At 47.4% G+C, this 57671-nt stretch carries 56 protein-coding genes and 1 pseudogene (1 of these 57 running past the window's edge); 32 read left to right on the top strand and 25 right to left on the bottom strand.

Annotation, left to right across the window (positions count from 1 at the left end; genetic code table 11):
- The first annotated feature begins 324 nt into the window (after positions 1–324).
- The 8 genes from EHQ17_RS16275 to pssA are packed head-to-tail and all read left to right on the top strand — an operon-like array spanning position 325 to position 7855.
- Entirely contained in the window at positions 325–921 is a 597-nt protein-coding gene (locus EHQ17_RS16275) for a hypothetical protein (RefSeq protein WP_425460724.1), read from the top strand.
- Complete coding sequence (locus EHQ17_RS16280) at positions 897–2492, top strand: TolC family protein (RefSeq protein ID WP_246057593.1); 1596 nt, start codon at positions 897–899, stop codon at positions 2490–2492. The genes EHQ17_RS16275 and EHQ17_RS16280 overlap by 25 nt, the downstream gene beginning before the upstream one ends.
- Positions 2493–2516: 24 nt before the next feature.
- Positions 2517–3698 carry an efflux RND transporter periplasmic adaptor subunit gene (locus EHQ17_RS16285; protein ID WP_135589963.1) on the top strand — a complete coding sequence of 394 codons (1182 nt, stop codon included), beginning with the start codon at positions 2517–2519 and terminating at the stop codon, positions 3696–3698.
- 55 nt (positions 3699–3753) lie between these two features.
- A complete protein-coding gene (lexA, locus tag EHQ17_RS16290; RefSeq protein WP_135589962.1) occupies positions 3754–4365 on the top strand; it encodes a transcriptional repressor LexA in 612 nt (203 codons plus the stop codon).
- 38 nt (positions 4366–4403) lie between these two features.
- Complete coding sequence (locus EHQ17_RS16295) at positions 4404–4694, top strand: LA_1448 family UV-C exposure upregulated protein (protein ID WP_135589961.1); 291 nt, start codon at positions 4404–4406, stop codon at positions 4692–4694.
- Positions 4684–6069: a S41 family peptidase gene (locus EHQ17_RS16300; RefSeq protein WP_135589960.1), complete on the top strand. Its 1386-nt coding sequence runs from the start codon at positions 4684–4686 to the stop codon at positions 6067–6069. The genes EHQ17_RS16295 and EHQ17_RS16300 overlap by 11 nt, the downstream gene beginning before the upstream one ends.
- Positions 6070–6077: 8 nt before the next feature.
- Positions 6078–7094, top strand: coding sequence for a tRNA (adenosine(37)-N6)-threonylcarbamoyltransferase complex transferase subunit TsaD (gene tsaD, locus EHQ17_RS16305; protein WP_135589959.1), 1017 nt, complete (start codon positions 6078–6080; stop codon positions 7092–7094).
- The gene (gene pssA, locus EHQ17_RS16310; RefSeq protein WP_135589958.1) at positions 7091–7855 is read left to right on the top strand and encodes a CDP-diacylglycerol--serine O-phosphatidyltransferase; all 765 of its coding nucleotides are present in this window, start codon (positions 7091–7093) and stop codon (positions 7853–7855) included. The genes tsaD and pssA overlap by 4 nt, the downstream gene beginning before the upstream one ends.
- A 455-nt stretch (positions 7856–8310) precedes the next feature.
- Here pssA and EHQ17_RS16315 read toward each other — a convergent pair whose 3' ends face one another.
- Entirely contained in the window at positions 8311–9903 is a 1593-nt protein-coding gene (locus tag EHQ17_RS16315) for a hypothetical protein (RefSeq protein WP_246057594.1), read from the bottom strand.
- A complete protein-coding gene (locus EHQ17_RS16320; RefSeq protein ID WP_135589957.1) occupies positions 9900–10871 on the bottom strand; it encodes a hypothetical protein in 972 nt (323 codons plus the stop codon). The genes EHQ17_RS16315 and EHQ17_RS16320 overlap by 4 nt, the downstream gene beginning before the upstream one ends.
- A gap of 415 nt (positions 10872–11286) precedes the next feature.
- Here EHQ17_RS16320 and EHQ17_RS16325 point away from each other — a divergent pair, with 415 nt between their 5' ends.
- The 5 genes from EHQ17_RS16325 to EHQ17_RS16345 are packed head-to-tail and all read left to right on the top strand — an operon-like array spanning position 11287 to position 15516.
- Positions 11287–11511, top strand: coding sequence for an LIC12298 family protein (locus EHQ17_RS16325; protein WP_135589956.1), 225 nt, complete (start codon positions 11287–11289; stop codon positions 11509–11511).
- Positions 11508–12206, top strand: coding sequence for a JAB domain-containing protein (locus EHQ17_RS16330; RefSeq protein ID WP_135589955.1), 699 nt, complete (start codon positions 11508–11510; stop codon positions 12204–12206). The genes EHQ17_RS16325 and EHQ17_RS16330 overlap by 4 nt, the downstream gene beginning before the upstream one ends.
- Complete coding sequence (locus EHQ17_RS16335) at positions 12200–12955, top strand: ABC transporter permease (protein WP_135589954.1); 756 nt, start codon at positions 12200–12202, stop codon at positions 12953–12955. Before EHQ17_RS16330 ends, EHQ17_RS16335 begins: the two co-directional genes overlap by 7 nt.
- Positions 12952–14157, top strand: a complete 1206-nt coding sequence (locus EHQ17_RS16340; protein ID WP_135589953.1) for an ABC transporter ATP-binding protein — start codon at positions 12952–12954, stop codon at positions 14155–14157. The genes EHQ17_RS16335 and EHQ17_RS16340 overlap by 4 nt, the downstream gene beginning before the upstream one ends.
- 48 nt (positions 14158–14205) lie before the next feature.
- Complete coding sequence (locus tag EHQ17_RS16345; RefSeq protein ID WP_135589952.1) at positions 14206–15516, top strand: UDP-glucose dehydrogenase family protein; 1311 nt, start codon at positions 14206–14208, stop codon at positions 15514–15516.
- A gap of 193 nt (positions 15517–15709) precedes the next feature.
- Here EHQ17_RS16345 and EHQ17_RS16350 read toward each other — a convergent pair whose 3' ends face one another.
- The 4 genes from EHQ17_RS16350 to EHQ17_RS16365 are packed head-to-tail and all read right to left on the bottom strand — an operon-like array spanning position 15710 to position 19177.
- The gene (locus EHQ17_RS16350) at positions 15710–16084 is read right to left on the bottom strand and encodes a nuclear transport factor 2 family protein (RefSeq protein WP_210412869.1); all 375 of its coding nucleotides are present in this window, start codon (positions 16082–16084) and stop codon (positions 15710–15712) included.
- Positions 16085–16087: 3 nt separating this feature from the next.
- On the bottom strand, positions 16088–17179 hold the full coding sequence (locus tag EHQ17_RS16355; protein ID WP_135589972.1) for a 5-(carboxyamino)imidazole ribonucleotide synthase: 1092 nt from the start codon (positions 17177–17179) through the stop codon (positions 16088–16090).
- 41 nt (positions 17180–17220) lie between these two features.
- Positions 17221–17709, bottom strand: coding sequence for a 5-(carboxyamino)imidazole ribonucleotide mutase (gene purE, locus EHQ17_RS16360; RefSeq protein ID WP_135589951.1), 489 nt, complete (start codon positions 17707–17709; stop codon positions 17221–17223).
- A gap of 52 nt (positions 17710–17761) precedes the next feature.
- Positions 17762–19177: a UDP-N-acetylmuramoyl-tripeptide--D-alanyl-D-alanine ligase gene (locus EHQ17_RS16365; protein WP_135589950.1), complete on the bottom strand. Its 1416-nt coding sequence runs from the start codon at positions 19175–19177 to the stop codon at positions 17762–17764.
- Between the two features lie 186 nt (positions 19178–19363).
- Between EHQ17_RS16365 and EHQ17_RS16370 the strand changes: the two genes are divergently transcribed.
- Positions 19364–19990 carry a hypothetical protein gene (locus tag EHQ17_RS16370; RefSeq protein WP_135589949.1) on the top strand — a complete coding sequence of 209 codons (627 nt, stop codon included), beginning with the start codon at positions 19364–19366 and terminating at the stop codon, positions 19988–19990.
- 52 nt (positions 19991–20042) lie between these two features.
- Here the strand turns inward: EHQ17_RS16370 and nadD are convergent, their stop codons facing one another.
- The 7 genes from nadD to rplU form a co-directional block, all read right to left on the bottom strand.
- Positions 20043–20654 (bottom strand): nicotinate (nicotinamide) nucleotide adenylyltransferase, encoded by a 612-nt coding sequence (gene nadD / locus EHQ17_RS16375; RefSeq protein ID WP_135589948.1) that lies wholly within the window; start codon positions 20652–20654, stop codon positions 20043–20045.
- A 5-nt stretch (positions 20655–20659) separates the two neighbouring features.
- Positions 20660–21910 carry a glutamate-5-semialdehyde dehydrogenase gene (locus tag EHQ17_RS16380; RefSeq protein ID WP_135589947.1) on the bottom strand — a complete coding sequence of 417 codons (1251 nt, stop codon included), beginning with the start codon at positions 21908–21910 and terminating at the stop codon, positions 20660–20662.
- A complete protein-coding gene (proB, locus tag EHQ17_RS16385; RefSeq protein WP_135589971.1) occupies positions 21907–22773 on the bottom strand; it encodes a glutamate 5-kinase in 867 nt (288 codons plus the stop codon). Before proB ends, EHQ17_RS16380 begins: the two co-directional genes overlap by 4 nt.
- A gap of 17 nt (positions 22774–22790) precedes the next feature.
- Positions 22791–23933 carry a GTPase ObgE gene (gene obgE, locus EHQ17_RS16390; protein WP_246057595.1) on the bottom strand — a complete coding sequence of 381 codons (1143 nt, stop codon included), beginning with the start codon at positions 23931–23933 and terminating at the stop codon, positions 22791–22793.
- Between the two features lie 115 nt (positions 23934–24048).
- Positions 24049–24303 carry a 50S ribosomal protein L27 gene (gene rpmA, locus EHQ17_RS16395; RefSeq protein WP_135589946.1) on the bottom strand — a complete coding sequence of 85 codons (255 nt, stop codon included), beginning with the start codon at positions 24301–24303 and terminating at the stop codon, positions 24049–24051.
- Complete coding sequence (locus tag EHQ17_RS16400) at positions 24293–24625, bottom strand: ribosomal-processing cysteine protease Prp (protein WP_135589945.1); 333 nt, start codon at positions 24623–24625, stop codon at positions 24293–24295. The genes rpmA and EHQ17_RS16400 overlap by 11 nt, the downstream gene beginning before the upstream one ends.
- A complete protein-coding gene (gene rplU / locus EHQ17_RS16405; protein WP_135589944.1) occupies positions 24622–24936 on the bottom strand; it encodes a 50S ribosomal protein L21 in 315 nt (104 codons plus the stop codon). The genes EHQ17_RS16400 and rplU overlap by 4 nt, the downstream gene beginning before the upstream one ends.
- Before the next feature lie 1164 nt (positions 24937–26100).
- On the opposite strand from rplU, the gene EHQ17_RS16410 reads away from it, so the two are divergent.
- Both EHQ17_RS16410 and EHQ17_RS16415 read left to right on the top strand, forming a co-directional pair.
- The gene (locus EHQ17_RS16410; protein ID WP_135589942.1) at positions 26101–26529 is read left to right on the top strand and encodes a hypothetical protein; all 429 of its coding nucleotides are present in this window, start codon (positions 26101–26103) and stop codon (positions 26527–26529) included.
- A 124-nt stretch (positions 26530–26653) separates the two neighbouring features.
- Complete coding sequence (locus EHQ17_RS16415) at positions 26654–27640, top strand: UDP-3-O-acyl-N-acetylglucosamine deacetylase (RefSeq protein WP_135589941.1); 987 nt, start codon at positions 26654–26656, stop codon at positions 27638–27640.
- Between the two features lie 10 nt (positions 27641–27650).
- Here the strand turns inward: EHQ17_RS16415 and EHQ17_RS16420 are convergent, their stop codons facing one another.
- Both EHQ17_RS16420 and EHQ17_RS16425 read right to left on the bottom strand, forming a co-directional pair.
- Entirely contained in the window at positions 27651–28394 is a 744-nt protein-coding gene (locus tag EHQ17_RS16420; RefSeq protein WP_135589940.1) for an SDR family NAD(P)-dependent oxidoreductase, read from the bottom strand.
- 61 nt (positions 28395–28455) lie between these two features.
- A complete protein-coding gene (locus EHQ17_RS16425) occupies positions 28456–28884 on the bottom strand; it encodes a MarR family winged helix-turn-helix transcriptional regulator (RefSeq protein WP_135589939.1) in 429 nt (142 codons plus the stop codon).
- A gap of 94 nt (positions 28885–28978) precedes the next feature.
- On the opposite strand from EHQ17_RS16425, the gene EHQ17_RS16430 reads away from it, so the two are divergent.
- Positions 28979–30652 carry a glycoside hydrolase family 13 protein gene (locus EHQ17_RS16430; protein ID WP_135589938.1) on the top strand — a complete coding sequence of 558 codons (1674 nt, stop codon included), beginning with the start codon at positions 28979–28981 and terminating at the stop codon, positions 30650–30652.
- Between the two features lie 92 nt (positions 30653–30744).
- Here the strand turns inward: EHQ17_RS16430 and EHQ17_RS16435 are convergent, their stop codons facing one another.
- Positions 30745–31539, bottom strand: coding sequence for a dienelactone hydrolase family protein (locus tag EHQ17_RS16435; protein WP_135589937.1), 795 nt, complete (start codon positions 31537–31539; stop codon positions 30745–30747).
- Between the two features lie 203 nt (positions 31540–31742).
- Between EHQ17_RS16435 and EHQ17_RS16440 the strand changes: the two genes are divergently transcribed.
- Positions 31743–33653, top strand: coding sequence for a 7TM diverse intracellular signaling domain-containing protein (locus EHQ17_RS16440; protein WP_135589936.1), 1911 nt, complete (start codon positions 31743–31745; stop codon positions 33651–33653).
- Here the strand turns inward: EHQ17_RS16440 and EHQ17_RS16445 are convergent.
- On the bottom strand, positions 33638–34588 hold the full coding sequence (locus EHQ17_RS16445; protein WP_135589935.1) for a helix-turn-helix transcriptional regulator: 951 nt from the start codon (positions 34586–34588) through the stop codon (positions 33638–33640). The two genes, EHQ17_RS16440 and EHQ17_RS16445, sit on opposite strands and share 16 nt — an antisense overlap.
- Before the next feature lie 142 nt (positions 34589–34730).
- On the opposite strand from EHQ17_RS16445, the gene EHQ17_RS16450 reads away from it, so the two are divergent.
- The 3 genes from EHQ17_RS16450 (at position 34731) to EHQ17_RS16460 (ending at position 36331) form a co-directional block, all read left to right on the top strand.
- The gene (locus EHQ17_RS16450; RefSeq protein WP_135589934.1) at positions 34731–35612 is read left to right on the top strand and encodes an SDR family oxidoreductase; all 882 of its coding nucleotides are present in this window, start codon (positions 34731–34733) and stop codon (positions 35610–35612) included.
- A complete protein-coding gene (locus EHQ17_RS16455) occupies positions 35609–35854 on the top strand; it encodes a hypothetical protein (RefSeq protein ID WP_135589933.1) in 246 nt (81 codons plus the stop codon). The genes EHQ17_RS16450 and EHQ17_RS16455 overlap by 4 nt, the downstream gene beginning before the upstream one ends.
- A gap of 90 nt (positions 35855–35944) precedes the next feature.
- Positions 35945–36331: a hypothetical protein gene (locus EHQ17_RS16460; protein WP_135589932.1), complete on the top strand. Its 387-nt coding sequence runs from the start codon at positions 35945–35947 to the stop codon at positions 36329–36331.
- A gap of 3 nt (positions 36332–36334) precedes the next feature.
- On the opposite strand, the pseudogene yqeK reads toward EHQ17_RS16460, so the two are convergent.
- Positions 36335–36913: pseudogene (yqeK, locus tag EHQ17_RS16465) on the bottom strand (bis(5'-nucleosyl)-tetraphosphatase (symmetrical) YqeK); the annotation flags it as partial.
- Between the two features lie 24 nt (positions 36914–36937).
- Complete coding sequence (locus tag EHQ17_RS16470; RefSeq protein ID WP_246057596.1) at positions 36938–38188, bottom strand: DUF3089 domain-containing protein; 1251 nt, start codon at positions 38186–38188, stop codon at positions 36938–36940.
- 27 nt (positions 38189–38215) lie between these two features.
- On the opposite strand from EHQ17_RS16470, the gene EHQ17_RS16475 reads away from it, so the two are divergent.
- The 7 genes from EHQ17_RS16475 (at position 38216) to ileS (ending at position 47449) form a co-directional block, all read left to right on the top strand.
- Positions 38216–38590, top strand: a complete 375-nt coding sequence (locus EHQ17_RS16475) for a DUF1304 domain-containing protein (protein ID WP_135589930.1) — start codon at positions 38216–38218, stop codon at positions 38588–38590.
- A gap of 62 nt (positions 38591–38652) precedes the next feature.
- Positions 38653–39489: an RNA polymerase sigma factor gene (locus EHQ17_RS16480; RefSeq protein ID WP_135589929.1), complete on the top strand. Its 837-nt coding sequence runs from the start codon at positions 38653–38655 to the stop codon at positions 39487–39489.
- A 64-nt stretch (positions 39490–39553) separates the two neighbouring features.
- A complete protein-coding gene (locus EHQ17_RS16485) occupies positions 39554–40033 on the top strand; it encodes a flavin reductase family protein (protein WP_135589928.1) in 480 nt (159 codons plus the stop codon).
- A gap of 356 nt (positions 40034–40389) precedes the next feature.
- Positions 40390–41484 (top strand): hypothetical protein, encoded by a 1095-nt coding sequence (locus EHQ17_RS16490; protein ID WP_246057597.1) that lies wholly within the window; start codon positions 40390–40392, stop codon positions 41482–41484.
- Positions 41485–41800: 316 nt separating this feature from the next.
- On the top strand, positions 41801–44035 hold the full coding sequence (gene purL, locus EHQ17_RS16495; RefSeq protein ID WP_135589927.1) for a phosphoribosylformylglycinamidine synthase subunit PurL: 2235 nt from the start codon (positions 41801–41803) through the stop codon (positions 44033–44035).
- A 17-nt stretch (positions 44036–44052) separates the two neighbouring features.
- Positions 44053–44706 carry a leucine-rich repeat domain-containing protein gene (locus EHQ17_RS16500; protein ID WP_135589926.1) on the top strand — a complete coding sequence of 218 codons (654 nt, stop codon included), beginning with the start codon at positions 44053–44055 and terminating at the stop codon, positions 44704–44706.
- 7 nt (positions 44707–44713) lie between these two features.
- The gene (gene ileS, locus EHQ17_RS16505; RefSeq protein ID WP_135589925.1) at positions 44714–47449 is read left to right on the top strand and encodes an isoleucine--tRNA ligase; all 2736 of its coding nucleotides are present in this window, start codon (positions 44714–44716) and stop codon (positions 47447–47449) included.
- Between the two features lie 372 nt (positions 47450–47821).
- Here the strand turns inward: ileS and EHQ17_RS16510 are convergent, their stop codons facing one another.
- Positions 47822–48559: an LA_1326/LA_4305 family lipoprotein gene (locus EHQ17_RS16510; protein WP_135589924.1), complete on the bottom strand. Its 738-nt coding sequence runs from the start codon at positions 48557–48559 to the stop codon at positions 47822–47824.
- Positions 48556–48924 (bottom strand): STAS domain-containing protein, encoded by a 369-nt coding sequence (locus EHQ17_RS16515; protein WP_135589923.1) that lies wholly within the window; start codon positions 48922–48924, stop codon positions 48556–48558. The genes EHQ17_RS16510 and EHQ17_RS16515 overlap by 4 nt, the downstream gene beginning before the upstream one ends.
- 122 nt (positions 48925–49046) lie before the next feature.
- On the opposite strand from EHQ17_RS16515, the gene EHQ17_RS16525 reads away from it, so the two are divergent.
- The 4 genes from EHQ17_RS16525 (at position 49047) to EHQ17_RS16540 (ending at position 54966) form a co-directional block, all read left to right on the top strand.
- The gene (locus EHQ17_RS16525) at positions 49047–50915 is read left to right on the top strand and encodes a hypothetical protein (RefSeq protein ID WP_135589921.1); all 1869 of its coding nucleotides are present in this window, start codon (positions 49047–49049) and stop codon (positions 50913–50915) included.
- Between the two features lie 21 nt (positions 50916–50936).
- Positions 50937–51656 carry a carbon-nitrogen hydrolase family protein gene (locus EHQ17_RS16530; RefSeq protein ID WP_135589920.1) on the top strand — a complete coding sequence of 240 codons (720 nt, stop codon included), beginning with the start codon at positions 50937–50939 and terminating at the stop codon, positions 51654–51656.
- Between the two features lie 129 nt (positions 51657–51785).
- The gene (locus tag EHQ17_RS16535) at positions 51786–52313 is read left to right on the top strand and encodes a YcxB family protein (protein ID WP_167882482.1); all 528 of its coding nucleotides are present in this window, start codon (positions 51786–51788) and stop codon (positions 52311–52313) included.
- Positions 52314–52479: 166 nt separating this feature from the next.
- Positions 52480–54966, top strand: coding sequence for a hypothetical protein (locus EHQ17_RS16540; RefSeq protein ID WP_135589918.1), 2487 nt, complete (start codon positions 52480–52482; stop codon positions 54964–54966).
- Positions 54967–55003: 37 nt separating this feature from the next.
- Here EHQ17_RS16540 and EHQ17_RS16545 read toward each other — a convergent pair whose 3' ends face one another.
- The 4 genes in view from EHQ17_RS16545 to EHQ17_RS16560 are tightly spaced (at most 4 nt apart) and all read right to left on the bottom strand, a layout consistent with a single transcriptional unit that may run on beyond the window.
- The gene (locus EHQ17_RS16545) at positions 55004–56071 is read right to left on the bottom strand and encodes an AI-2E family transporter (protein ID WP_135589917.1); all 1068 of its coding nucleotides are present in this window, start codon (positions 56069–56071) and stop codon (positions 55004–55006) included.
- Complete coding sequence (locus tag EHQ17_RS16550) at positions 56064–56591, bottom strand: cyclic nucleotide-binding domain-containing protein (protein ID WP_135589916.1); 528 nt, start codon at positions 56589–56591, stop codon at positions 56064–56066. The genes EHQ17_RS16545 and EHQ17_RS16550 overlap by 8 nt, the downstream gene beginning before the upstream one ends.
- A 4-nt stretch (positions 56592–56595) precedes the next feature.
- Entirely contained in the window at positions 56596–57144 is a 549-nt protein-coding gene (locus tag EHQ17_RS16555; protein WP_135589915.1) for a lipoprotein signal peptidase, read from the bottom strand.
- On the bottom strand, positions 57141–57671 hold the final stretch of the coding sequence (locus EHQ17_RS16560) for an ABC1 kinase family protein (protein ID WP_135589914.1). The gene runs 1191 nt beyond the window's last position; only the last 531 of its 1722 coding nucleotides appear in the window; its start codon lies beyond the right edge, outside the window; the stop codon is at positions 57141–57143. Before EHQ17_RS16560 ends, EHQ17_RS16555 begins: the two co-directional genes overlap by 4 nt.

Consider the following 57671-nt stretch of genomic DNA (forward strand, 5'->3'; position numbering starts at 1 on the left):
GGACGAGCGGGAATCCGCGAGCCCGGAGTCACGCGACTCGGAGCCGCCGGAATATTCCAAAAAATGAATGTAGTTCGGCCGACCACCGGCGGCTCCGAGACACGCCCCGAACCCCCTTAAGCCCGATCGCTTCTTCCGGACAAACCTTTCCGGAAAAAATTACAACGGAGCTCGAATCAACCGAAGAAAAAACTAAACTTTGATTCGACTTTCACGAGCTTCGTCGGAGATTGGGCTCGTTCCCTTTTTTTGGAACGACAAATCGTAGTTTTGTGGATTGGGAACGGAGAGGAATCAAGAAGCGATCCGAGTTCTTTTTTTCTGATTTTATTTCAAAATAAAATGACAAGTATTTTTACAATTTTTAGAATTTTACCTCTACTTTTACTCGTTTCCTGCGTTTCTTCCTCCCAGGATCGGGAACTTTTTTTAAATCAACGGAATCTTTCTGTCCCCGAAATTCGGTCCGGAAAGGTCTATCTTGCGGGTCATACCGGAGAACACGGTCGGGACACGGAGGAAATTCTCCTTTTACTGAAAACTCTGATAACCGATACGGTTAATAAGGACTTTTCCAATTTGCCGGATCGGGTTCCTCCTAAAGACGGATTACTTTTAGATTTAAAGGGTATTTGGTCTCGAGAAGAGATCCGAAAGGAACTCGGCAAAAAAGGGAACTATTTCGAAACGTATTTTTTCGATCGGGAACTTCTCAAAAAACAAAAGAATTCGGACAACGTTCGCACGGTCAGGGATTTATTTCTTCTTTCCGGCGGTATCGAAGCGGAATTCTATTACGAAAGTATGACGGAATGCGAATTGAAACTTAGATTTAAAGATAACATAGAACTGGAGAAGGAACTTCTCAATCCATACTTTAAGAAAGTGCAGGGGAAATGGTATCTTCACAGAATGTTTTGATAGAACCCGAACGGTTTTCATCCGGTTTTTCCGAAAACGGGACTCAACCGGGAATTTTATTTCGTAAGAATTCGAGAACGAATCGTTTTCTTCGAGCGATCCTTCGTTGTCTTTTTTGGGGAATCGTTTTCGTTTCGATCCAACCCTCCGACGCGGAAGTCATTCCCCTGGAATCCTCTTCTACGGAGGAAGATAAGAAAAAGGATTCTTCTTCCGGTAACAACGGAAACGGCGGTTCCGAAGGCCCCGCTTCTTCCCGCTCCTCCAAGGACCCGACGGAAACTTCGAACTTTTCGTCGTCGGTTCCGGGACAAATCCCTTTTTCCGCTCCCCCTTCGTTTTCGGGAAAAATCATAGACTGGGATGTGGAACGTCTTACCGAATATGCGGTCTCGAACAACCCTTTGTATCTCGCAGAAAAACAGAATATGGGAATCGAACGTGGCAAGGTGATCACCGCGTCCTTATCCAGAAACCCGATTCTACAATTCCAACAGCAGTTCATCGGTATGCCGGGCGGCGGCTCCCAATCCCCTCAGATTTTGGGAAACAACGGATCTCAGGGCGGCGCGACCGAGATCGCACCGGGTCTCTACCAAGATCTGGACGTTTACGGAGTCATATCCCTCCGCTCCAAAGTCGCCAAAAAATCGTTCGAGGCCGTGCTCGGCGAATTCGACAACTTCGACAGGTTATTCCGGCTCCGACTCCGTCAGAATTACTGGGCTTATTTATTTCTTACTAATTTAGTAGATTATAATAAAGAATTTTACGAAAATTACAGCGACCTACTCGAACTCACCAAGTTCCGCGTGGAAAAAGGGGACATTTCGCCGCTCGAATTCGAACGCCTGGAGCTCGAAAGAATTCAGGTGGAGAAATTCTACCGTGATGCGCTCGTCAGAAGACAGATCGTGGAAAAGGAACTTCGTATCCTTTCCGGAATCCGAGAAGCCGAAGGAATTTTCGCGTTTAAGTCGGAGATGAAATTCAAATCCCTCGAAGACCTCGGTCTCAATCTGAAGGATTCGAACATCGCGGCCGTGAATCGCCCCGACATCGCCGCCTTGGAAGAACGGGTCAAAGAGAAAAAACTCAACATCGATCTTCAAAGAAGGGAAAGTTTGGGTTATCTTCAGGTCGGCGGCGAATGGAGAATCAAAGGAAACGAACACTACGCCGGCGTTTTCGCGACTATTCCGATTCCCCTCAACGACCGAGGACAAGGAAAGGTCCTCTCCGCAAAGGAAGAACATAAAAAATTCGAACTCGCGCTCGAAGCCAAAAAACGCGAAGTGAACGAGGAAATCGAGGCTTCTAGAAAAGAGCTTCTCGCGCGAGAGGATCTTCTCGCCAAATACGAACGGATCAATTTATTACAGAAAAACAAACAGTTGGAACAAAAATCCAGAATCGCCTACGTCCGCGGCGCGTCCGATCAGGTGACCTTTCTGCAGGCCGAAAAAAATTATCTCACCGTTCTCAGAGATTACTACGAAGTGTTGTATCTCTATTACAACGCGGTGGAACTTTATAAGGCCGCAGTCGGAAAAAAAACAGAGAGGGATTAATTTGAATTCGTCCCGGAGATTTGTATGATCAGTTTCTTTAATCGATACAAAACCGCGATCGTGTTGCTCGCGGTTTTAGGAACCGGATATTTCGGTTATAAAAAGTTCTTCTCCAAAAAAGCGGAGGAGAAAAAGCAGGAGGTCGTAAACAAGAGTAGGTTTACGGTCTCCGAAGAGATTTTAAAACGACATCCTCTAACGTTAGTCGCCCTTAAGGAAGTCTCGAGTGTGGAGGAGGTCGCCTTACCCGGAAGAATTTCCTACGATCCGGAAAGTATGGCCAGAGCCGGATCCACCGTGGAGGCTAGAATCCAAAAAGTTCTCGTGCGGGAAGGGGATCGGGTGAGCCAGGGTTCTCCTTTGGCGATCCTTTCCTCCGTCATGCTCGGAGAGGTCGAAGCCTCTTACGTAAAAGCGCGCGCCAGTCTGGAGGCTTTGAAGTTACAAGCCGATCGGGCGAAAGAACTTTTCGATATGAAGGTGACTTCCGCGAAGGACTACGAGTTCGCCAATATGCAATACAAAACCGCGAGAACCGAAGTGGAAACCACGCGGATCAAACTCGAAAACTACGGCTTGACTCCGGGAGAAATCGCCGGAATCGAACGGGGAGTTTACGTCTCTTCCAATCTCGTTTTGAGAAGTCCGATCTCCGGAGAAGTCACCGAAAGAAAGGCGGTCCAAGGACAACAGGTTACGAGGAACGAGGACCTTTTTACCATCGCCAATCTTACCAACCTGATGGTTCTTTTGGAGGTTTATGAGAAGGATTTGGGTGCAATCTCCGAAGGGGACGACGCTCTTATTTATCCTTTGGGGGACGAAAAATCTCCCGGAATCCGAGGTGAGGTCGCCTACGTGGGAACGGTTTTGGATAACGTTAAAAGAACCGCAAAAATCCGTATCATGGTCTCCAATCGAAACGGTAAACTCAAGCCGGGACAATCCGTTACGGCCAAGGTAAAAGGAATGGTGGCCCAAACCGGTTCCGAACCGAGAAGGACGATTCCGATCGAAGCGGTGCATGAGATCGAGGGGAAATCGATGGTGTTCCTACGAAACGAGGATGGAAGTTTCGAAGCGGCGGAAGTTGTCGTGGGTGATACCGTAGGGGACGAGGTGGTCATCCAATCCGGAATCCGGGAAGGGGCGCAGGTCGTTTCCAGAGGTTCGTTCATTCTAAAAAGCGAATATTTGAAGTTGTAAGAATTTTACTATTTTTGTGTTGACTTAGCATTTATTCACTACTAAGTTGTTTAGTATGAAGGACCTGACGGACAAACAACAGGCTGTTCTTACGTTCATTACCGGAATTATCAAAGACCGAGGATTTCCCCCGACAATTCGGGAAATCGGAGACGAGTTCGGAATCACCGCAAAAGGCGCCTATGATCACCTCAAAGCGATCGAAAAAAAGGGATATCTTAAGACCGCCAAAAACCAATCCAGGGCCATCGAGCTGATTCGGCAGAGTCCGATGGAGTCGTTGCCCGTGCAAGCCACGAGTATTCCCGTGATCGGCCGGGTCGCTGCGGGACTTCCTATCTTTGCGGAAGAAAACATTGAATCCTACATTCCGGTTCCAGACGAGATGGTGAAACCGAACGTTCCCACCTACGCCCTTCGGGTGCAAGGGGATTCCATGATCGATGCCGGGATCAACGACGGAGACATCGCCATTATCGAGAAGAGGGACATCGCGCGCAACGGAGAGATCGTCGTGGCTCTCATCGACGACGAAGCCACTCTCAAAGTATATTATAAAGAACAGGATCAGATTCGGCTGGAGGCCAGAAATTCTCAGTACAAACCGATTCGTACAAAGAAGGCCTCCGTTATCGGAAAGCTCATCGGCTTGTACAGAATTTACTGATTGACAGAGGGAGAAAGTCGATCGAAACTTCGGACGAAGTGTTCTCCCAAAAATCCCTCCTGTTCCTTCTGATCTTCCTCGCGCTTCAATGCGGATCTCCGAAAAAAGAAATCACCGACGGTGATTTAAAGCGCGTTTTGGAGAGAGTGAGTATTGCAAGAATCAACGCCAACTTAAAGGCTTCTTCCGGAAAAGCGGCTCCGAATGATCTCGTTTTTTTTCTGGAAGCCTGTACAGTTTATCGTTTGGATCCCGATTCCGTATTTGAACGGTTGAAACTCAAGAATCCGGGACTTTACGAGGTATGGATCAAAGAATATGAAAAATAAAGAAAGGCTGGTCTGGATCGGAATCGTTTCCTTCCTCAGCTTTGCACTCATTTTACCCAACGGAAGCGTAAAGGGCATTTCCAAAACCGGAGAATCGTATCTTCAGATTTTCCACGAGGTTCTTTCCTTCATTCAAACCGATTATGTGGAATCGGTGGACGACGAAAAACTCTACCAAGGTGCGATCCGAGGATTGATCGCCTCTTTGGGAGATCCGCATTCTCGGTTTATGGATAAGGACGATTTTTCCCAACTGCAGGAAGAAACCAGAGGGAGTTTCGGAGGTTTGGGAATGGAGGTTTCCTTTGCGGACGGCGCGATCGTGGTCATTTCTCCGATAGAAGACACACCTGCGATGAAAGCCGGAATTCTGCCCCAGGATCGAATCGTGGAAATCGACGGAAAAAAAACCGGAGATCTTTCCTTATCCGATTCGATCAAATTGATGCGCGGAAAAGTCGGGACTTCGGTAACGATCAAACTCGAACGTAAAAATCAAAAAGAGCCCATGACATTGACCTTGGTCAGAGAGATGATCAAGATACGTTATGTGCGTTCTTCCTTTTTGGAAAAGGAAAAACTCGGTTATATTAAACTCAATCAGTTTATGGGAAAGGACAGCACACTTTCCGAATTCAAAAAGGAATTGGCGGCCCTAAAGGAAAAAGGTGCGGAGGGTTTGATCGTGGATCTACGAATGAATCCCGGTGGTCTTCTGGATCTTGCGATCGCGCTTTCCGATCTTTTTTTAAAACCGGATTTAGATATAGTATCGGTCCGCGGTCGAGGCGGGGAATTGGTGCGGGTATTCCGTTCCACTTCCTCCGGAGATAAGGCGATACAAATTCCCATGGTGGTTTTGATCAACGAAGGTTCGGCCAGCGCTTCCGAAATTTTCGCCGGAGCGATTCAGGATCACGGAAGAGGAAAAATTCTCGGGACGGTTTCTTTCGGGAAAGGTTCTGTGCAAAATATCTATCCTCTTTCGCATAACACCGGTATTGCGCTTACGATTCAGAAGTATTATACTCCAAGCGGTAAATCGATCCATGGAAAAGGCATTCAACCGGACGTGTTGGTCAAGTCGGTGGAGCCGACGGAAGACGATCGTTTTTATATCCGAAAGATGGCCGAGAAAAAAATGTTGGAGGCTTTTGTTGCCAAAAATCCGGTTTATTCCGAGGCCAACTTTCAACTTTTCGAAAAGTATCTTTCCGAAAAGGGTATGAAACTTTCGAGCGACGTCGCCCGGTTTTTGTATAAATCCCGGAGTAACAAGGAAGGACAAAGTCCCCTTTTGGATTTGGATCTGGATCCTCAGATGAAAAAGGCGATCGAACTTCTCTCCGTTCCCAAGGAAGGAGAAAAAAAATAGATAAGCCGGTGATCGGAGTGGGGATCGAAACCAGTTGCGACGAGACTTCGATCGGGATCGTCCGCGATGGACGGGAGCTGCTCAGCCTTAGGATTTTCAGCCAGATCGACCTGCACAAACCGTACGGGGGGATCGTTCCCGAAATCGCATCCCGTGCGCATCTCGAAAAAATCAATCCGCTTCTCGAAGAGGCCATGGAAGAAGCTCGGGTGAGTTTTGAAGACTTGGAATACGTCGCCGTTACTTCCTCCCCGGGGTTGACCGGTTCCCTGATGGTCGGAGCTCAACTGGCCCGTTGTATTCATCTGGTTTACGGAACCCCCATTCTTCCGGTTTGTCATTTGCAATCGCATTTTGCCGTGTTACATTTGGAGGGAGTTCCCACGCAATTCCCGGCTTTAGGTCTTCTCTTGTCCGGGGGCAATTCCGCAATTTATATCTTGCATGAGTTCGGGAGAATGGAACTCCTCGGAGATACGATGGACGACGCTTTAGGAGAAGCCTTCGACAAGGTAGCCGGTCTTTTGGGACTTTCTTATCCGGGTGGTCCGGAGATCGAGGCAAAAGCGCAGGAATACCGACCTTCTTCCGATGAAACGCCCATTCTTCCTCCGCTTTTACGCAATCTTCCCCAGGACCGGGTTTCGTTCTCGTTTAGCGGATTAAAAACTGCGGTGATGGTTCTTCTGGAAAAGGAAAAGGACCGTAGTGCGGAGCAGGTCTGTTGGAATTTCCAAAACTCCGCTTTTGATCTTGTGGAGCGGAATCTCAAACGGGCCGTGGCGCTTACCGGGATTCGTCGGATCTACGCGGCGGGAGGGGTTCTTGCCAATTCCACTCTTCAGAAACGATTGCAGTCCTGGGCGGAACGGAATTCTGTGGAACTTTTCAGTCCTAAGAAAAAAATTTATTGTACGGACAACGGCGCGATGGTAGCTACGTTGGGATACTATTTGTTCCGGAAAGGTTACAAACGGGATATCGATTTTACGGTGAGTCCATCTAGACAGGAGATCTTTTCATGAAACTCAAATTAAGTTGGGTTCCCAACACGTTGACGTTGGGAAATCTTACGATGGGGTTCAGCGCTATGTTGATCGCTTCCGAAGCGGGATCGAGAGGCGGCAGTGAATTGCAGGCGTATACGCTCGCCGGGTTTTTTATCCTTCTCGCGGCGCTTTGCGACGGTTTGGACGGAATGGCCGCCCGCGCGCTCCATGCTACTTCCGAACTGGGGGCCGATCTGGACAGTCTCGCGGATTTGACCGCGTTCGGTATCGCTCCGGGATATCTGATGTATCAGATGGTCCTTTCCGAGTATAAGATCGACGTTTTCGGAAAGGAGGATTTGTTTCCGATCGGAATGTTGGTCGCCGCTATTTTTCCGATCTGCGCCGCGTATCGGCTCGCGCGTTTTAACGTCGCCCACGATCCGAAATCGTTTACGGGTTTGCCTTCTCCTGTGGCCGGTGTGACCGTAGGTTTTTTCCCGATTTTTTTGAACGCCAATTCCGCTCCGCATTGGATCACGATTTCGGCCTTTGTTCTGATCGCGATCCTTATGGTTTCCAACATACGTTATTCGAAACCGCAAGCCGCGATTCGTTCTAAACTCACTCCTACGAGGGTGTTCCTACTTGTAGCGGGAATTACTTTACTTTTGGTCTTGGTAGGACTCAACCGATGGCCCTGGCTCATTTACGGTTTGATTTTCTTTTATATCTTTTCCGGGATCATGACCTTTTTGATCCATCTCATTCAGGAATTTAGGGTCAAACTCGACTGACTTTCGTTGGTGTGGGAACTCATACGGACGTTTTCGATTTCCGTTCGCATCGGAACCGGAGGGCGGCTGGACTCAAAGAACCGTGGCACTTCGAGGAGTTCCTACTTTTTTCTCAAACGATAGATTCGCCGTTTTAACGACGAATCTATCGGAACAAAACTCGAATACCGATGGAAAACCCTCGGTCGAGTTTTCTGCGCCGGACCGTCCCCAAACTTCCGTTCATCCACCAATCTTCCGTTCATCCACCCAATCTTCCGTTCATCTACCCAATCTTCCGTTCATCTACCCAATCTTCCGTTCATCTACCCAATCTTCCGTTCATCTACCCAATCTTCCGTTCATCTACCCAATCTTCCGTTCATCTACCCAATCTTCCGTTCATCTACCCAATCTTCCGTTCATCCACCAATCTTCGTTCCCAACATTCGAAATCGTATCGAGAACGTTCCCGACTAAAACGGAAACTGAAGTTGTACATTGATCCAAATCCCGTCGTCCAGACGTTCCTTCTTTCTGGAGTGACTGACCGTGAACGCCGCATACGGAGAAAGAAGACGCATTCGAAAGGAGGAAATTCGATCCGTAAAGATCAAACTCGTTTCGTCGCGAGCGGTTCTTGCCTCGAAAAGCGAATCGGTTTGATTCTCCCGACCTTGAAATAAAAACGCCCCTTCCAGATTCCAGGAATCATCGAGACGAAACGACCATTTCCCTTCGAGGATCGAGTCGCCGTTCGACCTCCATTCCTGACCGAATTCGATCGTGAACCTTTTTTTTTGGAGAGAATAATACAAACCCTTTCCCCAGATTTCCGCAGAATATCTGCGCACCGAAAGTAGAATTCCGCCTAACTCCCCGTAGACGATCGGGGCCTTGGCACCGAAAATTTCCCAACGTTTCGTTTTCGATTCGGAGCCTTTCGTTTCCCTCACGGAATTCCGTTCCTCGAAATTCCGTTCCTCCGATTCCGCGGAAGCCGATTTCTCGGAAAGGACGCGGTTCCAAGCCCGGATCCATTCCATCGAAAAATAAGAACGGATAACGAGGCCCGAGCGGACCAAGGACGCTTCTCCGGAAAGATCGTTTTTGTCGGGATCGGTCGCAAAAATATCCGTACTTTTTCCCTTGTAACCGGTCGTTTTCCATTCCGCGTCCGAAGTTTCCGAAAAGACGGAGGAGAAAAAAGTTCCGTAAAACGTTTTGTCTTCACCGGCGGTCTGGATCCGGGATACGATCCGAGGACCGTTCCAACCGAAACGTCTTGATTGGAAGTTTAAGGAAGTGTAATGTCTTTTTAACTCAGGAGAATAAGCGAATTCTAATATTCTCTTCGGAAAAAGTAGATAGAATCCGGGACGTTTGATCGCCTCGATTTCGGAATAATAGAATCCAGCGGACCAATCAGCCCGTTTTAACGCGGCGAATCCGGAACGCCGGATCGGTTGTTCGATTCCGGGAAGAGCCGTGTAAAAATTCTCGTCCCTTAGGAAATAAAAATTTTCCAAAGGACGGAATCGATGCCCTAACGAAAGACGAAACGTTTCGTTCTCCCAAATCCCCGAAATCAAGGCGGTTCCGTTTCTGGTTTCCAAAAAGACAGTTCCGCAAGGGAAGCCGGTTTCGGTCGATTTCGTAAAATCCTTGTTTGCCGAAGGACGCGTTTTCCCCGCGGTCGAGCCGTCCTGAGTTTTCGCGTAAAAGGAAACGAGAGGAATTTCGCAGTTCGATGATTTCAAAAACCAATTTTCCTTCGCCGTTCGGGAATATCTGGATTCGTAACCTTCGAACGTAACCCCCGCTCTGGATTCCACGCTTGCGATCGGATCGGAGGTGGCTATCGTCGCAGCGATCCACAAAAACCGCGAAAACGTCCGAAACACAAACGTCGGAAACGAAAGAGCCGGACGTTTTCGCGCGTAGTTTCGAACGAAACAAAAGGATCGTAGAAATTCGTTCGTTTTCCGAACGCCCCGCGAAGCCGAAGCCGAAGCCGAAGCTATGTCGTCTAACGTGAACGAACGTGCTTCCACCGCCGTAGGTTTCAAGAGGGGTTTCCTTTTCGTCTCGGTTTCGGATTTTTCTTTCGCAGCAGCGCGAAAACCTTCGCTTGATCCCGATCGGAAAGCGTTTCCAAAAAGGTTCCGAAATCCTCCGCCGAACCGGCGCTTTCCCTGGAAATCCTCAAAGAAGAATCCAAACTCAAACCGAAAGAAAGCAATTCCTGAAGACTCAACTTTCTGATCGTATAACGCGTGATCGGTGAAACGGATTTGCGCGTGACAACGGGACGTTTCGGATCGATCGACGAAATTTCGGAAAGCGACTTCGAAACGTTTTCGTTTCCGGCGGAAGTTTCCGATTCCGCGAAATCCCATCCCCATTTTCCTCCGATCGAAGAATCCGAACTTTCGCTTCCGAATCCGAACACGGAAAATTCGGCCTTGTCCCAGGTCCAACCGATTCCGAACGAGTACGAATCCTCCCGTCCTTCCGGACGATTCTCCGTATGAATCCTGGAAATTCCGAAAATCAAGTGCGCGCCCGCACGCAAAGGAGAATGGAGCAACAAGGAAACGCTGCGGAACTCAGAGCCGGTTTTCCCGAGAAGCTGGAACCCCTGTCGCTCCGGGATTTCGAAATGAATTCCGAAAACGAGAAGATCGGATTCTCCCCGTTCCCAGCCGAGTTGTACGGAAGAACGAACTCCGCTTTCCGAAAACCAAGCGGAACGAAATCCCGTAAAAAAACGGAAGGAGGAATCGGTTCGGTCTTCGAGACGTATCGTCTCCTTTTGGAGGAGCCCGAAGCCGCTCCAACGATTTCGATTCGGGAGACGGATTCCGTTGCCGAAGCGGATCGGATATTGTCCCCAAATTCCCACGTTAGGCGAAATACCCTTGAGGGCGGTTCCCGAAATTCCCAACGAGACGGAGGACGTTTGCCGGGTTTCCAAAAGCAGAAGATCCGGAATTCCGTTTCGGGGGGAAGTCGGTGCGGTCGTTTCCGAGGACAAATTTCCGACGCAGACCAACCAGAGACAAAGCGCCGATTCCGAAAAAAATCGAAGTCCGTACGGAAACGGCTCGGATCGAAGGAAAACGGATGGTTGTTGCCTCACGCCGGAACGGTTCTCGCCCGACTTCTCGCGGAAGAATTCGATAAAAAAAAACGTCTTGTTTCGAAAAAAAAATCCGCCGCGGTTTTTTGTCCGGGGGAGAAGTTAAGATTTGTTCCAGAAACGGAGGAAAACCGCAAATCCTAAGGTCCAAAACGAATTCGGAGCAAAAATCTCCGCTTTCCTAAAAAAAGGAGCGTTTTGGATTGACATTTACTACTGTTTTGATTAGTATATACATATCCGTTTAGTAAAAGGAATTGTGGTTTTATTTGTTTATGTCGTCTAACTTATTAAGAATGGAGAGAAGACTATGATCATTCGATCTCTGCAAGAATCAGCGAATTACCAGAGAAAGCGGGGTGGTCTTGCCGGTGCAGGCCCGAATTGGAGGGAACGTACCCGTGCAGGAGAAGCCAACTTGAAGTCCTTTGCGGATTATCTGGAAGAAGCCTTCGAAGGGGAAGTGGTTCAGAAAGGGACTTGGTTTTCCGATTCTCTTTCCGAATTGAGTAAAAACAACCTGAAGCGGATTTGAAATCTGGCGGAAAACTCTCGGAACGGTTGGGTTCTTTTCCCGATCCCAGAACGCGAATTGCGTACGAAGCCGAAGCCCTGGAAGATTGGGAACTTTTGGCGGTTCTTTTGGGAAGAGGGAATCGAGCTCAGCCGATCGAGGATTTGAGCCGGGAAATTCTGTATCAAAGCAGGGGATTGGGAGGGCTTCTTCAAAAAAAAGTTCCGGATTTGATTCAAATTCCCGGAATCGGAAACGCAAAGGCAACAACCTTGGTGGCCGCCATCGAATTTGCAAGACGTCTGAAGTGGGAAGGGTTGAAGGGAAAAACCTACTCGTTACGACAACTCGTGGATTATCTTTCTACGAGTTTGATTCCGAAAAATAGGGAATGTTTCGTGCTCATCACACTTTCCCCCGAAAACGCCCTTTTACGAGCGGAAATCGTCGCCGTAGGAAGTTTGGAAGAGGTAGGGGTTCAAACTCGGGATCTTTTGAAAATCATTCTGAACGATGCGGCCTCGTCCGTGATCATCGCACACAATCATCCCGAATCCGGTTCCAGGCCAAGCAAAGAGGATCTTTGGATCTACAAACACTTCGGTAAACTTCTTCATTCTCTCGGCTTAAAGCTGATCGACCAGTGGATTTTTGGAATTGACGGGATCTATTCCTGCAAGGAAGGTAAGGTTCTTCAGGCTCGAACGAAGTGTTGAAACGGTTATCGATTCTTTGGATTCTCGTGCGACGGGATTACGCGTTGCAGTTTGCGGGAAGTTCCCTCGGTATTTCTTGGATGCTCGTTCAAAATCTCAGTTTAATTCTCATTTATACGATCGTATTCTTTTTTTTGAACGTGCGGGGGAATGCGGCCTCCGACTCGGATTTTATCGCATATACGTTTAGCGGACTTTTATTTTGGATTCCTTTGCAGGAATATATGATCCGCGGAACTTCGATTTTGACGGAAAACCGACAATTGATCAAACGTTCCCCTTTGGGTCCGGAGATTTTTCTCTGGGTTCCGTTTGTGCAGATGTTGATCCATTTTTCGGTCACGGCGATTCCCGTAGCGATCGTGCTCGGTATATTAGGAAAATTGAATTTATTTTCCTGTTTGTCGGCCTTACCATTGATGTTCGTTACCGGATATTTATTGTCGTTTCCGCAAGGATATTTAGCTCGCGCGAACGTAATTCTCCGCGATATCACTCCGTTGATCCGACTGATTTCCCAGTTTTTTTTCTGGTCCTTGCCGGTGCTTTACGTATCCGACGGTTTTTTGAGCCAAATCAACCGCTGGAATCCGCTTAATTTTCCTCTGGAATTGTTTCGTTATGTTTTGTTAAACGAGGCGGTTTCCGCGTTTCATTGGACGGAATTCCTTCCGTATCTTATTTTTTTTCCCGCGATCGGCGTATTGAGTCGTTCTAAATTTCATTCCGTGATACTGGATCATCTTTGAGTTTACGCGTCGAAAATTTAAACAAGGTTTATACCGGATTCAGCGGACCTTCCAAAAGGATTTGGAACGTTCTATCCTTGGGTTTTCTCGGCAACGACGTACGTTACGACGCTCTTAAGAACGTAAGTTTCGACGTTCGCACCGGGGAAATCGTAGGATTGATCGGTCGAAACGGGGCCGGAAAATCCACTCTTCTCAAGGTTTTGACGGGAGTTTCTTCCTACGATTCCGGAAAAATTCAAAAGTCGGGTTCCTTGCGTTCCATTTTGGAATTGGGCGTGGGATTTAATCCGGAACTTTCCGGAGAGGAAAATCTGTATTACAACGGTTTGGTTTGGGGTTTGAGCCCGCAGGAAATCCGCTCGTCCATGAAAGAGATATTCGAGTTTTCGGATTTATTAGAATTTAAGAATATTCCAATTAAGCAATATTCTTCTGGAATGGTGATGCGCCTCGGTTTCGCGCTCGCCACTTTTTCCAGACCGGATATATTGATCGTGGACGAGGCACTCGCGGTAGGAGATGCGAGTTTTCAACAGAAATGTCTGCATCGTTTCCGTTCCTTTCAGGAGAAGGGAACGTTGACCCTCATCGTCAGTCACGATTTGGAACTTTTAAAATCGCTCTGCTCCCGCGTATTGATTTTGGAGAAAGGGGAATTGGTTTTCGACGGAGATCCGGTCGATGGGTTCCGACATTATATGCAGATCATCGCCGATTCGGGGAGTTCGGAGGAATCCGTTCTTCCGACCGATAACGGTTCGACGGTGGAGCAACTTTCCGTTTCGATAAAACACAAAGGGCAGATCAATCCGAAACTTCTTCCGGTCGGAGCTTCGATCGAAATCGAGATCAACGTCCGATTCAAAACGGACATTCCGGATTTGACCGCGGGTTTTCATATCGACGACGCCCGAGGAATTCGCGCGTTCGGAACCAACAGTTTTCATTTAGGAAATTCCCTCAAAAATGTCCGAGCCGGAGAACGGGTGAACGTTTCGTTTTCTCTTCCTCTCAATTTTTCCGCGGTCAAATATTCTTTAGGAATCGCTTTACACGAGGGAGACAACCACGTAGGTCGGAACTACCTTTGGAAAGACGGAGTTTTGTCTTTCGAACTGGAACGTCTGGGGATTCCGAAATTCGAGGGCGCGGCTTGGATTCCCGTACAAAGTCGTTCGGAAAAAGACGGTCGATCCTGATTTATTTTTCTTTCTAAGTCCGGAAAGACCGAAATTCTGGTCTTCAATATGAAAGTTTGTGTGATTGGAAGCGGTTATGTCGGTTTGGTCGCGGGAGCCTGTTTTGCGGAATACGGAAATCACGTAATCTGCGTCGATAAGGACGAAACAAAAATCGCAAATCTAAAACAAGGAATCATTCCCATCTATGAACCAGGTCTTTCCGAGTTGGTTCTCAATAACTGGAAGGAAAAACGACTGGAATTCACCACTTCCTTGAAGGAAGGAGTCGAAAGGTCGGATATCATTTTTATCGCCGTAGGAACCCCCACGTTGCCCGACGGTTCCTCCGACCTTAGCGCCGTTTTTGCGGTGGCCAAGGAAATCGGCAAATCCATCAACGGATACAAAGTGATCGTGGATAAATCTACGGTTCCGGTCGGAACTGCGGCTCAAGTTAAGGCGATCATCGCAAACGAAACGAAGTCGGAGTTCGACGTCGTCTCCAATCCTGAATTTTTAAAGGAAGGAGCGGCCATCGACGACTTTATGCGTCCCGAGCGTGTCGTGATCGGTTCCGACACGCAGAAAGCCGGAGATTTGATCGCACAATTGTATGCTCCTTTTGTTTTGAACGGCAATCCGATTTTAAGAATGGGGGTCGTTTCCGCGGAGCTTACGAAATACGCGTGTAACGCATTTCTCGCCACAAAAATATCCTTCGCCAACGAGATCGCGAATCTTTGCGAAGCGGTCGGAGCCAACTACGAGGATGTGCGGAAGGGAATGGGAACCGATTCAAGAATCGGAAGACAGTTTCTTTACGCGGGGATCGGATACGGCGGTTCCTGTTTTCCCAAGGACGTTCGTGCGTTGATCAAAACGTCGGAAGACGAAGGCGCTCCTCTGCAGATTATCCGTAAGGTCGAAGAAGTCAACGAGTCGCAGAAGATCCGACTTTATGAGAAAATCGTAAAATTCTACGGTGAATCCGGTCTTGCCGGAAAAACGTTCGCCGTATGGGGTTTGTCCTTCAAACCGGGAACGGACGACATGAGAGAAGCTCCGTCCATTCCCTTGCTTTTGAAATTACATGAAAAAAACGTAAAGTTACGCGCCTTTGATCCCGTTTCGAAGGAAACTTCCAAGGTTTATTTCGATGGAAAAGTGGAATACGCCCCCGATGCCTACGCGGCGTTGCAAGGGGCGGATGCACTTTTGCTTTTGACCGAATGGAGGGAATTCCGGGAACCGGATTTCGGAAAGATCAAAAGTCTTTTAAAATCGAACGTAATTTTCGACGGAAGAAATCAATATTCGCCCGAACTTATGCAAAAGGAAGGGTTCCGTTATTTTTCGATCGGAAAGCCGAACGTTTGAATTTTCGTTTTAGGAGATCCTACAACGGGATTTCACCGTAGGATCTCCTAACTTCCGAAGAACCGCTAAAAAATCGAAGTTCCGTCAGAAAGAATCGACTCGAAGCGGTAGGAACTCCCGTAAAAAGACAAGGCTCGAGTCAATGGAAGGAGTTCCGACCAAAGAAAGCCGATACCACCGTGCCATCCGTCTTTTACGTTATTCGCAAAACGGACGCGTCGAAATAGACTTCGTTGCGTATCAGTTTTCGATCCTCGATTTCCACGATGTCGCATCCGTAAATTTCGCGGATCGTTTCGCCGATCGGAATCCGCGCTTTCCACTTCAGAGTACAACCCTTTTCGGTGGGAAAAATCTCTTCGGCCGTCCAAACCCAAGCGGGATTTTTTCTCAAAAGCGGACGCAAATAGGCGGAAAGAACCGTTTTACCTTTGAGCCCTTTGGTCAAAAACGGATCCGAATAAAAAACGTTCTCGTGGTAAAATTCGGCAAGGGTTTTGTATTGATTCGGATTTCCTTCCGAGGTCCAAGCGCCTAACCACTGTTTGATGAAAAATTCCAATTCCATTCGTCAGAGCCAATCCGAAAACGCGCGCTCCGGTTCCGGTCCGTTATAATTCCAGTGTCCCATCTTACGACCGTTTCGCGCTTCTGTTTTGCCGTAAAGATGAAGGTGATAATGCGGATTACCCAGCGCACGATTCCAAAGTGTGGAACCCGGTTTGTAATCCTCTCCAAGAATGTTTTTCATCACGACCTTGTTCGTCGGAAGTCCTTCCGCTTTCGGTACCGGCAATCCGCAGAGCGTCCTTAATTGAAGCGAAAACTGCGTTAGAGTTCCCGCGTTTTGACTGAAATGTCCCGAGTTATGCGGTCGTGGTGCGAATTCATTACAAAGAATTTCTCCGTCTTTCAGAAAAAATTCGATTCCAAAAACTCCGACATAGTCGATCGTTTCGGCGAGCTTCCGCGCGTATTCAATCAGACGCTTTCGAACCGCTTCCGGAAAATTTCCGGGATGAAACGTGAGGTCGAGAATATGATTGGTATGGACGTTCTTGGAAGGTTGAAAATACGATACTTCTCCGTCGGAGAAACGCGCGAATATCACAGAGGCCTCTTCGGAAAAAGGAAAAAATTCCTCCACGATATGATCGAGTTTTTCCAACGAGGAAAGGGCTTGGGCAAGTTCGTTTTCGTTCTTACATTTAATTTGACCTTTTCCGTCGTAACCCATCGTATTCGTTTTTAATATACAAGGGTATTTCGTTCGAGATAAAACATCGGCTTTGTCTTTCTCCTCAAAAACCGGATAAAAATTTACGGTCGGAATTCCAGCTCGAACGAACGTGTTTTTTTCCTTCCATCTGTTTTGGGCGATCCGGATACAATTCGGAGAGGGGTGAACCGGCAGTCCGTTTTTTTCGGAGAATTTTTCAATCGTAGAAAGTGCAATTTCTGGAATATTCTCGAATTCGAATGTAAGCGCGTTAATTCTTCGCAAAAAGGAGTTTAGGGCGTTTTCATCCTCGTATTCTGCGACGGTCTCCTTCGCTCCCGCGGCGGAAGCGGGAGAATTCCTTTCGGGAGAATAAACTTGCACCTCGTAGCCGTAAGGAATCGCTTCCAGGCAGAACATTCTTGCGAGTTGTCCCGAACCCATTACTCCGAGTTTTGATCCGGGTAAAAGAACTTCGGAGACCGTCACGTTAAGTCCTTGTTTTTCGAAAGTGCTTCGTCACGGATCTTTTCACGGTAACGGTCCAATCGTTCGGCGAGGGAAACGTCCCGTAAAGAAAGAATTCGAACCGCGAGTAAACCCGCGTTTTTTGCTCCCGCGGTTCCTATGGCCATCGTTCCTACCGGAACTCCGCCCGGCATCTGGACTATGGAAAGAAGGCTGTCCAATCCGTTCAACGTTTTACTTTGCACCGGAACACCTAACACGGGTAAGGTGGTTAACGAGGCTACCATACCCGGAAGATGTGCGGCCCCGCCGGCGCCGGCTATGATAACCGAATATCCCGTGTCTCTCGCGGACTTGGAAAATTCCACCATTAGTTCGGGAGATCTGTGTGCCGATACGATCTCCTTATGGACGGTCACTCCGAATTCCTTCAAAATCGTTTCGGCTTCCTTCATGGTTTCCCAATCCGAATGACTCCCCATAATGATCGCGACTTTTGCGTCCATTTTTTCGCTCCTATTAAGATCGTCCTATCGTGTTCCAACGTGGCAAGTATTATTAAACCGTATCCGCGGGAAGGCCTTCGACGAAACGCTCCAGCCTGATTCCACGAGACGCTTTGGCTAATACGACGGAGCCTTCCGGCACTTTCTCTGTGAACGTTCGAAGCAAATTCCCCAACCCGTCTTCCGTATCCGGAAAATGAAACGATAGTTTAGAATCGTTCGAACGTTTTGAAAATTCCCTTTGAATCAAAGTCGAATCGGCGCCGAAGGTAAACAAACCTTTCAAATTCTCGAAACCGGCGCAGACTTTTCCGAGCTTTTTGTGAAAAGATCGGGAATGTTTTCCCAACTCGCGCATATCGCCTAACACCGCGTAAAAGTCTTTTCCTTCGGAAAGTTGTGAGGCGACTTCGAGAGAGGATATCATGGATTCGTAATTCGCGTTGTATGTATCGTTGATAACGGAATATTTCCCTCTTTGAAAATCCAGGCGTTTGTTTGCGGAACGAAATTCCGATATGCCGGCTGCGATCCAATCTTTAGGAACGCCGATTTTCTCCAAACACGCGGTTGTGACGGCGACGTTCTCCAATAGTCTGTCCCCAGGTAGATTCCAAACCACCGGTTTACCGTCGTATTCCAATACGAATCCGGATGATTTTTTTTCGGATACTTTAAAAAAACGTTTCGTATCTGCGATTTCGAATGTTACTCCGTATTTTCCGGTTTTCTTATTTAGAATTTTAGAATATTCTCCCGAACTCGGATAAAAAAGAAACCCTCCTCGGGGCATTCCTTCCACCACTTCCGCTTTCGCTTTGGCTATGTTTTTCCGACTTCCTAAAAATTCGATATGCGCAGTTCCTATCGTAGTTATGACCGCGAAATCCGGTTTGGCGATTTTGGAAAGTCTTGCTATTTCTCCTTTGTGATTCATCCCCATTTCACAAACCGCGATTCTGGTTTTATCGTCGATTCTGAATACGGTAAACGGCAATCCGATTTCGTTGTTATAGTTTTTTTCCGTAACCACAAGCGCGTCTTCTCCCAGATTTTTTAAACAAGAAGCGAAAAGTTCTTTCGTCGTGGTTTTTCCGCTGGAGCCAGTTACTGCGATCACCACGGGGCGGAATCTCGATCTATGAAACGCGGCCAATTCGCCTAACGCACGTAAGGTGTCATCGACTATCATGGCCTTTCTCGTTTCGTCTTTGCTCAGTGAGGATAGAATGGAGTGGTTTTTTTCGCATAAGAAATAGGAAGCTCCTTTGGAAAGCGCGTCCGGAATGAATTCGTGTCCGTCCCGATTTCCTCGAAGCGGAACGAAAAGCGAATTCTGCTCCGCTTCCGAAGAAGAAGTTGTAATACTATGAATCGGTGGTTCTTTTTGAAAAAACGATTCGATCCCTTCGTCAACGTTTAGGACGCGACGTAAGGTCGCCGGATCGTAATGGAAAGCGGCTTTCATGCGTCCAGGATGCGGAGGCGGAGAGATTTGAAAATTCTAAAAAAACGTTTTGTTGTTCCGCACGACGTAGGCCGGTTCCTACGTGCTTCGGCGTTGGACTCGATCCGAGGAAAGATTTTATTCGGATGAAAAAACGCGAATCCTTGATTGTCGGATTTATATGGATGCAAGAGCTGCTCTTCGATTATGAAAAAAATATTCATTTACAATCGCCCCGCCTTTATTCCGCTCCTGTGGTATTGTTCCGCTTTGTTTCTGGGTGTTTTGCTGTTTTTGCCTCCTTATTTCTTCGTCGATTCCCGGATTCGTTCCTCGGACGGGTTTTTCGGGGATTTCTCCGTTTCGTTTCTCGGGGGCGCGGTTTTTGTATTCGCCATTTTTCTGTTGGCTTCGTTTTTGTTGTGGCTCGGAATAGCGCGTCTCATCAAATTCGAACGGGTTTCCGTTGATCAAGAATTTATTTCCATTTCGGGAGGCCTTTTTCTTTCTTCGGGGAAGAGGTTTTATACGGGAGGTCCGATTCGAATTCCGCTCACGTCGGACTTTCGGTTCCGGGCCCTCAAGGACGGATTTTCGAAGAGTGTCGGTTTTTACGTCGATTTGCCTGTGGACGGCGGTTGGCATTCTTTTTTGATCGTTCCACATTGTCCGGATCCGTTTCGTTTGGCCCGACGAATCAACGCTGTTTTAGAAGCGTTCGGTTCCGCTGCGAGGTCCGTCCACATGTCGGAACACTTGCAAAAACAATTGTATAAGAAAAAAGGCATGAAAGCCGGAAAAAAGGCGAAGGAAAAGGAAAAGTCCGTTTCCTAAATCCGGTTCCGATTTCGTGACGATGTTCCGACCTCAGTTGGAAGGGGAGATCCTACGTTCGGTAGAGCCCTTTTTTTTCGATGTAATTTCGTAAATTTGCGGGAACTCCCCGGTTTTCTCGCGAGATTCCGAATTCACGTCGTAATTCCGTCGAACTTACGGGAAGAAGCGGGTTGTTCAAAAACGTAAATTTCGAGGAAACCTCTCCTAGTTCCGGATTTTCAGGAATCGTTTCGGAAGTCCGTCGGAACACGCAGACCGTTTTTACCGAACCTAGGATTTTTTTCCAGTCCTTCCATTCGTGAAAATTTGAATAATTGTCCTCGCCGATCAATAGGTAGAACTCCCTTTCCGGGTAGGAACTCCCCAGTTCCTCCAAGGTGCGGACCGTGTAACTAGGCCCTTCCCGTTTTAGTTCCAAATCCAAAATCGTGACGTTCTCCTCGAACTCCGAGACAAATAGTTGCAGCATTTCTAATATAGCTTCCGGAGAAGAAGTCTTTTCCCCTTTGAGAGGATTTTGAAGATTGGGAACGAGAAACACTTCCTTACAGTCGGGAAATTCCCGAAAAAAAGAACGTAGAATCCCTGCGTGACCGAAATGGGGAGGATCGAAACTACCTCCGAATATCCCCGTCGGAATTTTGACGGAATCGTTCGTCACGGCTTTTAACCTCTGACTTGTCCGCTTCCGTTGACGTAAGTCGTCGTAGTGGTAAGATGGACGAGCCCCATCGGTCCTCTCACGTGCAGTTTTCCCGTGGAAATTCCGACCTCGGCTCCGAGCCCGAATTCTCCACCGTCATGGAAACGGGTGGAACAATTCACGAAAAGTGCCGCGGAATCCAAAGAGTCCACGAACGTTTTTGCCGCGCCGAGATCCTCCGTTACGATCGCTTCCGTATGTCCCGAAGAGGTTCTTTCGATAAAGGCCAAAGCGTCTTCCAAGGAAGAAACCGTTTTTACGGAAAGACGGAGATCCAAAAATTCCTCCAAATAATCCTCTTCTTTTACGGGTTTGCCGTTCGGATACAAAGCAAGGGCCGGGCCGTCTAACAGCAATTCGACGCCTTCCTTGGCCAGAGTTTCGAGTAATTCTTTGCGGAAGGGATAACCGGTATGAAGAATCAGATTCTCCGTAGCGTTACAAACTCCCGGTCTTTGCGTTTTGGAATTGATCACGATCGGAATCACCTTTTCCGGATCCGCGTCCTGATCGATATAAAGATTACAAACACCTTTGTCGTGTTTGACGACGGGGATTTTCGAATTCTCCGATACGAAACGGATCAGACCTTCTCCGCCCCTCGGAACCACGATGTCTATCGTCGAAGTCTGTTGAAAAAAGGGCAACATAAAGGAACGGTCGGTTTTATCAACGAAAGTGACCGCTCCCGGATCGATTCCTTCCTTTATTAGAATTTCATGAAATAGTTTCACTAAAATTTCGTTCGTTCGGAAAGATTCGCTTCCTCCGCGAAGAATACACGCGTTCCCGGATTTGAACGACAAGGCGCCCACGTCGATGGTGACGTTGGGACGGGATTCGTAAATGACCATCACGACTCCGAGCGGAACCCGTTTGGTGGACAGTTCCAGTCCATTGGGAAGAGTCAGCCCGCGGACTACTTCGCCGACCGGATCGGGTAGGGAAACGATCTCGCGCACCGCGGTCGCCATCGCTTCGATCCTCTTGTCGTTTAACAAAAGTCGATCCATCAGAGCGGAGGAAAGATTTTTCTCACGTCCTTCCTTGAGATCGATCTCGTTTGCCGCCAGAATTTCCGACCGTCTTTTTATCAGGAGTTCCGCCAAATCCAGGAGAATTTTATTCTTTTTCGAGGTCGAAAGGATCTTTAAAAAGCGGGCGGCCTTTTTGGCCTTGGAACATAGGTTTTCCACGTATTCCGTTTCTTTCACTGGGAACTTCCTCCGTTTCCGTTGCGGTTTTTGCGTATGATTTCCTTGATTTCCTCTTCTGAAAAAATACGATTTCCCGAAGGAGCGACTAACGTGCCGATTTCGTTTTTATCGAGGAACTCGCGTATTACGTGCATCTTTTTGCCGTTTAGAATCGCCGTAGGAACTCCCGCCTCCGAAAGTAAACCGGCGGATTTCAATTTGGTGAACATTCCTCCGGTGCCGGGACCGCTCGGGCCTCCGGCCAAATCCATGTCCTCTTGTTTGACTTCCCGCAAAAAAGGAACCGTGTTTCCTTCCTTTAAAAAACCGTCCACTCCGGTGAGAATGATCAAAAGATCCGCTTCCACAAGAAGGCTTACCAAAGCGGAAAGCATATCGTTGTCTCCGAATTTGACCTCTTCGGTCGCGACCGAATCGTTTTCGTTGACGACCGGAAGGATTCCCCAGCGCAACAACTGGGTGAAAGTGTTTTTAAGATTCTTATATCCTTCTTTGGATTCGAGATCCAAAACTCCGAAAAGAATCTGTGCGATACTCAGATTTACCTTGGAAAAAAAACTATCGTAAAGATTGACGAGTCTATTTTGTCCCATGGCGGCCAAAGCCTGTTTTTCGGAAAGGGATTCGCCGGAGGAAATGGAAGAGGGAAGTTCGCTTAACAAAAGTCTTCCCCGTGCGATCGCTCCGGAGGAAACGAGAATGACTTCCTTGCCCGCGTCTCGGAGAAAACGAATGTCGCTTACCAATTGAAAAAGAAAATCGTTCACTTCGGATTCGGGTCCGGAAAGCCGCGCCGATCCGACCTTGATCACGATTTTTTCCGCGTTCCGGATTCTTTCGGAAAGCGTATGTCGTTCCATAATCGTCGATTTCATAACTATGGATCCTGCCCTTTCGATTCCGAAAACGGATCGGAGTTTATTACGTTATGCGAAACATCGTGACTTTGCGAAATAGCGGAATCGTTTTCGTCTCCCGCGGAATCCGAATCGGCTACATCCTTCGGACGTAGCACTTTTTCGATTTCGGCTTTGAAGAAGGTTTCGTCCATCGCTTCCAACAAATCTTCCAGGTTGGTCCCGCGATCCGCTGAAATCGCGATGACGCTTCCCAAATGTTTCACCTTAGAGATCAGATCCTCGGTGAAAGAGGGATCGTCCCAGACGTCGATTTTGTTCAATACCACGAGATACGGACGTTCCAAAAGTTCCGGGTTGTATGTGGAGAGTTCGTTCTGTAACATCTTGAAGTCTTCTTCTATGTCGAGCGAAGAAGCGTCGAAAAGATATACGATCCCTTTGACGCGTTCGATGTGACGCAAAAAGGAAAGACCCAGTCCGATTCCCATACTCGCGCCTTCAATGATTCCGGGGATGTCGGCGACTGTGAATCGGAAGATGTCTCCTCTTCGTTTTACGACGCCCAGATTCGGAGAAAGAGTGGTGAACGCGTATCCCGCGATCTTTGGATGTGCGTCCGTTATTTTCGAAATCAAGGTGGATTTTCCTGCATTGGGAAGTCCTACGATCCCCACGTCCGCCAGAAGTTTTAGGGAAAGACGGAGAGACTTGTATTCTCCCGGTTCTCCCGGTTGCGCAAAACGAGGGGTTTGGTTGGTGGAGGATTTGAAATGTGTGTTTCCTTTGCCGCCGCGACCGCCCTTTGCTACGACGAACGTTTGTGATTCCGAGACGAAGTCGAACAGGAGGTCCCCCGTTTCCTCGTCATAAATTTGCGTTCCCAAGGGAACGAATAGGGTTAAATCCTCTCCCTTTTTTCCGGAACAGTTATCGCCGACTCCGGGAAAGCCGGCTTCCGCCTTAAATTTACGTTTGGAAAGATATTTGTCCAACGTGTACATCGAAAGGTTCGGGCGTAGAATCACGTTGCCGCCGATTCCTCCGTCTCCTCCGTCGGGTCCGCCGAACTCCACGTATTTTTCCCTGCGAAAATGTACGGAACCGGCCCCACCGTGTCCGGCGAACACTTCGATTGCGATTTCGTCTACAAAGGATTCCATGGATTTTGAATATTCTAAATTTTGAAACTATCCTAAAAAAGAAAAACCGCAGAGTCCGGACCCAGAAACGGGCAGGAGACTGCGGTTCATCCGGTTGCGGTTAAACTATGAAGGGTTATTCCGGGTAAACGGAAACCTGCATTTTCAATTTGGAAACCATCTCGAACTTTACTTTTCCGGGAACGAGTGCGAAAAGAGTGTGATCTTTTCCGAGGCCAACGTTGTTGCCGGGACGGAATTTGGTTCCTCTTTGACGAACCAGGATGTTTCCGGCGAGAACGGATTCTCCTCCGAAACGTTTTACACCGAGTCTCTGGGAATTAGAATCCCGGCCGTTTTTTGAGGATCCACCACCTTTTTTATGTGCCATTTTCAGGTACTCCTATCAGTTCAATTTCTTTCGGATATTGGCGTTTCAGATTTTTTAAACCCGAAAGGACCAATTCAAAACTAGTATGAATCAATGCGTCGTTTTCAGACGGAAGAACTTCGAACCGCAGATATCCGTCTCGAATTTCGGCGGGTTTTACTTTGCCGGATTGAAGAAGGAACAGATATAAGGTCTGAACCAAAACCGAAACGGCAGAGCAGAGAAGATTCTCGCCCTTTTTTCCCAAGGAAGCGGGAGAATGTCCCTCGCTTTCTAAGGAAGAATACAATTCTCCTTGTTGGGCAATCCGAATCCGGATCACACCGCGGAGAGGGAAACTACCTTCACCTTCTGGAGTTTTTGTCTGTGTCCCCAGGATTTTTGATAGTTTTTTCTTCTTTTGTAGACATAGGCGTGAATTTTTTCGCCTTTTACGTCTTCGAGAACTTTCAAAGAAACGCGAGCCGTTTTGAGCTCGGGTTGGCCGATATGAACCTTATTGCTGGATTCCGCAAAAAGAAGCACTTTTGCGTCAAAGGATTCCCCCGCATTTTTGCCGGTTTTTTCGGTCAGGAATTCCTGATCTTGGGTCACCTTGTATTGTCTGTTTCCAACTGATATAATAGCGTACATATAGATCCGGCCTATTTGAAACTCGTTTTCAACCAATTTGGTCGAGTTGCCTTGTAGGTCAAGGGGAAAATGTGGAACGGTTTCGTTTGCCGTTTGGGAGGAGGTCGGAACCGCATCGGAGGGGGAAGGATTTTGCCAGCTTTGTTTGGGTTTGTGTTCGCCGTTGTTGTTGTTTTGGAAAAGAATGTCGGAGTTTTGCGGTTTTGGGTGGGGTTTTCTGGGGTTTCCTTTTGTTGGAAAAGGATATGTGGGAACTCACACCCAGGAACGTGGGTTTGTAGAAGCGCAACGCGGCGGGGGAAAGACGAAAGTCCTACGACAGGATCCTGGAAATGCGACTTTGCGACCCTCGAGGCGCCGGGAAAGCGGGAGTTCCTTTTTTTCGGGAAACTGTTTCGTTGGCAGAGAGGAGTTGATGGATTTTCGGGGTCTCCTAGTTTTTATGAACCGGGCCGTTGGTCTTGGTTCCTCCGACACAATTTGATGCACTCGGGGAAAGTAGTATTCTGAAAAACGGTGTGAGTTCCCCCACCACTTTACAATCCAAACAATCGATGTCGATGTCCAAAAACGCGCCCGGAATGAGTGTTAGTTTCAGAGCGGAGACGCTCCTTTGATTCGCGCCGATCCAAGAGTTTCGGTTTCTCTTTTTTGGCGCAAACAAAAAGAGTAGTGCGAAGTTGGTAGAGACAAGCTGCTAAAGTATTTATAAACCAGCTTCGTTGGATGCGTCCACCGTTTGTCGGAGACTCGATCCCTTTCGTTCCAAAATTTCGAAATGACTGGAACGCTCGCAAAAGAAAAACCGAGAAACTCAGGTAACTTCTCCTGTCATGGTCGCTCAATTTATATTAAAGAATCTTTATTATGATATAGTAATCTTCTCTTTCTATAGAATGAGCGAAATTTTTGATGTTATACACGATTTCAAAACAGAATCGACTTAAAAAGAATACAAATTCATTGAGGGTGAATCGAATTCGTCAAACAAAGTTTATGCGAATTTTTTTATAAAGTAGGACACAAAAACAAAAAGTGAGCAAAAATTCAAACCCTCACGAGTTAAGGCTAAAAGATCCGAAAACGATTCTTTCTTTTCAAAATAAAAGGGGAAAGAACACTCGGATTAAAGTAAGTTTAGAAAAGAAAAAGGAGATACATTTAATGGTATCAGGAATTACACTCATCGTGCTCAGCATTCTCGCTGTTCCTTCTTTGCTCCTCGCAAAGAAGCCCGACGCAAAGGAACTGCTGGCTAAGATTTCGCCTTATCAAGGTTGGATCGGTCTCGTATTTTGTTTCTGGGGAATTTACGGAATTATCTTCACCGGTATTTTCGGTCTTGGTTGGCTTCCTACTTGGCCGATCTACTGGGTCACCGCTTTAGCAGGAAATGTAGTGCAAGCGGTTCTCGGGTTCATCCTCGGTTTCGGAACGATCTCAACGTATGTTCTTTCTAAGAACGAAGAAGCCAAAAAGAAAGGAGCAGAACTCCTTGCAAAATTGGCTCCAATCCAAGGCAAGTTGGGAATTTTTGGAATTGTAGTCGGAGTTTGGACGATCATCGCATCGTTCCTTTTCTACGGAGCATAATTCCATTGTTCCGGGTGAATGTTCACCCGGAACTTCCTCTCCTCCTTTTCCTCCTTTTGCATCCAATCCTTCTCGATTTAAGATTGCCATTCGCTAAAAAAACGGATTTTCTTGTTTTTTTAGAATGCGGATTTTCACCGATGCGGTTCAAATCAAAACACTTTTGGAAAATCGTTTTACGGACGTTCTGCGATTTCCGGAACATTTTTCGGACGAACGATTCAACCTCGATACGGGTCGTTCCTACACAGTCCTCCGACCTTTTCCGGTCCGGGGGATTTCCACTCTGGAAAACAAACCCACTACCGTCTTAGTTCTACCTTCCTCGGGGGAATATTCCAGATTCTCCCATTTAGGATCTACTCATGAGTTGAAGCCGGAGTTTTGTATTAAAGGAAATCATAATATTCAACTTAACGAAATTAAGATCGTGGAACATCCCATTTCGCTGATGTCCGCGTTCGGTTTGTTCCTGGATTTCGAACTGGATCAACCCAGTTTTCCGACTTTCGATTTTTGTAACGAGGTTTATCTGGAGGGAATTCGGGACAATCTGCTTCCTCTCGGAGAAAGACCCGCCTTTACCGTAAATCGACCTTTTGCCGCGCTCTGGGATAAAGGGTATTGTGTCGTCGAACCCGACGATCGTAATAGTTTGGCGTTAACACTGGACCATCAGGTAAGTTATCCTGGAAGTTCCGTCGGCAATACGAGGATCGTGGCGGAAATCGATCCTCCTTTATACGCGTATATCGCTTCCGCGAGAACGACCGCGTTTCGTCCCGGAGAGGAAGCGGAAAAATTCCATCAGATCGGATTGGCCGGAGGTTTAAAGGATTATCCGTTCACGCTTGAAAACGTGATTTTGTTAAACGAAGAGCGAATCTTTAATCCGAGGGAAAAGTTCGCGCACGATGGTCGGAATTTCGAATTTATCGCGCACGAACTGATCGACGTTCTCGCCTGGATCCGTTTCGTCGAAGAGGAATACAAGGGGCGATTTACGGGGAAAGTGACCACGTTTCTTTTCGACCATCATAAACAGATCGACGTGTCTCAGTTCGTGTGCGACCGGGAGACGTTTTCCGAAATCGGTATTCAGTATTTATAATATTATAAATTTAGAATCCGATCATCATTCCTCCGTCCACTCGCAACGTAGTTCCAGTGATCCAATCGGCTTCGTCAGAAGAAAGAAAATGAACCGCGGAGGAAACCGCTTCCTCCGGATTTCTTCCGATTTTCAAGGGAATCATGGACAATACGGAACGTTTCGCTTCTTCGGGAAGGTTCGGGGCGAATCCGTTGTCGATAAAACCGGAAGCGACGCAGTTCACGGTTACGTTTCTGGAGGCCAACTCTCTCGCGGAGGATTTCGTCAAGGCCATCAATCCGGCTTTTGCCGAGGAATAATTGGCTTGTCCAGCGTTGCCGTAAAAGCCGGACACCGATCCTACGTTTACGATTCTTCCATATTCGCGTTTTATCATATACTTGGCGGCAATTTGTGTTCCGAAAAAAGCGCCTTTTAGATTCACGTCGAAAACCTCGTCCCATTTGTCCTCGTTCATTCTAAGCAGAAGGTCGTCTTTGACGATGCCCGCGTTGTTGATCCAAACGTCGATTTGTCCGGTCTCTTGATGTGCGAATTCCGCAAGTTGTTTGATCTGAAGTTTGTCCCGCACGTCGCATACCTTGGAAAGAATTCTTCCTGAGTTCAAGGCGCCCAGTTCTTTTGCGGCGAGTTCGAGTTTCTCCGCGTCCGTATCCGACAATACGACCGTTTCCCCTTTGAGTGCGAAATTTTTCGCGGTCGTTTTTCCTATTCCCTTTGCCGATCCTGTGATGATCACGGTTCGTTTCATATCTTATCTCCTTGTATTTATTTCGATGTCGAAATAAATGGCTTTAAAAAATAAATTCCTTCTATCTTTCGAAATTCGAATGAATTCTTTCCAAGAACCGCATAAACGTCTCTTTCTCCTCCGCGGTGAATCCTTTGTATAATTTTTGATTGGTGGTCTGAGAGGCCCGGATCACGGATTCGCGAGTGGATTTCCCTTTTGCGGTGAGAGAGGCGGTATAGACCCGTTCGTCCTGCTCGGATCGGTTTCGTTTAACGTATTTCAATTCTTCCATCTTGTCCAATAGAGCCGTTACCGTGGAATTGCTGCGGTCCAAAATTTTCGCCAATTCACCCATGGTCGTTTCGCCTGAAACTCCGAGCGCATACAACACTCCTCCGTGTGCGGGCACGAGATCTTTGATTCCTTCCTTTTCGAACTCCCTGAGAAGAAATTTTTGGATTCTGTCTCTTGTTCTGGAAAGAAGATGGATCGCGAATTCCTGTTTCATATATTTCGATATCGAAATATATGGGCTTTTTTGTCAAGACAAAAACTTGACAGTCTTCATTCTAATATTTTTGATTCCTATTAAGAAGAGAGTTATGAGCCCGAAAAAATCCAAGAAAAAACCGGACGATCGTTTAAACAAGTGGTGGCAAAAGACCACGATCTATCAGATTTATCCGAGGTCTTTCGCGGATACGAACGGAGACGGGATCGGCGATATCCTCGGCATCATCGGTAAGTTGGATTATCTCAAAGACCTCGGGATCGAAACGATCTGGGTTTCGCCTTTTTATAAAAGTCCGCAAAGGGATCACGGTTACGACGTTAGCGACTATTACTCGATCTCGACGGAATACGGCTCCCTAAAGGACGCGGAAAAACTCATCAAAGAAGTACACAAAAGAGGTATGAAGATCGTCTTCGATATGGTGATGAATCATACCTCCGACCAACACGAATGGTTTTTAGAATCCCGGTCCAGTAGAAATAATCCGAAGAGGGATTGGTATATTTGGAGGGACGGTCGAGGCAAGAACAAACCTCCGAATAATTGGAGTTCGTTCGTCACTCCAAAGGCGTGGCAGTACGACGAAAAAACCGATCAATGGTTTTGCGCCAGCTTTTTAGACTTTCAACCAGATCTGAATTATTACAATCCCGAAGTGAAGAAGGCGATGTTCGACGTTCTTCGTTTCTGGTTAAAAAAAGGAGTGGATGGTTTCCGTCTCGATATCTTTCACGCGATCTACAAGGACCGGCATTTCCGGGATAACCCGTTCCGATTTAAATACATCGTTTCGGAAAACGATCACGACGGCTACTTTCAAAGGAGATTATATACGGTCAATCATCCGGACAACTTCGAATTCGCGAAAGAGATTCGCGCCGTCTTGAACGAGTTCGATGGCGATCGTTTTTCCGTGGGCGAGGTCGCCGGAGACGATCAGATCATCAAACGATACTTAGGCGAAAAACGCGACGGTCTCAATCTTATCTTCCTTTTCGAAACGCTTCTTTTGAAGTTTAAGGCGAGTTTTTTCAGGGGAATCGTCAAGAAGATGGAGGAGTTGTATCCGTATCCTTACATTCCCACCTACGTTTTCGGAAATCACGATCAGCGTCGTTATATGCGTAAGATCAACAACAACCTCGAAAAGGGAAAGTTGGTCGCGTTGTTCCAATTCACCGCGAGGGGGGTTCCGGTCACGTATTACGGTGAAGAGATAGGAATGACCAACGAAACGATCAAACTTACGGAAGCACAGGATCCTCTCGCAAGAATTTATCGCTGGTTAGGCGATACTCTTTCCGAACTACTGGGTTTGGCCGATATCATCATCCGGGATCGAGCCCGTTCTCCTATGCAATGGGACGATTCACCTAACGCCGGTTTTACGACTAAAAACGCCAAACCCTGGATCCGAGTTCACGGAAACTACAAACAGAGGAACGTCAAGACCGAAGAGGAGGATCCGGATTCCCTTTTAAACACGTATAAAAAAGTCATCCGTTTGAGGAATAAGAGCAAGGCTTTGCAGGAAGGAACTCTTTCTCTGATTGAAGAGGGCGTTCCTAAGGATTTACTCGTTTTCGTAAGGGAGTTCGGGGACGAAAAAAAACTGATCGTTATGAATTTCGGAAAAAAACCGCGGGTTTTCGTAAACCCTACGGATTGCCAAAAATACTTTTTGGCGACCGTTCCCTGGGGCCAAAACGAATTCGACAGTTTTACGTTACCCCCTTGTTCCGGTCTGATTTTGGGAAATTAAACGGGGAAAAATAAGGGAAACGTTCGTTTGCAGCGGGCGTCCCCTTTCGGTTTGATCGTTTTTCTCTTCTATATTATAATATTATAATGTTTTTACATTTTAGGCTTCGGGAAAATTTCCTTTAGGAACGAGACCAATTCGATCCAGGACCTTCGATCCGCCTTCGCGTTGTAAGCCGCGCCTTTCGAATTGTCGTTTCCGGCTTCCTTAATCGTAAACGAATGCACCGCTCCCCCGTAAGTAACTAGTTGCCAGTCGATGCCGGCTTTTCTCATCTCTTCCTGAAAGGATTCCACTTCCTCTTTTTTTACGAACGGATCGTCGGCCCCGTGTAACGCCAGGATTTTTCCTTTTATGTTTTTGGCGTCTTCCGGATTCGGAGTTTCCAGTCCTCCATGAAAACTGACCGCTCCTAAAACCGGAGCTCCGCTGCGGGCCAATTCCAAAGCGACCGTTCCGCCGAAACAATATCCGATGATCGCGATTCGACCTGGCTCCACTTCCGGTTGCGATTTTAACGTTTCGAATGCGGCCAAAATTCGCGCGCGCATTACGTCCCTGTTTTGTTTATAATGGCCGGCCAACTTCGCCGCTTCTTCCATCGACTTGGGGCGGATTCCCTTTCCGTAGATATCCACCGCGAACGCTATGTAACCCAGATCGGCCAATTTTTCGGCGCGCATCTTCGGATTTTCTACGAGACCTAACCAGTCGTGAACCACCAATATCGCGGGGGCGGATTTTGTGCTCCTGAATTCCGGATACGCGATGTATCCTTCCAAGCTCGTTTCTCCGTCCTGGTAGACGATGTTCTTCGCCGAGACTTTCGCGGAAAGGGAAGTCGAGATCAGATTGAATAACGCGATTAAAAGAAATATCCGTTTCATAAAAACACCTCTCTTTTGGGTTTATCAGGCCGGTTACGAAAAAACAAGCAATTCACGGTTTCTCCTTTAAACGTAGGAAAGAATTTTTTTCGTCCTATAAGAAAGTTATTTCCAGTCTTCGGATATATCTTGATTCGTATCCGCCTTCTGAAAAGATGCGTCTTCTCGACGTTCTTCCATTTCGTTTTAGCAAAGGTTAAAGTATGAAAACCAACATCCTTCTTCTTTCGTTTAAAATCCTCCTATCGGTTTCGGCGTTTGTCGGTTGTTATAATCCGATTTCGAACAAAATTCCACCTCGTGCGGAGAAAGGGATTTTGGATCTGAGGGATTGGGATTTTAATTCGGACGGATTGGTGAAACTCGACGGAGAATGGAGTTTCGTTTGGAAACGGTTCCTACTTTCTAAACCCGAAATTACGGAGGAAGCCCCTTCTTATTTCGTAACCGTGCCGGACAACTGGAACTCTTATTCTGCCATCCCCGATATGGATTCCAAAGCCGCTTACGGTTACGGTACGTTTAGTCTGAAAATTTTGTTAAACGAACAACGAAAAGACGCGTTGATTCTTCGTTTCCAGGACGTAGGAACCGCGGGAGCCGTCTGGGTGGACGGTCAAAAATTGATTCGGAGCGGAGTCGTTGGAACGGACGAAAATTCGTCGAGGCCGCAATATCTTCCGCGTTACGCGGAATTTCAACCCCAATCGAACGAAGTTCTGATTCAGGTGGAAGTCTCCAATTTTCATCACTTCAAGGGTGGAATTTGGGAAACGATTCGCATCGGAAGTAAAAAAGAAATCCAGGATTATCGGGAGAACCGTTGGACTACGGAGATGTTCCTTTTCGGAAGTATCACCATCATGACGTTTTATCATTTCGGGCTTTTCTTTTTGCGTCGTAAGGACGCCTCGAGTCTTTATTTCGGACTTTTTTGTCTTGTGATCGTGGTTCGTTTGTTGACCACGGGAGAACGTTTTTTCATACAAAAATTTCCGGACGTCCCTTGGGAGTTGGCAAGTAAATTGGAATATCTTTCCTTTTATCTCGCGTGGCCCATCTTTCAGAAATACATGGACAGCATTTTTCCGGAAGACATGCCCACTTGGACTTGGAAGATAAGCGCCGCTCTGGTGGGATTTTTCTCGGCAATCATCCTGATTTTTCCCACGAAGTATTTCGCTCTTACTTTGATTCCGTTTCAGATCGCTTTGCTTTTATACGTTCCCCTTTTGATTTTTCTTTTGGGAAGATGTATCGTCCGTAAAAGAAAGGGAGCAGCGATCGCTTCTTTGGGGGTGTTGGTTTTGATGTTTACCGCGGTGAACGACATACTTCAAAGTCAGACGATCGTAGCGACCGGATATTATCTTCCGATAGGTTTGTTTACGTTCATATTCGTGCAGTCTTACATCCTGTCGCTTAAGTTTTCCTCGGCGTTTATAGCGATCGAAAATTTGTCTTCGGATTTAAAGGCCACCAATAAATCCTATAGTCGTTTTGTTCCTTTGGAATTTCTTAAGTTTTTAGGAAAAAAGAATATTACGGAAATTGAATTAGGAGATCAGACTCAGAAAGAAATGACCATCCTTTTTTCTGATATAAGATCCTTTACACAATTGTCCGAAAAGATGACTCCGAAGGATAATTTCGATTTTTTGAATTCCTATATGGGGAAGATGGGACCGATCATACGCAAACACGGCGGTTTCGTGGATAAATATTTAGGCGACGGTATTATGGCGCTTTTCCCCGATTCTCCTGATAACGCTTTGGAAGCGGCGATCGAAATGAAGAAAGAGCTGGAACTTCACAACGAGACTAGGTTGGAAAGAAGATACGAACCGATTCGGATCGGAATCGGAATTCATACCGGAGTTTTGATGTTGGGAACGATCGGAGAGATGGAAAGGATGGACGGAACGGTGATCTCCGACGCGGTCAATCTCGCTTCTCGCATCGAAGGTCTGACCAAGGAATACCAGGCGGACATACTTCTTTCCGACGACAGTTATCGTAAGATCCGTAATCGGGTTAAGTATACGTTTAAGGAATTGGGTAAGGTTTCCGTTAAAGGAAAAGAAAACAGCGTGGGAGTCTACGAAGTGGTGTAGAGCTTTCTTATTTTTTCGGCGGTTTCCACGATTTCGTCCTTGAGTTCCTTAGGCTCCAACACGAAAACCGAATCGCCGAAACCCAGAATCTGACAACGCGCCCATTGTTTGGTTTCAAGGTCTATCTCGGCTTCGGTCCATTCTTCGTTTATAATAGAATATTTTAATATTCTATTATAGGGGACGGATTCGAATTTTCGAAATTCCTCCGTTTTTATCCTTACCTTTACCGGAAAATTAGGTAGCTGCGCAAAAAATAGGGATGTCGTTTCGGTCCAATATTTTTCGAGATCGAATTTTTTCGGTCTTTCGAAGGATTCGCCTAACGCGGCTTCGACGATTCTGGAGATTCGAAAGGTTCTGAATTCCTTACCGTATTTCGCGATCAGATACCAGACCTTTCCTTTCGCTACGAGACCCAAGGGAAACACGATCCTCGGTTTAGACGTTTCGTCCGATTTATATCGGAGAATCACCTTTCGATTCTGCCAGACGGCTTCCTGGAGCAAAGGCAGGAACGGAAATTCCTCTTTGGAAGTTCCCCAACCCGCGCCGTCGATATGGATTCTTTGTCTTACCATCTCCGCTTCTTGTTGAAAGGCCGGAGGAAGGGAGGCCATAAACTTCATAAACGCGGAATCCAAGTCCTTCTTTTTACCGAGGTCGTCCGCGATCCGGGTAGAGCTGGTCAGGATCATGGAAAAAATTTCCTCCTTTTTCATCCCGGTGAGGTTGGTTCGATATCCTTTCGACAATTCCCAACCTCCGCGAGAACCACGCTCCGCAAAAACGGGAACTCCCGAGGCACTCAGGGCTTCCATATCCCTATGTATCGTCCTCTCCGAGACTTCCAGTTTTTTTGCGAGTTCCCTGGATGAGATTCTTCCTTTGGCTTGTAGTTGGAGTAGAATGGAAAGAAGTCTGTCCGCGCGCATAATAAAACGATAAATCCGAATATATGACAGAATTCGACATATATTTTGTTTTAAAATGAATGGAAACTTTTTTTTAAAGAAACGTAAAATTTAAAAAGATATATGACAGAATTTGTCATCTTACTCGGGTTAGGATTTCTTCATGATACGAAAGAAATTAAAGGATACAATCGCGCTCGTCGCCGGTGGAACGAGAGGGGCGGGGCGCGGAATTTCAGTCGCTTTGGGCGAGGCGGGTGCGACGGTTTATATCACGGGTCGGAGCACTAAAAATTCTCCTTCCGAAATGAAACGTTCCGAAACGATCGAAGAGACGGCGGAGCTTGTGAACGCGGCAGGAGGGATAGGGATCGCGGTACGTACGGATCACTCGGATTCGGCCGAAGTTCGTCGTTTGTTCGAGCGTATCGATTCCGAACGGGGGCGATTGGATCTTCTCGTAAACGACGTCTGGGGCGGGGACCCGCTCGTCGATTGGAGCAAAAAATTCTGGGAACATTCGTTGGAGGACGGATTAAAAATTCAACGGAGCTGTTTGGATCCGCATTTGATCACCAACTATTTCGCGGCTCCTCTTATGATACGCAACCGTTCGGGTTTGGTTTTGGAGATAACGGACGGAATCGACTACCGGTATCGAGGAAACGTATATTACACTTTAATAAAATCTTCCATTATAAATCTTGCAAGTTCTATCGCCGAGGAACTAAAGCCGTTCGGAATCGCCGCTCTGGCGTTAACTCCCGGTTTTCTCAGATCGGAGGCGATGTTGGATCATTTCGGGGTCGATGAGAAAAATTGGAAGGACGGTTGCGCTAAAGATCCGCATTTTATCGCCTCGGAAACCCCGCTTTATATAGGAAGGGCCGTCGCCGCTCTTGCGTCGGATCCGAACATTCTCGCTAAAACGGGTAAGGCGTTCAGCACCTGGAAGTTATCGGAAGAATTCGATTTCGTGGACGCGGACGGAACTCGACCGCATTGGGGAAACTACTTCTTCGAAAAATTCGGAGAACGGTTGTGAAATCGTCGGATAAACCAGTCGTTTCGAACTTCGACGGGGAATTGCTCGTTTCCACGGGAACCTTGAGTCTGATTTCGAGACTTTTATTTCCGATAACGCTCGTAGAAGGTCTGTTAAACGATCGCGATTCTTGCGATGTTGAACGTAATCCGGAAAACGTTCATGATGCACGGAAATTCCTTTCCGAGTACGATCCGAATTTTTTCGGAGAACGAAAAAAGATACGCAAGAAAGGGAATTGACCTCCCTTACGATCGTTAATATTTTTTAACGGCCCGGAAGATTTTAATCCGGGTATTTGCCGACTTTAACATGTATATTAGGAGATTTGAATGAAAAAACATCTATCTAGAATTTTACTCTACGGATTTCTAGTTTGGTTGGTTCCGTTCGTCGTCGCGATTCCGTTTCATTCCAGAAACGGAGAATTATTAACCGACGTTTTTCTTTTTAAGACCGTGATGATTATCGTAGGTAATTTCACCGGTTGTGTTCTCCTCGCGCTTTTGGTTCCGAGAATCGAAGGTAAAACCTTGTCCGTGTTATTCGGCACCGGTTTGTTTTGGTTGGGTATCAATTGGGGTTTGGATTTTTTAATCCTGATTCCGATGTCAAAGATGAGCGTTTCCGAATATTTCATCCGCATCGGCGGAGGTTATCTTACTATGGTTTCCATTCCAGTCGTGATCGGTTTCGTCGTCGATAAACGTTCCGCGTAGATTCGAAACCGCCAGGTTGTAGGTGAGGACCGTCCTCGGATGTACTGATTTTCCGGTGTTTAAAAGGTCCTCGATCGTACTTCTTGCTTTGCGGAGAACTCCCGCGTAAAGATTCCGGCGAGCCTGTTCTCTCCATGCGGAATATTCGGGATGTTTTCTCGCATATTCCGATCCCAAAAAATCCGCCGCGTATAAGATAAGATCCAAGGGGCCGGGCGTTTCCGCTCCTAAGGTATGATTTTTTACGGCGGCCAATACGGAATCCTGCTTGAGTTCGTATTTCGTCCGTAGAAAAATCGCGGCGGAATACGCATGCCACGCCGCAAACGGAAGCTGTTCCAGTTCGGGTTGTCCAGATTCGCGAAAACACATTTTGTGAAACTCAGGAGATTTTTGTTTCGTGATGTCGTGGACGATTCCCGCAAGGTAGGCGAGTTCCGAATTCTCCTTCGAATGTATCAGGGCCAACTCCTTTGCGATTTCAGCGACGTGCAGGGAATGTTCCCAGCGTGTCACCGTAATTTCAGAGGGTACGATTTTTTTGAATTCGCGAATCCGATTTTCAACCTCGGCCAAAGTCATACTTCATAATTCTCCTTATCGTTGTTAGTCGAAACGATTCCGTTTTTTTCCGCTTTTATTTTCCGTCGATAGGAAATAGTTTCGAACCCTTTCGCCCACGTTATCCCTGATGCTTCGGTAAAAAAGAGCGTAGTCGAACACGTGATAGTTTCCTTGAATAGCCTTCGAAAAATCACCGGAGTTCGGTTTAGAAATACGTAATATTCCTTTTGAACAGCGAGTTTCGCAAATCGACGGATAAATTTTCGTAAAACGTACGTCGATCCCTCCCGGATGTTCCTCGGCTTTACTCGCCGTTTCGTCCGTTTTCCAGCTTATCGGATTTACGCATACGTACGGAGGATCGGGATCGTGGGGAAGTTTGGGTACGGCCGCCTCCTCTTCGAAAGTTCTCCATCCGATCACACATCCGTTCTTTTTCGGGTTGTCGCAAACTGGAATTTTTCGGTAAAGACGGGAGGGGACGGCGCCACCTATCAGATAAGCCGCTATCAATTTTTTTAAAATCGGCTTCCCGTCCACTTTTTCGAGAAGAAGTCGTGTAGCATGAAACGTTCCCTGGCTATGGGAGGCGATGATAAAAGGTCTTCCTCCGTTTTCGTTTCGGATATAATGTTCGAACGAATTTAGTATATCTTGATATGCTAAATTTAAAGCGGCCTTTCCGTTTTCGGGGTCCAAAAACGAATAAAGCGTCGCTTGCCGATAGCGGGGTGCGTAGATTCTACCGCAACAATTGAAGACACTCGCCTGCTTTCGCAGGGTTCCGTCGTCGGTTCTTTCGTTGAGGGATGGATCGTCGATGGGCGCGTTCCATTCCCTGCCGAAAAAAGTGGTGGGATGGATAAAAAATACGTCGATGTCCGCATCGGCTTGCCCGTCTTTCCATTCGGTTTCCGAGGGGACCTGGTCCGCGCCGTCCCGTTTGTCGGGCAAGGCCGCCCATGAAGTGGGGAGCGAATAATCGGGGGCAGGTGGAATTTCACGTTCTCCGAAATTTCCGGAAGGACGGATGAACCAGAGACAGGATGTGAGAACGGAAATATGTAATAAAAACGTAATATATAATGCGGTCTTTCGAAGAGGATACGTTGGTCCGCGATTTCTGGTTTTTTCGGGGGGCACGTTTTGATTGTCTTCCCAGTGTTCGAGCGTGTCAATCCGCTTTAGGGCCCGGTTTGCCGGCTCCGTCTCTTCCCTTTTTTTAGAAAAAAAAAGAATTCCGGGATGATTTTTTCGTAAAACGGTCACAGAATCGGAGGACCTTTTGTCCAAACGGAAAAATCCAGAAAGGAAATCCGAATGAATTTAGTAAAAAACGTATTGATCGTTTTCGTTGCGATCGAACACATTTTGTTTCTTGTGTTGGAGATGTTTCTTTGGCAGACTCCGGTTGTATTAAGAATATTTAATATGACTCCCGAGGTCGCGGCCGCTTCGGCTAAATTGGCGATGAACCAAGGTTTATACAACGGCTTTTTGGCGGCCGGTCTTTTTTGGGGAAAATTTTTCGTCTCGGATCGCAAACAAAGCGATCGTACGATTTTGTTTTTTCTGAGTTGTATCGTGGTCGCGGGGATTTTCGGAGCGGCAACCGCGAAATTTTCCATTCTTTTTACGCAAGGGTTGCCGGCTGCGATCGCGCTTCTGCTCACATGGGCGGGTAAGGAAAAATGAGCTACGCGGTTCTCCGCTTTTTTGTTAAACGAAGCGGGTTGTATTTTTAATACGGAAACTCTATGACGGAAACTTCTCCGAACGAAAACGAACTTTTGAATCTCTCTCTTGCCGGAGATTTGAACGCCTTGGAAAAATTGGTCCGAGGCGTTCAAAAAAAAGTATTTAATCTTTCCTTAAAGTTTCTTTGGAATCCGGAGGACGCCGAGGATGCTACGCAGGAGATTCTGATCAAAACGATCACCAACCTCGGTTCGTTTCGAAGGGAAAGCGCCTTTTCCACCTGGGTTTATCGTATCGCGGTCAATCATCTTATCAACGCCAAAAAAAGCAGAACCGAGCAAAGGCGACTAACGTTTCGTATTGTCCGTTCCGAATTGCAGAAAACTTCGATAGACGTCGAAACTTCCTCCGATACGTCCTATCTCGCTTCTCAAGTAAAGACGGCATGCACACACGCGATGTTGACCTGTTTAAAGCGACAACATAGAATCGCTTTCATCTTAGGAGAAGTGGTTCAAGTGAGCGGAGATGAAGGCGCGGAAATTATGGGAATACCCGCCGCGAACTTCCGCAAAAAATTATCTCGCGCTAGGAAGCGGATGGGAAATTTTTTAGGAACGAATTGCGGCGTGGTGAACTCCGGGAACGTTTGTCGCTGCGAAACTAGAATCTCCTATTCCATACGGAATTTCGCATTAAAACCGTATCTTGATCTTTCGGAGCGTCTCAAGGAAAGCGGCGAGTGGAAACGGATCGAGACGTATTCGGACGAAACCGATTTATTGGAAAGGGTTTCCCTGACCTACCGATCCACCATGGATTACGACTCCAGGAGAAACACTCTGGAAGAAGTTAAATCCATATTCTCGAAAAAAAATCTTAGGCTCTTGAGTTGAAATTCGGATTCGATGCCCGCTTCGAGATGTTGACACGGGATCTTTCGTTTTTAGGATCGACGGTATGAAAATCACGGACGATGTTTTTAAGAACGCTCTTTCCCATTTTCCTTCCGGAGTTACCGTCATCACCTATTCCCATCTCGGCAAACACAGCGGTCTTACGGTCAGTAGTTTTAGTTCCCTCTCCTTAAATCCTCCTTTGATTTTGTTTTGTCTTCAGAAGAACATAACGAGTCACAATCCGATCCGAAGTTCGGGCAAATTCGTCGTTAATATTCTCGCGCAAGGACAGGATGCGATTTCGAACGGTTTCGCTTCCGGTAAAGTCGATAAACACGCGTTAATCGAGGAACTTCGTTGTGATTTCGGGGAACTCGGGGTTCCCGTTCTTCCAGGAATTCTTTCCCATATTGAATGCGAGGTGGAACAATTCGTGGACGGAGGTGATCATTCCATCGTAATCGGTAAGGTGATTTCCGCGGGTTCCAACGACGAGCGAAGACCTTTATTGTATTATCGAAGAGATTATTATTCGATCTGAGGTTTTCGATTTCGTTTTTAAATACGTACCGGATCCGGTTCGTCCGTGCCGTGCGTTTTCGGAGCGCTCGGTGGTGTGTTTTTTTTCATCCGGCGATACATCTTCCGTTTTGAAGAATCCGGAAACTTCCGAACTTTGCGATTTCGATTTAGGATTTGAGCGACTGGGGATCGAAGGAGGGCAAAATTCCGTGCGACGCGAGTTATCCGTCGTTGGATTTTCTTTCCGAGATTCGTTCCTGGAAATAATAATTTTACTTCGGTATTTCGTCATCTTTGTTCGGATCGAAAGAAACGCGTTCGGTTGTTTAGGAATGAGAAGGTAGGCTTTCTCTCTTTGATTGCGGCTTTTCGACGATGGATCTTCCCGAAGGATCGAATATCACGTATCCGGGAACCGTCGGTTCCGCTTCTAGTACGTTAGGCGCTACGAATCGTTTGAATCACTGGGGTTTTCAAGAGTTTATCCCTCCAGTATTCGGAACCTATACGGTTACTTCGAATATATTAGGAGATCTTACTACTGTGGACGGAGATATTTATCTTTGGAAAAATAGATGTCCTCTGTCGGAAAGTGCAAGCGTAGGAGCGTTCAATGACGCGGACGGATCTTTTGGTTCCGATGAAATCACTTTTAACGCAGGGCCGACCGATACGGTTTGGGTCGGGTTCTTGAAAAACGGAGTCGGAACCTATACGACGACCTACGCTTATCTGAATTCGTCAGAGAGTTGTAATCTTCCTATTCAGGGAACTCTGACGCTCGGTAATTCTACCGGTCCGCTCGTTTCGAATATCGCCGACCCCGCTCGATTTTATAAATTCGTCGCTCCTTCCGACGGGGCGTATACGTTCGGCGTCAATTTTCCGGACGCTACGAGCGGAGCCGATATTGCGATCGCTGTCAATCGTTGCCCTTCGTTGGAAGGTGATTTCGCTTCCACTTGGTCCCTTTCTTCCGGAGGAAACGACGCTCGTTCTATCAATCGTCAGTTGACGAGCGGGGATGTGGTTTATTTCTATTATACCAATGTCGGAACCGACGGAAACGCTCTGTCGCTCGCGATCAATCGGACGAATACTACGATCATTCCGCAAAGAGCGAGTAGCGGTTTCGTTTGTCCGAACGTAAATGCGGAATCTTTGATCATCGGTCAGACGAAGGTGAAGAACGGGGTCTGTGATCCTTCCGCAAACGATTGCACTCGTTTTTACCAATTCGTTACACCTTCTACAAAAACGTATGATATCGATCTCGTTGCGCAAACCGGTGATTCGGATCTGTCGGTTTGGATCGGATCTTGTCCGGGAATCAATGTGGGTGTGAATTATAAGAATGCGGAAGCGATCGGAAACGATCGGATTTCCGAAACGATTCAAGGCGGAACTATGGTCACGATCGGTGTTCGGCCGCAGACGACCAATCACACATTTTCGATCACGGCGAATTGACGCTTTTTCGATTCTTACTCTCGAGAAGTAGTAAGAATTTTTAAATTCGTGAGGAGTTCCTACTTTTTTCTTTTTCGGTCGAGTTTTCGGTTTTGCGGAGAGGATTGGGGCCGGAAACGTAGGAACTCCTCGGCGTAAAATCCTTCCGCGATTTCCGAGGATCTTTCGATCCTGTGGGAACTCCCCCTGAGCGGTTCTCGAGGGTGCGGGAACTCCTCACTTTCTTTTGTTCCACGGGAATTCCTGTAGGAACTCCTCATCCTATCCGGGAATATTTGATTTTCAGAGCGTGAGTCGGAAAAAATACTGACAAACGATGGAAAAAGAAGCCGTTTCCTTACAAGACGCCCTCGAACACGGGCTTACCCCAGAAGAATTTCAGAAAATCCAGGAAATCCTGGGACGAATCCCGAACTCAACCGAACTCGGAATTTTTTCCGCGATGTGGTCGGAACACTGTTCTTATAAAAACTCGATTCTAAAATTAAAAACGCTTCCTACTTCTTCGGACAAACTTCTCGCGCAAGCAGGGGAAGAAAACGCGGGTGCCATGGATATCGGGGACGGACTCGCGGTCGTATTTAAGATCGAAAGTCACAATCACCCGACCGCCGTCGAACCGTATCAAGGTGCGGCGACCGGAGTCGGCGGAATCATGCGCGATATTTTTACGATGGGCGCTCGTCCGATCGTATCCCTGAATTCTCTCCGGTTCGGAAATCCGGACGAACCGCGGAACAAATATCTTCTTTCGCGCGCGGTCAAAGGAATCGGCGACTACGGAAATTCACTCGGGATCGCGGTTTCCGGCGGAGAACTTTTTATCGACGAATGTTTTACCAAAAATCCTCTCGTCAACGCGATGACGGTCGGAATCGTCCGACACGATCAGATGGCGAGTGCGACCACCGGCGGAAAAGTCGGAAACGCGGTTTATATCGTCGGAGCTACGACGGGAAGAGACGGAATTCACGGAGCTTCCTTCGCTTCGAAAGATCTTTCCAAAGAATCCGAATCGAAACGTTCCGCGGTCCAGGTAGGAGATCCTTTTATGGAGAAGCTCCTGATGGAGGCGAGTTTGGAAGCGATTCAAAAAGGGCTTTTGGTCGGAATTCAGGATATGGGCGCAGCCGGAATTTCCTGCGCCACTTCCGAAATGAGCGCAAAGGGAAAAACCGGAATGAAGATCGATCTCGATCGGGTTCCGTTTCGTGAAACTGGAATGAACGCCTATGAGGCCATGTTGTCCGAATCCCAGGAGAGAATGTTGGTCGTCCCGAAAAAGGGAAAAGAAGCCGAGCTCGTAGCTATATTCGAAAAATGGAATTTAAACGCGGTCCAGATCGGAGAAATAACCGGAGACGGAATGATAGAAATTCGGATGGGCGGCCAACTCAAGGCTAAAATTCCCGCCGAATCACTCGTGTTAGGCGGAGGAGCGCCTCGTTACGAACGGGAGGTCAGACGTCCTTCATACTTGGACTCGGTCAAAAACTGGACGCCCGCGGGAATTCCGGATGTGGCCGAAACGGAAACTTCTCCGATTTTACTCAGACTACTTTCCTCTTGGAACGTGTGTTCCAGAAAACCGATCACGGAACAATACGATACCGAAGTCGGACTCGTAAAACTGATCGGCCCTGGATGCGACGGAGGTCTTTCCTCGATTCCCGATACGAACAAGGCGCTCGCGACTGCGACCGATTGTAATTCCAGATACACGTATCTGGATCCGTATAAGGGAGCGGAGTTTGCGGTTTGCGAATCCGCCCGGAACGTCTATGTGACCGGAGCTACTCCGCTCGGAGTTACGAATAATCTTAATTTCGCAAATCCTTATATTCCGGAAAACTACTATATGTTTTCTGAATGTGTTCGAGGACTCGGCGACGCCTGCCGAGCGTTGGACCTTCCCGTTACGGGGGGAAACGTCTCTTTTTACAACGAATCGCCCGAAGGGCCGATTTTCCCCACCCCTACGATCGGGATGGTGGGAATCCTCCAGGATAAAACCAAATTGCTTTCCAATGTTCCCGAAGAAGCGGGATTACATCTCGCGATTCTCGGAAATTTCCGTCCTTCTCTGGGAGGAAGCGAATACCTCAAGACGATCCACGGTCAGGTAAACGGAGCGATTCCGGAGCTGGACATCAAAGAGGAAGCCGCTTTGTGTCGTTTAATAATATCATTAAACGAAAAAGGGGTTTTGAAATCCGCAAAAGATCTTTCCTTGGGCGGGCTCGGAATCGCACTCGCTAAAACCGTGCTTCTCTCCGGACTGGGAATCGAAGCCGATCTTACTCCTTTGAAAACGGATCGAAACGATTTGACCCTTTTCGGGGAATCCGCCGCTTCCGTGTTGGCGAGTTTTACCGAGAAAGACGCGGAGGAGGTCCGTAAGTCGGCTGAAGAAGCGGGATTACATTTTTATTTATTAGGAAAAACGAATGCGACCGGAATTCTGAATGTCGCCGGATTCGGAGTTCGGGTCACTCTCGAGGAAATGTCATGTCCGTACGAAAGCGGGCTCGAATCTGTGTTCGCTCTCTGAAACAAAAGGATAAAACAATGGAAATTTCTTTACGAAAACAAACCTTCGTTTTCGCGGCTATCACGGCGTGTGCTGTATTCTTTTCGAGTTGTAAAAAAAACGCGGAGGAAATCCTGAAGGACGCGGAAGCGAGTCCCGAAACGGTCACGGTTTTGGATTTGGGAATGCAAAAATTGACTTCTACTCCGAACGGAATTTGCTCTTTTCCGAATCTGTCGCGTCTGGATCTGCGTTTAAACAGCCTTTCCTCCTTGGCCGAAACGATCGGAGACTGCAAAAATTTGGAACAGATCAATCTTTTCGGAAACGATCTTTCCGCCTTCCCTTCCTCGTTTTCCAAACTCAAACGGTTGCGCGTAATTCTCATGGGAAGCAACGATTTTAAAACGTTCCCTTCCGAATTCCTATTTTTACCGGAAATCCGGACGATCTACGCGGATCAGAATCAACTGTCTCTGACGGAAACTGACGTGGAGATACTCGCTTCGTTGACCGGTTTGGAGGAGCTGGATTTGAATCTCAATCGGAACATCAAATCGCTTCCTTCGAATTACACGAAACTGAAAAATCTGACTCGATTAAAAAGATTGAATATTAAAAAAACATCATTAAGGGGAGAGGACGCGGATAAACTACAAGCGATCCTTCCCAAAACAAAGATAGATTATTGATACAAATATGAGCGAAACACAAAAAGAAAACCCTTACTCCTCCACGGTATTACTTCCGAAAACCGATTTTCCCATGAAGGCCGATCTTGCGAAACGCGAGCCGGATCAGATCCGTTCTTGGAAAACCGATCAGGTATTCCGGAAGATGCGGGAACAAAGAAAAGGGAAAAAGGAATTCGTACTTCACGACGGTCCTCCGTATGCGAACGGAAATTTCCATCTCGGTCACTCTCTCAACAAGATCCTGAAAGATACGATCGTAAAGTCCAAATCCCTCGCCGGATACTACACGGATATGATTCCCGGTTGGGATTGTCACGGTCTTCCGATCGAAGTGCAGGTCCTCAAAAACCTTGGTAAAAAGGCGAGGGAAACCGGACCGGAAGAACTCAGACAACTCTGCAGAAGTTATGCGGAAGAGTTCGTGGGCAAACAAGGCGAAGACCTTTCCCGTTTTCTTTGTTTTTGGGAAGAGGATCGAATTTATAAAACCATGTCTCCCGATTTCGAAGCGAAAATCGTGGAGGTTTTCGGGGAATTGTTCTCCCGGGGTTACGTGTATCGGGGTAAAAAACCGGTTTATTGGTCCATCGATCTCGCGACCGCACACGCCGAAGCGGAGATAGAATATTATCCGCACGTTTCCCCTTCGATCTACGTCAAGTTTCCGGTGGTCGGCGAAAAAAACCGTTTCTGTCTCATCTGGACGACCACACCTTGGACTCTTCCCGCCAATCTAGCGATCTGCTTTAACAGAAAAATTGAATATTCCATTTTTAAAACGGATTCCGGGGAGGAACTGATCCTCGCCGACGGATTGGTCGAAAAGGTGACTAACGCGACCGGTGTTTCGTTTCACAAAGTAAAGTCGGTCTCTTCGGACGAACTAACCTCCTTGAAGTTTCAACATCCGTTTCTGGATCGTATATCGATTCCTTTGTTCGGAGATCACGTGACATTGGACGCCGGAACCGGTTGTGTTCACACCGCGCCCGGTCACGGACAAGACGACTACAAAGTCGGGCTTGCTGCGGGTTTGGAGCCGTATTCTCCCGTGGATGATTACGGAAAATACACGGACGAATTTCCTTTGATGCAAGGTACGAAGGTGTTCGACGCGAATCCGGAAATCATCAAGTTATTACAGGAGAAGGGCTTACTTCTTCATCACAGCGAATTCGAACATTCGTATCCGCATAGCTGGAGAAGCAAAAAACCACTCATATTCCGCGCAACTCCGCAGTGGTTTTTTAGGATGGATTTCAACGAACTTCGCGAAAAATCCCTCGCCGCCATCGACAAGGTGCAATGGATTCCTTCTTGGGGAATCACAAGAATCCGTTCCATGGTGGAAACCAGACCGGATTGGTGTCTTTCTCGTCAGAGAAATTGGGGGGTGCCGATTCCGGCGTTCGTCTGCGAATCCTGCGGAGAAACCCATATCGACACGACGTCGATCCGCTTCTTCACCGATCTGGTCCGCAAAAAGGGGATCGAAATCTGGTATTCCGAAAAAGCGGAGACGCTTCTTCCTCCGGGGGCCAAGTGCGGGAAATGCGGAAAGGGCTCGTTCAAAAAAGGAAACGACATCCTGGACGTTTGGTTCGATTCAGGAGTTTCCAACTTTGCGGTGTTAGGTGAACGTAAGGACGAACCTCCGGCCGATCTTTATCTGGAAGGTTCGGATCAACATCGGGGATGGTTTCAATCCTCTCTTTGGCCTTCGATGGCGCTCCGGGGAATTCCTCCTTACAAAACGGTTCTTACACACGGTTACGTTCTGGACGAAAAGGGCAGGCCGATGTCCAAGTCGCTCGGAAACGGAATCGATCCAACGACCGACATCATTCAGGTTTACGGCGCGGACATTCTCAGACTTTGGGTGAGTTCCTTGGATTTTCGGGACGATATCAAGGTGGGGAAGGAATCCCTCAAGATCGTCTCCGAACAATACAGGAAGATCCGCAACACGTTCCGTTATCTTTTGGGCAATTTGCATGGGCACGATCCGGAACGGAATCTTCCGTACGAGGAATTGGAGGAGATCGATCGGTATTATCTTTCCAAGCTGGCGCAGTTCGTCGAAGAGGCGGTACAGAGTTACGACACGTATCAATTCCATCAGATCTATCAGAAATTGATTCTCTTCTGCACCGTGATCTTGTCCCAGGATTATTTCGAAATGATTCGGGATCGGATGTATTGTGACGCGAAGGATTCCAAAACGAGACGTTCTTCCGCGACGGCGTTGCAGCATATTCTGGAAACGTTATGTATTCTTACGGCTCCGATCCTGAGTTTTACCGCCGAGGAAGTTTGGGCTTCCAGCGGAAAAAAAGAATCGGTCTTTTTTCAAAATTTTCCCGATCTCCGATCTTGGAAAAATCCTTCCCTGGAAGAAACCTTTCAGCCGGCGTTGGACGCGCGGGAAGCCGTTCAAAAGGCGCTGGAATTGGCGAGACAGGAAGGCAAACTCGGAAAGTCCCTGGAAGCAGGATTGGAAGTCGTCGTGAAAAACGGAATCGGTTTCGGACGGATTCCCAAGGAAACGTTGGAACTCCTTTTCGTGGTTTCCCAAATACACGAAAACAATCCCGGGCTGGAAGTCCTCTCGTCGTACGAAAACGAAACGTTCTCCGTAAAGGTTTTAAAACCGAGTCAAGGAGAATGTCCTCGTTGTTGGAGACATACCGCTCCGAAAGACGGGGATCTTTGCGAGCGTTGTAAACACGTCGTCGGATAATCGAAACAAAACCTACCAATCCCTCTTTCGTCGCGACCAAGTTTCGGAGGAGAGGGAATTGGGTGGCGGGGGACGTCTCCCCCTCGCTCCAAACGCGTTCGCGTTTTCCGCTACCCCCTCTCCGGGAAAACCTTTCCTTGGTTTAGCCCGGACCCGATCCAACGGTCCTCCGACATCGAAATAGAAAAACACATCCTATCCGAAAAACGCGTCGCGTCGCGTCCGGAAAAAAAACGGACGGGTTCGATCGCGGCGTTCGTACGACAAAACCGATTTCGAACCGTCAAAGGCTTCGAAATCGGGATTGAAATTCGGAACGGGTTGGTGGAGGAAACGAGGAATCGAAACGCAAAATGGGTCGAAACGTCTGTTTCAACCGCCGGGACGATCGTTTTCGTCGGTCAATCTGCGGATTTCGTTTCGTTTGCGGGGTTTGAATTTGTACTGATCCAGTTGGTCCGTCGGAAATACGATCCACTTTCGGTTCGGAATATTACGAACCATCTGAAACTGAACCGCTCCCGTATCCGAAATTTCCGTTCCGTCCGAAACGTTGGTCAGATAAATCGGTTTGATATCGGTCCAAAGAGAAAAGTCTAAACCGATTTCCTTGTTGATGATCTCTCGTTTGATTTTTCCGAAAACCACGTTCACCCGACTTTTTTCGCCCCAGATCAAGGCGGTCGTCAGTTCCTCCGTGGAGACAACCGATTGGATGTCGTCGTATTTGGAAATGAGAACCAAAAGTTTGTTGTCGGGAAGGGCTTGGATCACATAGGGAAGATCTCTTGCTATGATTTCCAATTCTCCGTCGGAAAAAACGTGATCCGTAAAAAAACCGAGGGAGGATTTTTTTACGTATTTCAAATTTCCCAAAAGATCCTTCCACTTTTCGGAAGACAAATTCGGATGTGCGAACGGTCCCGGGGTGACGAGATCGTCAAACTGATCGATTCGGGAAGGGCTGATTTTAAAATACGCAACTTCTTCCGAGTTGTAGAGCAGATTGTGCGCCCTGGACCAGAAAAAAATTCCCCGTTCCTGAACCCAGGAACATCGAACTAAGGATAAAAGCAAAACTAAGAATACAATTGGATAGGGACGTTTCATTTGGAATTTTGATCCACAAACTCTTGAAAAAGCGGATACTTGCTTAGAAACTCTTCGTTGGTATAAAGGTTCACAATTTTGTCCAATCCCGAGAGTCGAAACACCGAGTTGAGCGATTTATTGAGTCCGAATATGTTCACGATTCCGTTTTTTTCGCGGATTTGATTTCTGACTTTGATGATGATGCCGATTCCCGAAGAGTCGATGAATTTGACCTTCCCGAGAAAAAAGCTGATGATTTCCGGATTTCCGGTTTTGACGGATTCCTCGAATTCGTAGTAGAAATCCCTAGAATTATCCATCAGAATATCTTCAAGAACGCCAAGAACGATGTGGTTCTCCCGTATCTCGCTTCGGATGATCATCAGATCGAAAAAACACCCGGAAGAAAGGTCTGTCAAGAAGTAAAATCGATCAGTATCTTTCTTGATTTATTTCCTAGAACTGCGAATTTGAACTGTAGAGCGGAATTGGTAAGGATTACGTTATGGCCGAGTTTGATAAAACGAAACGTTCCATCGGAGTGAACAACCTGGATGATAAGGCCAGGAAAGAAATGTTCGATAAATTCCAATCCGCAGGTGGCAAGGTCGTCAGCGAAAAGGATAAGAAAAAAGACGAAGGCGATCGTAAATCCTCCGCCCCGAACATTCGCCAAGGACAAAGAAGTCAGGCGGGTGGAAGAGATTCTTCTTCGTCCCGCTCCGGAAACGTTTCTTCCGGGGGAGGACGTTCCTCCGGAGGCTCCGGTAACAAAGGGGGAGGCGCCGTATCCAGAGGCCCCAGCGCCCGGGACCGCAAGGCTCTCGAAGACGAGATGGGCAACTTCATCAATCGTTTCTCCGTTCGAGTCAAATGTTGGTTGGGTCGTGTGACCGGGTTTTCATCGCCCGAGTTGTTGCCTTCCTTCCTTTCCGAATTTAACCTCTCCGGTAAAAAAGCGCTTCTGGAATTGAATTTCGTCGGCAACGACATACTCGGAAATCCCGCCTACGCCGCCAAAATCGCCAAGGAACTGGACGCTCAAAATCCGATCTACATCGAACTTCTGGGACGTATGCACAAACTTTACGACAACGGGGAAATCAATCAGGTCCTAGAACCGCATAACGCGGCTCCCGATCTTCCCGTTGGAATTTCCAGAATCCGGGATCCGCTCTATTCCATCTTTAGAAAGTTATACTACGTTTATCCGTTTCAGGGAAGTTACGTCAAGGCGGTGACTTTGGGGTATGCGGTTCTCGAAAAGTTGGAAGGAAAACCGTCCAGCATCTACAACACCAAAAAGAAACGCGCACTTCAGGAATTCGATTATCTATTCGGAACCCTCTTTGATAAACTCTATCTGACCGTTTTACGGAACGAAAATAAAAACATCCCCTTGCTCAGCAATACGATGGAATCGGTTCTCGGAATCGTCCCCGAAGAAAAACCGGGCCAGAGACAACAAGGCGAAGAGCTGGATGAAATTTCCGGCGGAGCGACGCAGGAAGAGGCGGCCCCCGAAGAGGAAAAAAAGGAAGAGGTCAATCCGGAAGAATCCCTGAGCAAGGAATTAAAATACGGTCTCAAACTGATGCGTATGCTTCCTTTGGATCAGCTCCGGAAAAAACACGATCCTCGCGGAGAATACGATCTGATTCCCGCTTCGGACAAGGCGTTTTTGACCTGGTTGTTTTTTCGGGAATTCGACACGGAATACTCTTTCGTCATGACCACCAAAAAGATAGAGATCAAACCCACGATCGTGAACGGAGCCAAGGTGGATTATCGGGAAAAGATGATCGATCTTTACGAAACCACTCGGGCTTCGATCGAACAGTTCCGGATCTACGATCAATATCATAAAGAACTCAAAAGCCATCTTAAAAACCCGGGAGCCAATTACATCGAGGCTTCCAAAAAGACGAGCGCCCTCGAAACCAAACGGAGTCAACAATCCAGAAACGTTCGGGTGACGGTTAAGGAATTCGTGGAAAAAACTTCCGAGATCCTTGAAAAACTCATCACGGACATGAAGACCAAAAAGGAAGTGGTCACGAACATGGAAGAGTTGATGACCTTCGATCTGATGGAATCCAAACGACGTCTGAATAAAAAACCGATCAAACAGTGTATCATGGAAGCGTATTGTTACGCAATCGCGTTTGCGGGAAGATTGGAAAGCGGAGATCTTTTCGGAGGAGTTACGGAACTTTCTCCGGAGGATATGGAAAAGGAATTCGGAATCAAAACGGAACAATCCTCCAGCGAGTCCGATCTGGGACTTCCTGCGGGCGGTGCGGCTTCCGCGGAAGCAAACGAGAATTTGGACGCGGATTCCCTCGGAGTGGATCCGTCGATTCTCGGCGACTGACGGCGGATCGCGGAAAAATCGTTGGCTTCCGTAAAAGTTACACTATTTCAAAAGGATTTAAATCGTCCGATCGGAGAGGATTTAAAGGGAAAGTTGAACAAGGAAAAATCGGACTTTCTCCTTTTGCCCGAATACTTTCCGTTTTACGAATCCGGCGCGAACCCGGATCAATCCTCGGCGAAATCCAAATTCTACATCGACGAGTTGTTGCAAATATCGGAATATTATAAAGGTGTAATTATCGGCGGTTCGGTATTCCGAAAAGACGACGCGGGGATTTTGAGGATTTCGGTTCCCATTATACAAGGAGTCGTGGTCGCCGATTGGTACGATAAACAAAATCTCGCTCCTTTCGAATCCGGGGCGGTTGCGGGAGACGGGGAGCGTATCTTCATCATGGGGGGGCTTCGTTTCGGGATCGCCGCCGGAAAAGAAATCGATGATTCGAATCGTTTCGAAGAACTGAAATCCCAGAACGTTAATCTTTTGTTTCATTGCGATTTTATTTCGGAAAGTGAATCCACACACGCTCTGGATTTGGAACGTTATGCGAAACTTTCCGCCAGATACGGAACTTTGATCGCGAGGACGACGGGGGTCGGCTCCGTTTTGGGAAAAACCGGGATCGGCAGGAGCCTTCTCGCGACCTCTTCCGGAGTCAACTGGAAGGTCGCGGAATCCGAAAAACAAAAAGAGATCCTGAAAACGGTCATCGTCAACGGAGTAAACGGTCTTTTTTGAACGGGAATTTTTAAAGGGAGATTTTTCTTTTTCTCATCGGAGCGAGTTTCAATACGCAAATCGGACCTCCCTCGAATGTTTTTACTTCGTGATATCGCCCGCACTCTTCTTAAAAAAGGAAACGTCCTTATGAAACTCAGCTTCACGTTAAACGAACAGGACATCGTAAACTTCAACGTATTTCATTTTAGAAATTCGAAATTCACTACCAGAAGAAGAATCCTGTTTCGGTTTTTGATTCCGATTTGGGTCGTCGTAGTTTTTTTGTTTCTCAATCGGGAGCAACTCGACGCGACTTCTTTCCTGTGGAATTCTCCTTTGTTTTTGTTCGGGATTTTTTGGTTTTTGTTTTCCGATAAGCTGTATTTTTGGAGATTGAAGAACAACGTGAAGAACCTCCTTCGGGAAGGAAGAAATAACGGTATGATCGGAGTCCAGAATTTGGATTTGTCCGACGATACTTTGATCGTACAAAACGAATCCGGGCTCTTTCGACATTCCCTGAAATCGATCAATCGCGTGGAAGAAGGCGACGGTTATCTATTTTTGTACGTGACCTCCCTTTCCGCGATCCCGATTCCCTTATCCGTTTTTAAGGATTCCGAAAAGGAAACGTTCATCCGTAAAATCGCGGAGTTTTCCTCCCACTCCGTCTGATTCGATAAAAACCGGGATCGTTCGGAACGAACCGTCGCCGTTTCGTAGTTAATCGGTCCTTTCGAGTAACGAGACAACTTTACAATATTAGAAAACTTCCGTATTATTAAACGACATAAATTCAGATAGGTCCGGTCCTATCCCGTTTCAAAGGAAAAAATTTCCCATGTCGTATTATCATAGTTTCCGAAGAATCGGGCTCTTCGTCTTCGTTTCCCTTGTCGCCGTTTCCAACTCTCGTTGTATGATCGAAGACCGTCTTTTGTGTAAAATTCCGCTTTACGACAAGATCAACGAACTTTCGATCCGGAGAGAGGTTTGTAAAGACGAGAAATTCGACCTGAGCGTCTTAGGGGTGTTAGGCGCTTTTTTCCGTCAGCCTAAAACGAACACCCCGATCCTGTTCGTGACCCAGGTTCCCGTTCCAGGTAAGGATTTTCGTACGGTAGCGATGACTTTCGCGAATCACACTACCGGAATGACGGACGTCCCGCGCGGTGGTAATTTGATGATCCGTTTTCCAGGAGGTAGAATCCGGAATCTTACCGGGGAAGCGGGTTTTGGAAGTTCCGACGTCTTTCAAGGCGAGAAATCGATCGCGGTGCGAGACCCGAACGTTCATTGGAGCGGAAAGAAGGCGTTGTTCAGCATGTTGATCGGAGGCTCCAAAGCGCGATTCGACAATGCGACTCCTTCCGCGTCCCGTTGGCAGATTTACGAGGTGGAAGGTTTGGGCGAAGCGGATACGGCGGTAGTTCGTAAAATCCCCGGACAACCCGCTTCGTTTAACAATATTTATCCGGTTTACGGCACGGGTTCTAGGATTCATTTTATCTCCGATCGTCCTCCCGCAGGAGCCGAAGCGTTGTATCCGGCTTTGGACGAATACGAACTGACTCCGACGAACACGGGAGTTTGGAGTATCGATCCGCAAACCGTCGGCGGAGATTTAAAACATCTGCATCATACTCCTTCCGGAGCTTTCGATCTTAGATTGGATCGTTCCGGAAGATTGATCTTTACGGTTTGGGAACACGCGCAACAGGATATCTTTGCGAATTCCGACCTTGCGGCTTTTCTTAGTTACCGACAAACCAACGGAACCGGGATCGGATTCGATCCGAATTCTCTTCCCGCTAAATCACGGAATTTTTTCAACGAATCGGCGGGCTCGGGATCCGAGCTCGTATTGGATTCCTACTATAATTTCGCCGGGGATACGGTTCGGGATTTGTATAACGGAGAACCGTTTTATCCTCCTCAGGAAAGACCGGATCAGTGGACGGCCGGTCCGCTTCATTACGAACGATCGCTCGTGAAACATTTCATCACCTGGGAGATGAACGAGGACGGTACGGAAGTCTTGACCATCAATCATCTCGGAGCGCACGAGCTCCACTATTATCAACCTCGGATGATCGTCAACGATCCCGCTATTACCGACCGAACCATCGAAGTTTCCCAGGCCAATGCCGATCCGAATTTAGGAGAAGTGATTTCTAAACCTTTCGAACAGATGATGCAATCGAGCGAAGATCCGAACGAACCGGGTTGTTATTTTTTCACGAACGCACATCATTTCGATTCGTACGGAGCCGGTCAGATCGGTAGGTTCTGCGCCGAACCCGGTAAAAGCGCAAATCGTATCTACGCGGAACACGTTACGCATCCTTCCACAAGAAATCCTCCCTCCGATTTTTTTCCGCCGGCCGGTCATACGGGTTTGTTTCGGAATCCGGTCGCGCTCGGCAGCGGAGTTTTGTTGGCGTCCCATTCCCCTCCGGTGAATACTCTTACGGATAGGCCGCAGTTTCAGATCAAGGAATTGGAACGATTCGGAGAGTATCACGTTCCCGTGGTCAATCTTACGGAATCGATTCCGTGTAACGTGCGTTATTTTACTCCGGACGAGGAACGTTCTTATTCCGGTCCTTGCTGGCAACTTTCTCCGGTGGAAGTCGTTCCTCGGGAAATTCCGACACCTCGTGTCGCGAGTCTTCCCGATATCGAGAGAAACGTTTTTCAGAACCAAGGGATCTCGGTTCCCTTTTTCCAGGATTATCTCAAACAAAGAAACCTCGCGATGTTCGTGGTTCGCAACGTCACCAAACGCGACGCAGCCGATCGGCAACAGCCTTTCAACCTCCGCGTTTTCGGCACGGCGAATGCGAGCACCGCTCCCGATTACGATCCAGCCCAAGGTCATAAGTTATACGACTTGCAGAATTTTCAGGTGTTTATGGCCGAACTACGGAGGGGCGCAGACGGTAGAAACGGGCGTCGAGTGTTGCCGACACAACTTTCCCGTTTGTCCAATGCGACCCTGAGAGCGTCTTTGTTAAACGAAAACGGAAATCTCGCGGGAACTCCTTTGTTAAACGACAACGGATTTCGCATTTTTCCGGACGGTTCGATCGTGGGAATCGTTCCCGCGGATCGTGCGATTTCCTGGGAAGCCCTCGGTCCGGTCGCTCAGGGCTCCCATCCCGTCGTAAAGGAGCAAGTTTGGGTTTCCTTTCGTCCCGGTGAAATCAGGGTCTGCGCTAATTGCCACGGGGTGAACGGCCGCGATCAGACCGGTGCGATAGGCGGTCCGGTAAATACGCCGCAAGCCTTAGTGGATTTTCTACAACAATGGGACGCGACCCACTGACGGTTTTTGCGTGCGGGATCCGAGGAGGGGTTCGCGTTTACAAAAGGTTGTGATCCTTCATCGAACTGTATAAGGTCTGTAGCGTTACTTTTAGGATCGCCGCCATCGGAACGGCGATCAACATTCCCACCAACCCGAGAGCCGCCCCTCCGACGGTGACGGCTCCCACCACCACGATCGGATGAAGGGACACCGATCCGGAAATGACGATGGGTTGTATCAGAAAGTTATCGATGATCTGCGCGATCAATACCACGATCAATATCGAAGTCATCAGATCCGTCGTCGTATTTCCTCCGATTACGAGCGCGAAAAATAAAGGAGGAACGGCTCCCATGATCGGACCTAAGTAAGGCACCGAATTGGCCACTCCCAAAAACAATCCGAAGATATAGAAATAAGGCAATCCGATCGCATAAAACCCGATCGTTGATACGATACAGATGATCGCTCCTTGTATCATAAGACTTTTGAGATAATTGGTCAACTGTTCGTTGATCTTATACGTGACCATCAAAGCCATTTCGAAATATCGGTTCGGGATCAGGGAAATCAAATTCTTATACATTCCGTTTCCGTTTAACAGGAATAAGAACGCGAATAAGGGAGTGATGATCATATATCCGATCAGAGTGGGAACGTACGATACGAATCCCTTTACCTGCTCGTGCATCAGATCCGCGATCTTCTTGATGAGTTCGTCGGGCCGGATCGTTTCGTTCCAACCCGCGGGAAATTCGTTGAACTGAAGATTGACCGTTACCGTCAGATATTTGAATTTCGCTTCGTCGAGATCCTGTTTCCAGTTTTTCAACAAAGGATTGAGAGTGGACACGATCGGCGGTGCGACCGAGTTGATGAAAAGATAAATCGGTATCGAGATCAACAACATAAGAATCGCTATCGACAAGATGCGAGGAATTCCGAAACTTTCGAGATTGTTGATCGTTCCGTTGAACGCGTAAAAGATCAACAGAGCCATCACCATGGGAACCGCGAGTAGTTGTAATCCCCAAAGAGAGACTACGATGGTGAAAATCACGATCAGAAAAAAACTGGTCCGTATGAAATATTCGGAAAGTTCCCGTCTTTCGGAATTACGCATTCTTTTGTTTTCCCCGGAAATACGCCTTTTCCAAAAGTCCGTTCGTTCTGTGAAGTCGTTCCACTATGACCGTGGACAAACTCATCAGAATTTCGATTCCGATCCGAGGTTTGGTTTCTATGATTTCCTTGAGATCGGGTTGGAAAAAACCGAGCAACGTGGTTTGTTCCAAGGCGATGGCGCTCGCGGTTCTTCGTTCCTCCGTGAATAAGGAAAGTTCTCCGAAAAAAGCGTGGGCGTCCAGATGCGCGAGATCCAGTTCGATTCCGTCGCGCACGGACCGAATTACGACCGATCCTTCGTAGACGAGATAAAATCCCGCTCCCACTTCTCCCTGTCGGAACACGGTCTCACCCTCCTGGTATTCGCGTATGTGGACCATTCTCGCGATTTCGATCAGGGTCCTTTTTTTCATTCTTCCGAATACGGAGGTCTCGCGGAGAAATTGTATGATCTCCTTATTGTTGGCCTCTTTTCTGCGAAAGATCTTTTTCCAGATGGGCAGATCCAATGCCTTCAAAAACTTATTTCTCCTCTTCGAGTTTCATCGTAAAAATGAGAATCGTAAGTCCGATCGTCACGCAGGAATCGGCGAAGTTGAAGGCGGGCCATCTCGAAAACAGCAGAAAGTCCGGCCAGTCGAAATCGAGAAAGTCTACGACTCCGATGTATTCTCCCGCGCCGGGACTAAAACCGAGTCGGAACCCCGTCCCCGGAATTTTTACGAAAAATTTATCCAGAAAATTTCCGAACGCTCCGGCCATCACCAAATTCCATCCCCAAGGATTTCCGAGGTCGTGGTTCTTCCAACGATATCCGATCAGAAATACGATCGCGATTCCCGTTGCGAGCAGAGAAGGTAATGCGTTGTCTTGGAACAATCCGAATACGAATCCGGTGTTGAAGGTCAACGTCATTCGAAAGAAATTTCCGAGCACTTCCAGATAACGATGCGGTTGGAAATACAGGATCACGAGGAACTTGGTCGTTAGATCGACGATGACTCCCACGAAAATGAAGCCGAGGTAAAAGGGGCGATACACGTCCAAAAACGGTTTTTCGAAATATTTCACAAGGGGTTTCCTTTCTTTTTTAGTTTATTCTTCCAGAACGAATAGAGCAGTACAAGTCCGAAAAATCCGGAGGTTCCGAAAAAACTCCAGCTTTGGATTTCCATTCCTTTTTCGAGATAATAATTTCCGAAATGAATTCCTGCAATCAGGAAAACGGAATACAGGATCTGATGTCCGAGGACGTACATCTTCCGGGTATGTCGTTCTACCTCGACGAGTTGGATTCCTTGTTTTCCTCGGTTGATGTTTTGGAGTACTTTATAAAATTCTCCAGGAATGGATAAGGTGTTTCCTAATAAATTTTTATCTTCGTTTAACAAAAGTGACTCCAGTCCGCCTTCTTTTCCGGAGGCGACGGTCCGGAACGGTTTTTCGCCGTAGTCCAATACGGTCCGATAGGGATCTAAGATCGCGGTGATCCCTACCAATAAGCCCAATACCCGTTCCAGGAATATGAAATTTTCCGGGATCTGAATCATCCTGAAAATTTCCTTGAGACTGGAATTGATCTCTTTGAGAAACAATCG

This window comes from Leptospira gomenensis (assembly GCF_004770155.1).
In the GTDB taxonomy this organism is placed as follows: domain Bacteria; phylum Spirochaetota; class Leptospiria; order Leptospirales; family Leptospiraceae; genus Leptospira; species Leptospira gomenensis.

Bases quoted from the DNA above. Each gene is read 5' to 3' on its own strand.
- EHQ17_RS16355 (WP_135589972.1), bottom strand. From the start codon at position 17,179: ATGGGTTCGGGACAACTCGCAAGAATGTTCTGCCTGGAAGCGATTCCT.
- EHQ17_RS16460 (WP_135589932.1), top strand. From the start codon at position 35,945: ATGAAAAAACATCTATCTAGAATTTTACTCTACGGATTTCTAGTTTGG.
- EHQ17_RS16535 (WP_167882482.1), top strand. From the start codon at position 51,786: ATGAAACTCAGCTTCACGTTAAACGAACAGGACATCGTAAACTTCAAC.
- rplU (WP_135589944.1), bottom strand. From the start codon at position 24,936: ATGTACGCTATTATATCAGTTGGAAACAGACAATACAAGGTGACCCAA.
- EHQ17_RS16445 (WP_135589935.1), bottom strand. From the start codon at position 34,588: ATGCGCGCGGACAGACTTCTTTCCATTCTACTCCAACTACAAGCCAAA.
- EHQ17_RS16435 (WP_135589937.1), bottom strand. From the start codon at position 31,539: ATGAAACGGATATTTCTTTTAATCGCGTTATTCAATCTGATCTCGACT.
- lexA (WP_135589962.1), top strand. From the start codon at position 3,754: ATGAAGGACCTGACGGACAAACAACAGGCTGTTCTTACGTTCATTACC.
- EHQ17_RS16410 (WP_135589942.1), top strand. From the start codon at position 26,101: ATGGTATCAGGAATTACACTCATCGTGCTCAGCATTCTCGCTGTTCCT.
- EHQ17_RS16545 (WP_135589917.1), bottom strand. From the start codon at position 56,071: ATGCGTAATTCCGAAAGACGGGAACTTTCCGAATATTTCATACGGACC.
- EHQ17_RS16450 (WP_135589934.1), top strand. From the start codon at position 34,731: ATGATACGAAAGAAATTAAAGGATACAATCGCGCTCGTCGCCGGTGGA.
- EHQ17_RS16480 (WP_135589929.1), top strand. From the start codon at position 38,653: ATGACGGAAACTTCTCCGAACGAAAACGAACTTTTGAATCTCTCTCTT.
- EHQ17_RS16430 (WP_135589938.1), top strand. From the start codon at position 28,979: ATGAGCCCGAAAAAATCCAAGAAAAAACCGGACGATCGTTTAAACAAG.
- ileS (WP_135589925.1), top strand. From the start codon at position 44,714: ATGAGCGAAACACAAAAAGAAAACCCTTACTCCTCCACGGTATTACTT.
- EHQ17_RS16475 (WP_135589930.1), top strand. From the start codon at position 38,216: ATGAATTTAGTAAAAAACGTATTGATCGTTTTCGTTGCGATCGAACAC.
- EHQ17_RS16365 (WP_135589950.1), bottom strand. From the start codon at position 19,177: ATGAAAGCCGCTTTCCATTACGATCCGGCGACCTTACGTCGCGTCCTA.
- EHQ17_RS16540 (WP_135589918.1), top strand. From the start codon at position 52,480: ATGTCGTATTATCATAGTTTCCGAAGAATCGGGCTCTTCGTCTTCGTT.
- rpmA (WP_135589946.1), bottom strand. From the start codon at position 24,303: ATGGCACATAAAAAAGGTGGTGGATCCTCAAAAAACGGCCGGGATTCT.
- EHQ17_RS16420 (WP_135589940.1), bottom strand. From the start codon at position 28,394: ATGAAACGAACCGTGATCATCACAGGATCGGCAAAGGGAATAGGAAAA.
- EHQ17_RS16325 (WP_135589956.1), top strand. From the start codon at position 11,287: ATGATCATTCGATCTCTGCAAGAATCAGCGAATTACCAGAGAAAGCGG.
- EHQ17_RS16525 (WP_135589921.1), top strand. From the start codon at position 49,047: ATGGCCGAGTTTGATAAAACGAAACGTTCCATCGGAGTGAACAACCTG.
- EHQ17_RS16490 (WP_246057597.1), top strand. From the start codon at position 40,390: ATGGATCTTCCCGAAGGATCGAATATCACGTATCCGGGAACCGTCGGT.
- EHQ17_RS16300 (WP_135589960.1), top strand. From the start codon at position 4,684: ATGAAAAATAAAGAAAGGCTGGTCTGGATCGGAATCGTTTCCTTCCTC.
- EHQ17_RS16425 (WP_135589939.1), bottom strand. From the start codon at position 28,884: ATGAAACAGGAATTCGCGATCCATCTTCTTTCCAGAACAAGAGACAGA.
- EHQ17_RS16370 (WP_135589949.1), top strand. From the start codon at position 19,364: ATGAAAAAAATATTCATTTACAATCGCCCCGCCTTTATTCCGCTCCTG.
- EHQ17_RS16515 (WP_135589923.1), bottom strand. From the start codon at position 48,924: ATGATCATCCGAAGCGAGATACGGGAGAACCACATCGTTCTTGGCGTT.
- EHQ17_RS16285 (WP_135589963.1), top strand. From the start codon at position 2,517: ATGATCAGTTTCTTTAATCGATACAAAACCGCGATCGTGTTGCTCGCG.
- proB (WP_135589971.1), bottom strand. From the start codon at position 22,773: ATGGAACGACATACGCTTTCCGAAAGAATCCGGAACGCGGAAAAAATC.
- EHQ17_RS16485 (WP_135589928.1), top strand. From the start codon at position 39,554: ATGAAAATCACGGACGATGTTTTTAAGAACGCTCTTTCCCATTTTCCT.
- EHQ17_RS16280 (WP_246057593.1), top strand. From the start codon at position 897: ATGGTATCTTCACAGAATGTTTTGATAGAACCCGAACGGTTTTCATCC.
- EHQ17_RS16415 (WP_135589941.1), top strand. From the start codon at position 26,654: ATGCGGATTTTCACCGATGCGGTTCAAATCAAAACACTTTTGGAAAAT.
- EHQ17_RS16440 (WP_135589936.1), top strand. From the start codon at position 31,743: ATGAAAACCAACATCCTTCTTCTTTCGTTTAAAATCCTCCTATCGGTT.
- EHQ17_RS16500 (WP_135589926.1), top strand. From the start codon at position 44,053: ATGGAAATTTCTTTACGAAAACAAACCTTCGTTTTCGCGGCTATCACG.
- EHQ17_RS16345 (WP_135589952.1), top strand. From the start codon at position 14,206: ATGAAAGTTTGTGTGATTGGAAGCGGTTATGTCGGTTTGGTCGCGGGA.
- obgE (WP_246057595.1), bottom strand. From the start codon at position 23,933: ATGGAATCCTTTGTAGACGAAATCGCAATCGAAGTGTTCGCCGGACAC.
- purE (WP_135589951.1), bottom strand. From the start codon at position 17,709: ATGGACGCAAAAGTCGCGATCATTATGGGGAGTCATTCGGATTGGGAA.
- purL (WP_135589927.1), top strand. From the start codon at position 41,801: ATGGAAAAAGAAGCCGTTTCCTTACAAGACGCCCTCGAACACGGGCTT.
- EHQ17_RS16350 (WP_210412869.1), bottom strand. From the start codon at position 16,084: ATGGAATTGGAATTTTTCATCAAACAGTGGTTAGGCGCTTGGACCTCG.
- pssA (WP_135589958.1), top strand. From the start codon at position 7,091: ATGAAACTCAAATTAAGTTGGGTTCCCAACACGTTGACGTTGGGAAAT.
- EHQ17_RS16510 (WP_135589924.1), bottom strand. From the start codon at position 48,559: ATGAAACGTCCCTATCCAATTGTATTCTTAGTTTTGCTTTTATCCTTA.